The 57,671-nt window shown below is 62.2% G+C and carries 51 protein-coding genes, 1 tRNA gene and 1 pseudogene (2 of these 53 running past the window's edge); 27 read left to right on the top strand and 26 right to left on the bottom strand.

The features are described from left to right. On the bottom strand, positions 1-962 hold the 5' portion of the coding sequence (locus NCT03_RS03690) for a hybrid sensor histidine kinase/response regulator (RefSeq protein WP_250463713.1). The gene continues 637 nt to the left of window position 1, outside the view; only the first 962 of its 1,599 coding nucleotides appear in the window; the start codon lies at positions 960-962; its stop codon lies beyond the left edge, outside the window. A gap of 176 nt (positions 963-1,138) precedes the next feature. On the opposite strand from NCT03_RS03690, the gene NCT03_RS03685 reads away from it, so the two are divergent. Then, the gene (locus NCT03_RS03685; protein ID WP_250463764.1) at positions 1,139-1,570 is read left to right on the top strand and encodes a response regulator; all 432 of its coding nucleotides are present in this window, start codon (positions 1,139-1,141) and stop codon (positions 1,568-1,570) included. 30 nt (positions 1,571-1,600) lie between these two features. Here NCT03_RS03685 and NCT03_RS03680 read toward each other — a convergent pair whose 3' ends face one another. The 7 genes from NCT03_RS03680 to NCT03_RS03650 form a co-directional block, all read right to left on the bottom strand. Further along, positions 1,601-3,226, bottom strand: coding sequence for a PAS domain-containing sensor histidine kinase (locus NCT03_RS03680; protein ID WP_250463710.1), 1,626 nt, complete (start codon positions 3,224-3,226; stop codon positions 1,601-1,603). Positions 3,227-4,283: 1,057 nt separating this feature from the next. Next, a complete protein-coding gene (locus tag NCT03_RS03675; RefSeq protein ID WP_250463708.1) occupies positions 4,284-4,670 on the bottom strand; it encodes a hypothetical protein in 387 nt (128 codons plus the stop codon). A 965-nt stretch (positions 4,671-5,635) separates the two neighbouring features. Next, entirely contained in the window at positions 5,636-6,634 is a 999-nt protein-coding gene (gene acuI / locus NCT03_RS03670) for an acrylyl-CoA reductase (NADPH) (RefSeq protein WP_250491975.1), read from the bottom strand. Between the two features lie 29 nt (positions 6,635-6,663). Then, a complete protein-coding gene (locus tag NCT03_RS03665) occupies positions 6,664-7,431 on the bottom strand; it encodes an enoyl-CoA hydratase/isomerase family protein (protein ID WP_250463705.1) in 768 nt (255 codons plus the stop codon). A gap of 75 nt (positions 7,432-7,506) precedes the next feature. Then, the gene (locus NCT03_RS03660; RefSeq protein WP_250463703.1) at positions 7,507-9,132 is read right to left on the bottom strand and encodes a class I adenylate-forming enzyme family protein; all 1,626 of its coding nucleotides are present in this window, start codon (positions 9,130-9,132) and stop codon (positions 7,507-7,509) included. A gap of 26 nt (positions 9,133-9,158) precedes the next feature. After that, the gene (locus tag NCT03_RS03655) at positions 9,159-10,346 is read right to left on the bottom strand and encodes an ABC transporter permease subunit (protein ID WP_250491974.1); all 1,188 of its coding nucleotides are present in this window, start codon (positions 10,344-10,346) and stop codon (positions 9,159-9,161) included. A gap of 19 nt (positions 10,347-10,365) precedes the next feature. Then, entirely contained in the window at positions 10,366-11,586 is a 1,221-nt protein-coding gene (locus tag NCT03_RS03650; RefSeq protein ID WP_250463698.1) for an ABC transporter ATP-binding protein, read from the bottom strand. A gap of 34 nt (positions 11,587-11,620) precedes the next feature. Here NCT03_RS03650 and NCT03_RS03645 point away from each other — a divergent pair, with 34 nt between their 5' ends. Together NCT03_RS03645 and NCT03_RS03640 are read left to right on the top strand one after the other, a co-directional pair. Continuing rightward, a complete protein-coding gene (locus NCT03_RS03645) occupies positions 11,621-12,358 on the top strand; it encodes a TetR/AcrR family transcriptional regulator (protein WP_250491973.1) in 738 nt (245 codons plus the stop codon). A 1,549-nt stretch (positions 12,359-13,907) separates the two neighbouring features. Continuing rightward, a complete protein-coding gene (locus NCT03_RS03640) occupies positions 13,908-14,180 on the top strand; it encodes a hypothetical protein (RefSeq protein WP_250491972.1) in 273 nt (90 codons plus the stop codon). Here NCT03_RS03640 and NCT03_RS03635 read toward each other — a convergent pair whose 3' ends face one another. After that, complete coding sequence (locus NCT03_RS03635) at positions 14,181-14,336, bottom strand: hypothetical protein (protein ID WP_244827345.1); 156 nt, start codon at positions 14,334-14,336, stop codon at positions 14,181-14,183. A 145-nt stretch (positions 14,337-14,481) separates the two neighbouring features. Here NCT03_RS03635 and NCT03_RS03630 point away from each other — a divergent pair, with 145 nt between their 5' ends. Both NCT03_RS03630 and NCT03_RS03625 read left to right on the top strand, forming a co-directional pair. Further along, the gene (locus NCT03_RS03630) at positions 14,482-14,967 is read left to right on the top strand and encodes a TonB family protein (protein WP_250491971.1); all 486 of its coding nucleotides are present in this window, start codon (positions 14,482-14,484) and stop codon (positions 14,965-14,967) included. A gap of 258 nt (positions 14,968-15,225) precedes the next feature. Further along, on the top strand, positions 15,226-16,530 hold the full coding sequence (locus NCT03_RS03625) for an MFS transporter (protein WP_244827343.1): 1,305 nt from the start codon (positions 15,226-15,228) through the stop codon (positions 16,528-16,530). A 34-nt stretch (positions 16,531-16,564) separates the two neighbouring features. On the opposite strand, the gene NCT03_RS03620 is transcribed toward NCT03_RS03625, so the two are convergent. After that, positions 16,565-17,716 carry an OpgC domain-containing protein gene (locus NCT03_RS03620; RefSeq protein WP_250491970.1) on the bottom strand — a complete coding sequence of 384 codons (1,152 nt, stop codon included), beginning with the start codon at positions 17,714-17,716 and terminating at the stop codon, positions 16,565-16,567. 252 nt (positions 17,717-17,968) lie between these two features. On the opposite strand from NCT03_RS03620, the gene NCT03_RS03615 reads away from it, so the two are divergent. Beyond that, positions 17,969-18,148 carry a hypothetical protein gene (locus tag NCT03_RS03615; protein WP_250491969.1) on the top strand — a complete coding sequence of 60 codons (180 nt, stop codon included), beginning with the start codon at positions 17,969-17,971 and terminating at the stop codon, positions 18,146-18,148. A gap of 257 nt (positions 18,149-18,405) precedes the next feature. Further along, complete coding sequence (locus tag NCT03_RS03610; RefSeq protein ID WP_250491968.1) at positions 18,406-19,782, top strand: chloride channel protein; 1,377 nt, start codon at positions 18,406-18,408, stop codon at positions 19,780-19,782. A gap of 17 nt (positions 19,783-19,799) precedes the next feature. Here NCT03_RS03610 and NCT03_RS03605 read toward each other — a convergent pair whose 3' ends face one another. The 6 genes from NCT03_RS03605 to map form a co-directional block, all read right to left on the bottom strand. After that, positions 19,800-20,108, bottom strand: coding sequence for a YXWGXW repeat-containing protein (locus NCT03_RS03605; protein WP_250491967.1), 309 nt, complete (start codon positions 20,106-20,108; stop codon positions 19,800-19,802). A gap of 269 nt (positions 20,109-20,377) precedes the next feature. Beyond that, positions 20,378-20,632 (bottom strand): cell division topological specificity factor MinE, encoded by a 255-nt coding sequence (gene minE, locus NCT03_RS03600; protein WP_244827338.1) that lies wholly within the window; start codon positions 20,630-20,632, stop codon positions 20,378-20,380. Between the two features lie 9 nt (positions 20,633-20,641). Further along, on the bottom strand, positions 20,642-21,457 hold the full coding sequence (minD, locus tag NCT03_RS03595) for a septum site-determining protein MinD (RefSeq protein WP_244827337.1): 816 nt from the start codon (positions 21,455-21,457) through the stop codon (positions 20,642-20,644). A 79-nt stretch (positions 21,458-21,536) separates the two neighbouring features. Next, on the bottom strand, positions 21,537-22,319 hold the full coding sequence (minC, locus tag NCT03_RS03590) for a septum site-determining protein MinC (protein ID WP_250491966.1): 783 nt from the start codon (positions 22,317-22,319) through the stop codon (positions 21,537-21,539). A 118-nt stretch (positions 22,320-22,437) separates the two neighbouring features. Next, positions 22,438-22,962: a GNAT family N-acetyltransferase gene (locus NCT03_RS03585; protein ID WP_244827335.1), complete on the bottom strand. Its 525-nt coding sequence runs from the start codon at positions 22,960-22,962 to the stop codon at positions 22,438-22,440. 217 nt (positions 22,963-23,179) lie between these two features. Continuing rightward, positions 23,180-23,962 (bottom strand): type I methionyl aminopeptidase, encoded by a 783-nt coding sequence (gene map / locus NCT03_RS03580; protein WP_250491984.1) that lies wholly within the window; start codon positions 23,960-23,962, stop codon positions 23,180-23,182. 244 nt (positions 23,963-24,206) lie between these two features. On the opposite strand from map, the gene NCT03_RS03575 reads away from it, so the two are divergent. Continuing rightward, positions 24,207-24,593, top strand: coding sequence for a hypothetical protein (locus NCT03_RS03575; protein WP_250491965.1), 387 nt, complete (start codon positions 24,207-24,209; stop codon positions 24,591-24,593). Positions 24,594-24,679: 86 nt separating this feature from the next. Here the strand turns inward: NCT03_RS03575 and NCT03_RS03570 are convergent. From NCT03_RS03570 to NCT03_RS03560, 3 genes are all read right to left on the bottom strand, one after another. Beyond that, a tRNA-Ser gene (locus NCT03_RS03570) sits at positions 24,680-24,770 on the bottom strand. Between the two features lie 120 nt (positions 24,771-24,890). Continuing rightward, on the bottom strand, positions 24,891-26,189 hold the full coding sequence (gene serS / locus NCT03_RS03565) for a serine--tRNA ligase (protein WP_250491964.1): 1,299 nt from the start codon (positions 26,187-26,189) through the stop codon (positions 24,891-24,893). A gap of 234 nt (positions 26,190-26,423) precedes the next feature. Further along, on the bottom strand, positions 26,424-27,740 hold the full coding sequence (locus tag NCT03_RS03560; RefSeq protein ID WP_250491963.1) for a replication-associated recombination protein A: 1,317 nt from the start codon (positions 27,738-27,740) through the stop codon (positions 26,424-26,426). 186 nt (positions 27,741-27,926) lie between these two features. Between NCT03_RS03560 and cytX the strand changes: the two genes are divergently transcribed. Further along, positions 27,927-29,231 (top strand): putative hydroxymethylpyrimidine transporter CytX, encoded by a 1,305-nt coding sequence (cytX, locus tag NCT03_RS03555; RefSeq protein WP_250491962.1) that lies wholly within the window; start codon positions 27,927-27,929, stop codon positions 29,229-29,231. 13 nt (positions 29,232-29,244) lie between these two features. On the opposite strand, the gene speB is transcribed toward cytX, so the two are convergent. Next, entirely contained in the window at positions 29,245-30,234 is a 990-nt protein-coding gene (gene speB, locus NCT03_RS03550; RefSeq protein WP_250491961.1) for an agmatinase, read from the bottom strand. Positions 30,235-30,351: 117 nt separating this feature from the next. Here speB and NCT03_RS03545 point away from each other — a divergent pair, with 117 nt between their 5' ends. After that, positions 30,352-31,266, top strand: coding sequence for a LysR family transcriptional regulator (locus tag NCT03_RS03545; protein ID WP_250491960.1), 915 nt, complete (start codon positions 30,352-30,354; stop codon positions 31,264-31,266). A gap of 194 nt (positions 31,267-31,460) precedes the next feature. After that, positions 31,461-31,898: a hypothetical protein gene (locus tag NCT03_RS03540; protein ID WP_250491959.1), complete on the top strand. Its 438-nt coding sequence runs from the start codon at positions 31,461-31,463 to the stop codon at positions 31,896-31,898. 15 nt (positions 31,899-31,913) lie between these two features. Here the strand turns inward: NCT03_RS03540 and lolA are convergent, their stop codons facing one another. Continuing rightward, the gene (lolA, locus tag NCT03_RS03535) at positions 31,914-32,585 is read right to left on the bottom strand and encodes an outer membrane lipoprotein chaperone LolA (protein WP_250463657.1); all 672 of its coding nucleotides are present in this window, start codon (positions 32,583-32,585) and stop codon (positions 31,914-31,916) included. A 32-nt stretch (positions 32,586-32,617) separates the two neighbouring features. Beyond that, positions 32,618-34,927 (bottom strand): DNA translocase FtsK, encoded by a 2,310-nt coding sequence (locus NCT03_RS03530; RefSeq protein ID WP_250491958.1) that lies wholly within the window; start codon positions 34,925-34,927, stop codon positions 32,618-32,620. Positions 34,928-35,299: 372 nt separating this feature from the next. Here NCT03_RS03530 and trxB point away from each other — a divergent pair, with 372 nt between their 5' ends. The 5 genes from trxB to NCT03_RS03505 all read left to right on the top strand — a co-directional run bounded on the left by trxB (position 35,300) and on the right by NCT03_RS03505 (position 39,143). After that, a complete protein-coding gene (trxB, locus tag NCT03_RS03525) occupies positions 35,300-36,295 on the top strand; it encodes a thioredoxin-disulfide reductase (RefSeq protein ID WP_250491957.1) in 996 nt (331 codons plus the stop codon). Positions 36,296-36,521: 226 nt separating this feature from the next. Then, a complete protein-coding gene (locus NCT03_RS03520; RefSeq protein ID WP_250491956.1) occupies positions 36,522-37,313 on the top strand; it encodes a Smr/MutS family protein in 792 nt (263 codons plus the stop codon). A gap of 3 nt (positions 37,314-37,316) precedes the next feature. After that, positions 37,317-37,937: a trimeric intracellular cation channel family protein gene (locus tag NCT03_RS03515; protein WP_244827323.1), complete on the top strand. Its 621-nt coding sequence runs from the start codon at positions 37,317-37,319 to the stop codon at positions 37,935-37,937. 171 nt (positions 37,938-38,108) lie between these two features. Continuing rightward, complete coding sequence (locus NCT03_RS03510; protein WP_244827322.1) at positions 38,109-38,762, top strand: protein-L-isoaspartate O-methyltransferase family protein; 654 nt, start codon at positions 38,109-38,111, stop codon at positions 38,760-38,762. A gap of 57 nt (positions 38,763-38,819) precedes the next feature. After that, positions 38,820-39,143 (top strand): rhodanese-like domain-containing protein, encoded by a 324-nt coding sequence (locus tag NCT03_RS03505; protein WP_244827321.1) that lies wholly within the window; start codon positions 38,820-38,822, stop codon positions 39,141-39,143. Between the two features lie 91 nt (positions 39,144-39,234). Here the strand turns inward: NCT03_RS03505 and NCT03_RS03500 are convergent, their stop codons facing one another. From NCT03_RS03500 to hemC, 3 genes are read right to left on the bottom strand one after another with little or no spacing between them, the layout of a single operon-like run. After that, positions 39,235-40,428 carry a heme biosynthesis protein HemY gene (locus tag NCT03_RS03500; RefSeq protein ID WP_244827980.1) on the bottom strand — a complete coding sequence of 398 codons (1,194 nt, stop codon included), beginning with the start codon at positions 40,426-40,428 and terminating at the stop codon, positions 39,235-39,237. Next, on the bottom strand, positions 40,428-42,497 hold the full coding sequence (gene hemDX / locus NCT03_RS03495; RefSeq protein WP_250491955.1) for a fused uroporphyrinogen-III synthase HemD/membrane protein HemX: 2,070 nt from the start codon (positions 42,495-42,497) through the stop codon (positions 40,428-40,430). Before hemDX ends, NCT03_RS03500 begins: the two co-directional genes overlap by 1 nt. Next, positions 42,497-43,543, bottom strand: a complete 1,047-nt coding sequence (gene hemC / locus NCT03_RS03490; RefSeq protein ID WP_250491954.1) for a hydroxymethylbilane synthase — start codon at positions 43,541-43,543, stop codon at positions 42,497-42,499. The genes hemDX and hemC overlap by 1 nt, the downstream gene beginning before the upstream one ends. A 272-nt stretch (positions 43,544-43,815) precedes the next feature. Here hemC and ppc point away from each other — a divergent pair, with 272 nt between their 5' ends. Next, entirely contained in the window at positions 43,816-46,896 is a 3,081-nt protein-coding gene (gene ppc / locus NCT03_RS03485) for a phosphoenolpyruvate carboxylase (RefSeq protein WP_250491953.1), read from the top strand. A 104-nt stretch (positions 46,897-47,000) separates the two neighbouring features. Here ppc and NCT03_RS03480 read toward each other — a convergent pair whose 3' ends face one another. Next, the gene (locus tag NCT03_RS03480) at positions 47,001-47,765 is read right to left on the bottom strand and encodes a class I SAM-dependent methyltransferase (RefSeq protein ID WP_250491952.1); all 765 of its coding nucleotides are present in this window, start codon (positions 47,763-47,765) and stop codon (positions 47,001-47,003) included. A 134-nt stretch (positions 47,766-47,899) separates the two neighbouring features. On the opposite strand from NCT03_RS03480, the gene NCT03_RS03475 reads away from it, so the two are divergent. The 10 genes and pseudogenes from NCT03_RS03475 to NCT03_RS03435 form a co-directional block, all read left to right on the top strand. Further along, positions 47,900-48,712 carry a helix-turn-helix transcriptional regulator gene (locus NCT03_RS03475; RefSeq protein ID WP_250491951.1) on the top strand — a complete coding sequence of 271 codons (813 nt, stop codon included), beginning with the start codon at positions 47,900-47,902 and terminating at the stop codon, positions 48,710-48,712. An 86-nt stretch (positions 48,713-48,798) separates the two neighbouring features. Beyond that, positions 48,799-50,205 carry an argininosuccinate lyase gene (gene argH, locus NCT03_RS03470; protein ID WP_250491950.1) on the top strand — a complete coding sequence of 469 codons (1,407 nt, stop codon included), beginning with the start codon at positions 48,799-48,801 and terminating at the stop codon, positions 50,203-50,205. Positions 50,206-50,504: 299 nt separating this feature from the next. After that, complete coding sequence (locus tag NCT03_RS03465; protein WP_250491949.1) at positions 50,505-50,813, top strand: hypothetical protein; 309 nt, start codon at positions 50,505-50,507, stop codon at positions 50,811-50,813. A 559-nt stretch (positions 50,814-51,372) separates the two neighbouring features. Further along, positions 51,373-51,855 (top strand): annotated as a pseudogene (locus NCT03_RS34025) (carbohydrate-binding protein); the annotation flags it as partial. Between the two features lie 26 nt (positions 51,856-51,881). Then, positions 51,882-52,175 carry an MSCRAMM family adhesin SdrC gene (locus NCT03_RS03460; RefSeq protein WP_250491948.1) on the top strand — a complete coding sequence of 98 codons (294 nt, stop codon included), beginning with the start codon at positions 51,882-51,884 and terminating at the stop codon, positions 52,173-52,175. Next, on the top strand, positions 52,072-53,490 hold the full coding sequence (locus NCT03_RS03455) for a glycoside hydrolase family 18 protein (protein ID WP_250491947.1): 1,419 nt from the start codon (positions 52,072-52,074) through the stop codon (positions 53,488-53,490). The genes NCT03_RS03460 and NCT03_RS03455 overlap by 104 nt, the downstream gene beginning before the upstream one ends. A gap of 73 nt (positions 53,491-53,563) precedes the next feature. After that, positions 53,564-54,049, top strand: coding sequence for a type II secretion system major pseudopilin GspG (gene gspG / locus NCT03_RS03450; RefSeq protein ID WP_250491946.1), 486 nt, complete (start codon positions 53,564-53,566; stop codon positions 54,047-54,049). 17 nt (positions 54,050-54,066) lie between these two features. After that, complete coding sequence (locus NCT03_RS03445) at positions 54,067-55,251, top strand: type II secretion system F family protein (protein ID WP_250491945.1); 1,185 nt, start codon at positions 54,067-54,069, stop codon at positions 55,249-55,251. A 3-nt stretch (positions 55,252-55,254) separates the two neighbouring features. Continuing rightward, positions 55,255-56,919 carry a GspE/PulE family protein gene (locus NCT03_RS03440; RefSeq protein WP_250491944.1) on the top strand — a complete coding sequence of 555 codons (1,665 nt, stop codon included), beginning with the start codon at positions 55,255-55,257 and terminating at the stop codon, positions 56,917-56,919. 12 nt (positions 56,920-56,931) lie between these two features. Beyond that, a protein-coding gene (locus NCT03_RS03435; protein ID WP_250491943.1) for a hypothetical protein crosses the window boundary here: on the top strand, positions 56,932-57,671 show its 5' portion. It continues 82 nt past the right edge of the window; the window shows 740 of its 822 coding nt (coding positions 1-740); it begins with the start codon at positions 56,932-56,934; its stop codon lies off the right edge, out of view.

The following is a 57,671-nucleotide window of genomic DNA, read 5'->3' as shown; positions in this document are numbered from 1 at the left end:
CGAACCGTTACTGTTTCACCGTTACCTTCGACGTGTATATCCACAAGGCCGTGTTCGGGGGTGTACTTCGCAGCATTCATCAAGAGATTGGCAATAATGAGGGGACACTGGACGCGGTCCGCCATCACCCAGGGGCGGTCGATCGAAGAGCGCGTAACGCGATGTTGTTGCTGACCTAGTATTCCTTCCGTCATTTCGAGCGCCTGGTCGACAAGATCGTCTATTGCAACCGGCTCCAGCTTTAATTCGATGGCGCCAAGCGAAACCATCGAAGCAGATAGGAGGTGCTCGACAATTTGGCCCATATGCCGGACGTGCCGGCCGATAAGCTTTTTTGCCCAACTCCTCTGCTGTGTTGAGAGTTCACTTCGCCCGAGCACCTGCACGGCCGTCAAAATCGGCGACATCGGGGCACGCAGTTCATGCGCAAGCATTGCCAAGAACTGATCGCGGCTGCGCCGAGCGTCTTCGATTGTTACCTCGATTTGTAGAGTCTTTTGCAGGAGCAAGACGACTTGCTCGCCAAGCATTTGCAGCATTTCCATGTCATGAGCCGCCACCTCACGCGACACGCGATCCTTGATACACAGCGTGCCGAGCGGCAAGCCTTCGGGCGATCTCAGTACGAATGCCATGTAAAACACGGTTCCTTCATCGTCGGCGCATTCCGGATGCGCACGAATATCGTCGTCGCGTGTGGCGTCAAAAACCACCACGTCGTCGCCGTTAAGGAGCGCCAGCGCACAGAGCGATTCGGCATGGGCGACCGCTTTGCGCGCGCTACCCCAAGCAGACTTGCACCAGGTACGCGCGCCGTCGACAAAATTTATGAAAACTTGTGATACTCGAAGCGCATGCGCGGTCAGGCGGGTCAGAGCGTCAAAGTGCGGGTCGACAGGTGTGTCGAGAATGCGTAAGTTTTCCAGTGCGCTCAGGCGGGTGGGGTCAAAAAGCAGATTCATAAGGGAATTCCACGAGTGTTTCACTAATAGCAACGTCTGTTCCTATGTGAAAGGCGTCTTTTGCTGCTTGTTATGTGCGATCTTCAGAGGGAATTTCCCAGCGCTACAATGAAGGCCACGTCAACAGGCCGACAGCGCGTCGCGCTGCAAAGGAAGGGAGTGTCATGGGCGACCAAGTGCCGCGGACCATTCTGCTAGTCGAGGACAACGTGAACGATATCGAGCTAACGCTAATGGCCCTGGAGCGGGCTGGCGTCGAGAATCCGGTACACGTGGTCCGCGACGGGGCGCAAGCCATTGACTATCTTCAACGGCGAAGCGATTGGGCAGACCGCCCCGACGTGCATCCCGCAGTCATTTTGCTCGACAAGAAGCTGCCAAAGGTGGACGGTCATGAAGTGCTGGCCGCTATCAAATCCGACAATCGCCTCAAACACATCCCGATCGTGATGTTGACCTCTTCCCGCGAAGAAACGGACTTGCTCAAAAGCTACGATCTGGGCGTCAACGCATACGTCGTCAAACCGGTCGAGTTTCACGTTTTCATGGATGCGATTCGGGATATCGGCACCTTCTGGATTGTTCTCAACGAAGGTAAGCCGCGTTAGAACAATGCCTGATACATTCAGCCCACCGCGCTACGCTTCGCGCGGTAGGCTGACGAGGAACGTCGTGCCGTACCCTTCCCCGTCACTTTGCACCTCGATGGTTCCATGATGACGTTCAACCAACGTCTTGACGAGCCAAAGGCCGAGCCCAAGGCCGCTGACGCGACCGGACGACTTCGGACGAATCTGCTCGAAGCGATCAAAGATCGTGGTAATGGCCTCCGGCGCAATCCCGCAACCAGTGTCGCGCACAGTGACAATTGCCTGCATGCCTACATGGGACACCGAGACCTCGATCTTTCCGGCATCACAGAATTTGATGGCGTTTGTAACGAGATTCCAGACGATCTGCTTAAGACGAGCTGCGTCGCCCTGTACTAAGCTTGGCTCGAGCTGCAGACAAGTCACATCCAAACCTTTATGCTCGGCCTGCGGACGAAGGTCGTTGATCACATCGCTCACGAGCGTGTCGAGAGCCACTCGAGCGAACTGAATCGACAGCTTGCCTGAAACGATCGCGCCGCTGTCGAGCAGATCATCGACCATTAGCGAAAGTTGCTTCGCATTTCGTTGAATCGTATCAGTAGCGCGGGACAGCCCGATCTTGTCGCCTGAACGGCTGAGCAGCTCCGTCCAGTTGATGATCACGCCAATCGGTGAACGGAGTTCGTGCGACACCGCAGTCAAAAAATGATCCATCGCTCGGGCGTTTTCCTCGCTGCGCTCGCGTGCCGCCCGCTCGCTCCCTGCAATGCGCTGCTGCTCCAGCTCCTTCTCCTTTCGAACACTTATATCCAGTGTGAAGCCGAGCATGTGGGTTGGATAACCGTTCTCGTCATAGCGCGCGCGGCCACCCGCTAGGACCCAACGCGTTGTGCCCGCCCGTCCCGGCACGCGGTACTCGACCTCATAATCACGATGCTCGGCGATCGATGCGATCAGTTCGGCACGTATCCGTCGTCGATCCCCGCGATGGATTAATTCCGCAAACAAGCGCTTTTCGCTGAGTTCTTCTTCAACTGCGATGCCCATGTTTAGCTTGCACTGATCGGTGCACACGACCGCACCGGTCGCAATGTCGCGCTGCCATGCACCGACCTTGGCGAACGTCAATACCTCGGAAAGCTGCTCGCGACTCTCTCTCAGTTGCTTTTCTTTCTCCACCGCAACGATCTGGCGAAGCTGAGCCTGGGAGCGCAGCCGCGCCTTATCTCGCTGTTCTACCTCGCGTTCTTGAACCCGGGACGTGACATCGCTCACTCGCAAAACGTAGTAGCGTCCAGCATCCGCGGGCAGATCTATAATGCTTGCCTTCAGTTTCCAGAAGCGTTGTACGAGCCCGTCTGATTCCGTTGGCCAGTCGGCATGGAAATAAACTGACGACCGAGTCTGACCAGGCTTGAGATCGGTCAGCACGGACTCGATACAGTCCACTCGCGCTGCCGATTGTGCGGCGTCGCCGTGCTGATTGATCTCGAAGATGGAAATGCCGAGCAGCGCGTCCTCGGTCTGCCCGGTAAGGTGCAGATAGGACTGGTTAACGAAGACGATCCGGTGGTTAATGTCCATTACGACATACGCATCCACCAGCAGCGCGAACAAAGTGGCTGGATCGGGCAAAGCAGCGGTGCCAAAAGTTTTGATAAGTTGATCCATAAAAGTATCGAGAACCGTGGCGACGACGTGGGGATGACGTTCTTGCCTGAGTGTTCAAAGCAGCCCGCGCACCTTGAAAGATCTTCTGTCACCTTAATGTCCGACTGGCCCAATAATTTTCCGATTCGCAAGAATCACTCGAAACTAGTTTTCTATCGTACGCATGCTGCCTTTTTACCCTCAGAATTCTTACACAAGAGACTTCCTGGCGAGCGACGATATGATTCGGGCGCGGCGTAGGTGCCTAAAATGTGGTGGTGCGTCCCTATTAAACCAACGGCTGGCACGTAGAGTTTTCGCGCAACTCCTTGCCGACAGTGCTGATCGTCAGTGATCAGCCAACTGCGTTACGCATGACGATGCTAGCTCGACCAGACTTAGCGGTAAAGGTGCTCCCGGCCCGATAGGTCGCTTAAATCAGAGTAGTGGCGACCGCGCGGCGACTATGTCATACGTTCGGAATTTCCCCGGGAAGACTCAGGCCATCACGAGTCGTCGACCAAGTGAGCGCGTACACCCTCACCAAGACGTCGGCGCATTACCAATTGCGAAGGCTTCAGATGGTGAGACATGTAGGAAGCCAGGGTAGGGGGTATCTGATATCTGGAGGCCTCTCACGCGGACACAGACCGTCCTCTCACGTGCAGAAAAAATCCCCTTTTAACAAAAAATGTTAAAGCCTTTAACATGTCCCCAATTTGCTGGACTTCTTTACTGACGGGGCTTTGAGCCAATTCGGCACATGTTAAAGGGATGTTAAAGTGATGTTAAAGATGTTAAAGCTGGGGAGGCGGTGGGAGAAGGTAAGCGGCGAATCAAATTTCCATTTTTGTGGGCCATGGCGACTGCATTAATTGGAAGTCGGGCATTGCCGAGAGCTTCATAAAGATCGCTTCTACTTGCCTCCAAAACCTCAACTACAGCGTCAGACATCTCGCGCAAAGGCGCCTGTCTGACGTACTCGGCGGCCGTGAGCATCACTTGCGCCCTCCAATGAGACGATTGCGTAATTGACGAGCGCGCGCAGCATTGCGATCTCTTGATTTCGATCGATGGTTTATCCGAGCAATTGGGCGAAAGGATTACCCCCTTTCTTCTCACCGCCGCCCGCCACCTTCGAGCGATCGGCAGGCGACAAGCCGAACTTTCCGAGCATCGCATCCAAGCGGGCCAGCTTAGCAGCGGTGAATTTGCCCAATCGACGCGCGAAATCGGCAAGCAAACGCGCTGCGAACTGAACCGTAACGCGGTCGGAACTGATTAGAACGTCACGTGGCGCGCCGTGCGCGATGTCGTTCCATGCGGCGAGCTCGGCGCCGGAAAAGTGCGCGGGATGATCTCCCAGTGGTTTGGTAACATGGGGCTCCTCACGTCGCCGACTCGGATTCCGCCTGTAAAAGCCGCGCATCTTCAAGACCTTGGCTGGCGTGCATGCGCGCGCCATGGCTGCCTACCTACAATGCGGGCAATGTTGCGCTCGATTAACCCATTGAGCTGCCGCTCGCGCGAGCACATTTTTCAGTTTCTTTTGCCGAAATTTTATGCAAATTCATCAAAATCAAAACGCACTTCTTAAAGTAATCAGAGATTTACGAGTAGCGAGCCATACTAGATTTTGTGGATGTAAAAATTCGGCGGAACGGTCGGTCCCGGGCCGATTCGCTCTAGACTTTTTCACCCCCCTCCCCAAGGCGTAATTTAGTACGCCCACCGCAACTTGAACGCAGCGCGTGCCTCTTTGGAAACTTCGCGCGAATTCTTGAAAGTAGGCACGAAGGCTCGATCCGTAGCTTGGCAAGTGTCGAGCTAATTTCCAAAGTCGGCCCTCAGTGGCCTATCGATATCGCCGTCCAGTTCGGCCAACGGAGACCCCGCCTGTCCTCACTGAATGGCCGTTGTTCGGTAAGCTTATTGCCACCGGCACTGCCGCAAGCCGGCCATGAGCCGCCGTTGAGCGACTCAGAAATCGCGCCATTCAAACGGCCGCTCCGCTCAGTTCGCTGACTCTGATGCCCCGGCGATGCTCGTGAAACCAGACGATGAACGACCGAGGGGGCCCGTCGGCTGACAAATGACCGGAGTAATTCGGAAAGCGACGAACGGGTCGCGATCCGCTGACCGGCAAAGAAAGGGTCGGCAGTACTCGCTGCCGACTGGCCGCTTTCGAGCTACGAGTTTGAAGGGCGGACGGACGCAACCTCGACCCCAAGTCGTCCTTCAGGTCACCAGGCAAGCAGCGGCCGCTCACGACTTCGTATTAGACGCCTGACCGCGCATGTCGTCTGCTGCCTGTCAGCCTGCGAGGACATACACTAGAGCCTCTGTCAGGCAGTGGGAATCTGTACGATGGTCGCACTCAAGGCTCCGCAACCATAGGTCCTACAGTCGGCTCATCAACGACTCCTCGTTTCACATTGTCACGACGATGCGTCCTTTGAAGCCACCCGCGGCGAATTGGTGAGCCTGGTCAATCACGCTATCTATCGGCATCGTTCGTGCGATTTGTGTCAGCTTTCTTCGGTCCACCTGCGAAGCAAGCCGTGCCCAAGCCTGTTCCCGACGCTCCATCGGACACATAACCGAGTTGACTCCCACTAGACATACGGCACGTAGGATAAAAGGCGCGACGGTCATCGCAAGGTCCATCCCCTGTGCGAGTCCACAAGCCGCGACGGCGCCCCCGTACTGCGTTTGCGCACATGCATTCGCGAGCGTGTGTGATCCGACGCTATCGATAACACCAGCCCATCGTTCCTTTTGCAGCGGCTTCCCAGGCGCCGACAACGCCGCCCGGTCGATCAGAGACGACGCGCCTAGCGCTTCGAGGAACGTGCGCTCACCCGTTTTGCCCGTCGAGGCCACCACCGTGTATCCCATCGAGCTCAACAGCGATATGGCAAACGTGCCGACGCCGCCTGTTGCGCCGGTCACCAAGATCTCGCCGTCGGCAGGCCGCACGCCCTGCTCCTCGAGTGCCATGCAGCACAGCATGGCGGTATAGCCCGCGGTGCCGATGGACATGCAGTCGACCATGGAGAAAGTATCCGGGACGCGTTGTAGCCACGCGCCGGGCAGGCGCGCTTTCTCGGCAAGACAGCCCCAACGGGTCTCGCCGAGCCCCCAGCCGTTGATAAAGACCAAGTCGCCGGTCCTCCAGCGCGGATCGGCCGACTCCATGACCTCGCCCGCCCCGTCGATACCCGCGACCATCGGCCATTTGCGCACGACCGGCGCGCGGTTCGCGATGGCCAGTCCGTCCTTGTAGTTGAGCGTCGAGTGTCTGATGCGCACGATAACGTCGCCCTCGGCGAGCGAATTGTCGTCGAGCGCGCTGTCCTCCAGCGCGGCGAGCGTCGCGGTGAAGCCCGCGCTTTCATCTTTATGCAGATAGACGGCTTTGAATGACATGGGATTTCTCGTGAACTCGGGTTGGCCAGTCAGACCATGTTGGTAAAAACCGGCTTGCGCTTTTCGAGGAATGCTTTGACGCCCTCCACGGCGTCCGCCTCCTTCTCCAGCACGCGCGCCGTTCGTTGCTCAAATGCGGCCGCGCCGGTCACGCCAGTTTCCTCCGCGACCAGCACCCCCTGCTTGATCGCGCTGACCACCGCCGGCGCATTGGCCGCGATCAACTGTGCCAGCGAGAGCGCCGCGTCGAGCGCCTGTCCCTGCGGCACGAGACGGCTCACGAAGCCGCAGCGAAACGCGTCGGCGGCGCCTAGGGGCGCGCCCGTCAGCATCAACTCAAGTGCCGCGGAGCGTCCCATCAGAAGCGGCAGACGGCCCAACTGCCCACCCTCGGGCAGCATGCCGAGCCGCGCCCCTGGAGAACCGAATGTGGCATTTTCGCTCGCCACGCGCAAGTCGCAGGACATGGCGAGCATGAGCGCGGCCGCGTAGCAATGGCCGTTGACCGCGGCGATGACAGGCTTCCTCATGCTCATCGGCTTCAGCACCGGCTCTTCGTCGGCGCCGCCGTTCGCCTCGGTGCCCGTCGGCAGGTCGTTGAGGTCGTGCCCGCTCGAAAACGCGATGTCTCCCGCTCCCGTTACGACGACTGCACGGATCGCCGGATCGGCGTCGGCGCTCTCGAATTGCCGCAGCAGATCGGCTGACATTTGCCCTCCAAACGCATTGCGCTTGCGCTCATTGCTGATGGTGAGGATGCGAATGGCCTCGAGTGTCGTTGCGCGAATTTCGCCCATGGCTGCTCCGTGATCGTTGATGCGGCGAAGCGCCGCTGCTTCGTTTGTAATCGTCGATGAAATGCTCGGCTTGACTCAGCGCCAGCATTGTTCCTTGAGGTCGTAGGCGCCCACGCGCAGGTCGGGCTTTTCGGCGCGCAGCACCTTCTTCTGCACGCGCTGCGAATCGGTCAACGGCAATGCATCGCGGTACTCGACATAGCGCGGCATCTTGAACGCCGCCAGCCGCGGCCGACAATACTCGACGATGCGTTGCGGAGTCACCGTCTCCGCCGCGACGCCCGGCGCGAGCTGGATATAGGCCTTGACCTCTTCCTCATGATACGGATCGGGAACCGCGATAACCGCCGCGTCTTGAATCTCTGGCATGCTGCGCAACACGCTTTCGACCTCCCGTGCTGAGATGTTCTCGCCGTTGCGACGCACCATGTCCTTCATGCGGCCGACGATGTAGACGTAGCCCGCCTCGTCTTGACGCGCGATGTCGCCGGTGCGGAACCAGCCGTCGAGATAGCTCTCGGCAGTCGCGTCCTCGCGCTTGTAATAGCCCTTGAAAAGACCGCGGCCGCGCACCATCAATTCGCCGGGCTCGCCGGCCGCAACGGCTTGGCCGGCTTCGTCCGAGACCTTCAGTTCACGGAATGGCGCCGCGATGCCGCAACTGCCCGAGCCGCTCATGCGTTCAAGCGCGTCGGCAGGCATGTATGCCGCACCGCCAATTTCCGTCATGCCGTAGTACTCCTGCCCGCGCACGTTGAAGCGCTGTTCGAAGTCGCGGTGATGCGCGGGAGAGAACGCAAAGATGGTCGCGATCTTCAGCGCGTTGCGCGCGTCGTCGGGCGACGACGGCTGCTTGTAGACCATGTCGAAGAGCGCACAGTAGTCGCATTCGTACGCCGACACGTCGCGCATGAAGCGCTTCGCACCCGACTTGCGCGGCAATATCGCGCAACCGCCGCTCACCATCGCGTTCAGCAAAATGCGCTGACCCACCATGTAGAACAGGCTCGATCCCACATAGAAGCGCGAGAGGCGCGTCCCGAAGAACTGCGTCGAGCTATGCGCGAGGATTAGCCAGTAATCGTGCGACAGCATGCACGCCTTTGAGAACCCGGTGGTGCCGGAGGTGTACTGCAGATTGAGCAAGTTGTCGCGATGACGCGGCACATCGGCGGCCCGTCGGTCCTTAGCGGCGTCGAGCAGCGCAGGCCATTCGCGCATGCCCTGTGGCGCCGCTCCATTCACCACGACGACGTGCTGCTTGTTCACGCGCAGCACCGCGAGTTCTTCCAGACGCGGCAGGAACTCGGCATCAATCACGAGGAATGACGCGTCCGAAGTCTCCAGCACGTAGTCGATCTCGCGCGCCGTGTAAGTGGCATTGACCGGCACGATGACGGCCTGCTGACGGGCGAGCGCCAGCCAGGTCAGCGCGAACTCCTCGCAGTTCCATGTCATCACGGCGACATGCGCGCCCGGCTTCACGCCCAGTTCCTCAAGCGCGGCAGCGGCGTGATCGACGCCTTGCAGCACCTCGCGCCAGGTTCTCTTCTGACCGCTGTCGATGAAGTGCCAGGCAGGCTGGTCGCCGTGTGCGGCGACGGTTTCGAGCAACTGGTCGTAGATCGATTCAGGCAGCGGCGTCGCTTCCACACGGCGATGCAGGGACGCGGGATCTTCGGTACTGAATTCGGCGAACATGAGAGTCTTGTAGGTTGTAACGAGGACTAGCCGGGTTGCCGATCGCGCGCGGGCCGGTGCAGCACCCATTCGGACAGCAGCACGGCCAGCACTGTGACGAGTATCAGTAGCGTGGCGACCGCGGCGACCACCGGGGTCAAGTCGTCGCGCACGTTCGCCCAGATGCGCATGGGCAAGGTCTCGTTGCGACCCATGATAAATAGCGCGACGACGAGTTCATCGAACGAAACGAAAAACGCGAAGATCGCCGACGTCACGATCGAGGCGCGCAGCGACGGCAAGGTGACATGCCAGAATGCCCTGAGTGGTCCCGCGCCCATGACGCGGGCAGCCAGCGCCAGCGTTTCGCCTCGCTGCCGCAAGGCGCTCGCTACGTTGATGACCACAAACGGGAGCGCCAGCATGGCGTGCGCCATAACGATGCCGGTCATCGAGCCGTACAGATGGAAGCGGTTGAAGACCAGCATGACGCCCAGCGCAACGATGATCACCGGCACGACCTGCGGACTAAGAAACGCACCGCCCAACAGCCGGTCCCAGCGCGTCGAACGGCGCAGCGCGTAAGCCGTCATCGTGCCGAGCACGGTGGCGAGCAGCGAGGCCCAGGAGCCGATGGTGACGCTGCGCATCGTCGCGGAAATCCACGCCGGGCTTTCGAAGAAGCTCGCGAACCATTTCAGCGTGAAGCCGGTCGGCGGAAACTTCAAATAGCTGGTCTCGCTGACTGACATAGGAATGACCAGGCACACGGGCTTCGCTCCAGCCGTTGAAGGCTTTTCCCGCCGGAACCTTGTCGGTGCGGTAGCCGATGGCGGTGGTATAGGCGATCGCGCCAATGGCATAGGGCTGACGCGCGATCGGCGGCAGCTTGTTGTCGGGATCGACGACCTTCCAGTCGATTGGCACCGCCACTTGTTTCGCTCGGCGACCGGAAGCGACGCGCCCTCGGTTGGCGAGATGTCCCAGAGCACATTGCCGGTGGTCTGCTGGACGCGGATCTGAGCAAGCGAATCTCCAGTGGACGCTTGCGTGACGGTCACGCCGGTCGCCTTCGAGAACGGGTCTCCGCAGACCGTCTTGAGCAGATTCGCCCAAGCGCCGCCATAGTTGGCCAGGACCAGCGAATCGGCGTGAGCGTGCGCCGACATGAACACAAATGCTGCCAGTGCGCCGCGCGTCGCGTTTGAACGAAGTGATGCCATCGGCAACTCCATGGGTGCGTGAAAGGACAGATCAAAGGTCCGGAACGAGCGCCGCGTCGCCCGGAGAGAAAGCCAGCGAGATGCGGTCGCCGCGTTGCAGCCCGGCAGCTCCCTCGCTGCGCGGCTCCCGGAAATGCACGGCTGCGCCGCTTTCGTGTCGCGCGCTGAAGTCGATCATGTCGCCGAGAAAGATGGCTTCGTCCAGCGTGACATCGATGCACACGTCGTCGTTGCGGCACGTGCGGCGCGCGAGATGTTCCGGCCGCACGCTCACGAAATGCCGCACGGCTGGCGCGGACGCGCGTGCGTCGCTCCACGAGACGCCAAGACCTGGAACTGCGATGCGTCCGCGATCGCCAAGCTCCGCCGCGAACAGATTCGTCTGCCCGATGAACTGCGCCACAAACCGGCTGCAGGGCCGGTCGTACATGTCGAGCGGGCTGCCCACCTGGGCGATCTGCCCGTCGCGTAGAACGACGATTCGGTCAGACATCGCGAGCGCCTCGCGCTGGTCGTGCGTGACGTAGACGACGGTGCAGCCGAGCTGGTGTTGGATCGACTTGATCTCGAATTGCAGCGCCTCGCGCAGCTTGAGATCCAACGCGCCGAGCGGCTCGTCCATCAGCAGCACCGGCGGCTCAAACACGATGGCACGCGCGATGGCGACGCGCTGCTGCTGCCCGCCCGACAGCTCGCGAGGCATTCTGGCGGCGTAGGCGTCGAGCCGCACGGTATGCAACGCCCGTTTGACGCGCTCCTGCATTTCTTTCCTCGGCGTGCCGCGCATGCGCAGCGGAAAAGCGATGTTTTCCGCTGCGCTCATGTGCGGGAACAGCGAATAGTTCTGAAACACCATCCCGAGATTGCGACGCTCTGGCGGCAACTCGGCAACCGACCGGTCGCCGATGCGGATATCGCCCGACGAGATCGGCATGAAGCCCGCGAGCGCATTTAGCGCGGTCGTCTTTCCGGAGCCGCTACTGCCGAGCACGGTGATGAACTCGCCCGCCTTGACCGACAATGAGAAATCATGCAGCGCGGTCACGGCGCCGTAGCGCTTAGTGACATGGATGAACTCGATGGTGGATCCGGTCTTCATGTGCCTCTGCCCCTCGGCTCGATCATGTTGTGCAGGGTCGTTTGTTTTGTGCGTTCTCGACCGTGCGGAAGCGTCATCAGGTAAAATGACGATACGTTCATTTTTGAACACTCTGTCATTTATGGACATTAAGTATAAAAATTTTCGCGTCAAGGGGTGCTTCCCTCTTAGCGGCAAGGAGTGGCCGATGTCTACGGAAGAATTGACATTGCAAGCGAGCAAGTCGTGGCTGGATGGACTGGTGATTCGGAAAGGCGAGCGCTTCGACGAATTGCTGGATCTGAAGAGTCGGGACCGCAAACTGCCAAAGCGCGAGCGAACGCGCTGCGCGGTCATGGCGTGTCTCGCACGACAGTTGCAGGCGGACCCCGGCAGACGCCCCCAGATCGAGACGATCCTCAACGACACTGGGCTGTCGCGCGGCACCTTCTACAACTATTTCGATGATATCGACGTGGCCGTGGAGGCGGTGCTTGTCGCGTTCTTCAAGGCCTTGTGGTCGCCGCCCGCAGCGCGGCGCGGCAAAGAGGCACCGGACAGGGAGACCGACGCCGTTTATGCCGCCAATCTGTGGTACTGCCAAGCCTATGAAATCAACGCGGGCCTGTTTGCCGCCTTCTCACATGTGTCGGCCTATACGCCGTCGCTGGTGCGGATGCGGGAGGAAATGAACGCTGTTTGGGTTGATCGTGTGATCGAGGCGGTCGCACGCGCTTACGGAGTCAAATTCGGCACTGCACTGCGACGTGATTTCCGGGGCTCATTACGCCTGCTTATCGCGATGTCGATCGAAGCCTTACGTGAGCGGCATGTACATCAAGATGAACTGCTTACCTCATCGTTCCCAGCAGCGGAGGACCTGGCTACTGGGCTGACGAATGTGTGGAACGATGTAATCACAGCTTACGTTGCGCGTGCACAGTAACGCGTCCGCATGAGAACGCAGAAATGATGGCACGGCCACCTTCGTCGGATCGATGGTTTGTACGTGCACCCGATGCGTTATCTTTCGCACCGAATGTCCGCACCGACTAAGTTTTTAGCGACAAGCCCGTGCGACAGACATTGGCGTGTCGACCAATACTCATTGCCCGTCGAATGCAATTTCAAACGACCGCTGTTCCACACGTCAGGCTTTACGCCTAAGACTGTCCGCTTGGATGGCGGCTTTAGACGAAGGACGAAAGGCGGGAACTCGTGTTGGGTCATCTGTATGGGGACCGCGAAGGCGGCGCGGACCCAATCAGCTCTGCCGTCATCTCGCTAGTGATGCAATATCGTGATCCGGCGATGGCGTGATGCTTAGAGAAGGCTCACTCGACAGAACTGCGCATCGAACGGCGTGCGAGGGCACAGCCAGAGCATGAGAAGTGCGCTGGGAGGAAGTGGCGACTGTACCGGCATCCGCATGCTCAGCGGCACAGAGGTCAGTGCGGCGGACGATTATCTCGCGTTGGCACAGCGAGCATCGCATCCGGTACCGCATAGACCTCAAAGCGCGAATGCGCGTCGTGCACGACGACGCTGTTTTCCGGATTGCAGCCCTGCAGCCTGATTACGCTGGATGCGAAAAATGGATCTTATCTGCCAGACGGACACCATTCACGAGCCGCCTGGGTAACTGTGCGAGAGAAGGGTCACACCACTCGGTAGAATGAGCGCTTCTCACGGTTGAAAAGACGTTTTCCTTTTTTGGTGGATGGGATGGTGGATAAGCTCTATATGTCAGGCTGTGTCCCCTATATTTGCTCACTCTTTGGCGGACACCGCCTCCGCCAGCGCGATCTCTGAAAGCCCCGTAATTTCTGAATTACGGGGCTTTTTGTTTTTTGGCGCGCAATTGATTCATCAGCAAGCAAGAACAGCGAGATTCTCTTTCGATCATGACGAACTGGTTGCACCGACGCCGGGGAATCAAGAAATTCGAGCATCCAGAACTGCTTACCAGTCGGCATGCTCTAGCGTGCTATCGATCTTGGTTCATGGAGAAGCGCGCGTTTGATCGAGCCGCATGATCCAACACTGAAAGATCGACCAATAAGGCTTCGCGAAGGCGAATTCCCTGTGAAACCGCTCGAAACATGGCCAACTCGCCGCACTGGGTAACAAAAGCTTAAAACGAGACAACCGTCCGATACGGCTGCATGCCCAAGAGCAACAATCAATCGGATTCCTCCGATATATGAGGCATCGCCCGATCCCTATCCTTGACCTTGCTTCCTCGTCGCGTTAAACGCCTTTTCGCGATAAGGAAGCCGTTCGAAGTGTTTGACCTCGCCTCGCGCGAGGTCTTTTTTTGCCTGCCGCGCACGTGCACTTGCAAACGGCAACGAGCAGCGCCCAAACCCCATCTGCCACAATCCGCATGAACAAGGCGGCTTAATTACCATCTAACCGCCTCATCGATCGATAAAGCGGAGACAAGCCTGATGAAGCCAAGCCGTATCGCGCAAGTAGCTTTGGGTTGCATCGCCATGACAGGCATAACAGCGCATGCACAGCCGCAACCCAACACTCAATGGCGTCAGGCAGAAACCTCGTTTTTCGATCTGATTCAAAACGGCTACGAAATCGTAGCCGTGACGAGCATCGCCGAACGCGCGTCCGGTTTGCCTGCGGATACTTACGTGCTGCAGAAAAACAATAGCGTATTTCGTTGCGTCGAAACGCGCAGCGCCGAGTCGGGAACGACGAGAACCGCCGCGCCATTGCGCTGTGCGGAACTCGTCAAACCCTTCGTGGATTGATCAACCTACCGGCGCTTCGCCCTCGCCCGTTTCCTTTCCTGGGCGATCGTTTGGCGACTGCTTGCGGCCTTCGTCATCGCGTTCGGGCAGCTTGCTCTTCTCGTTGTCGCTGTGTTCGGCGGGTTGTGCTTCGGCCGGCTTCGCTTCGCTAGTCATGGCTCCTCCTGTTTGCCTTGGGTGTAAGCATCGTCAGCAAATCCTGCGCCTGTAAGAAGCGCATCCAGAAGCGCACGCAGAATCGCAAACACTGCGGCGCCGACACGGGCTACCATCGATCCATCGTCATCAGATGCTACTCGCGATGCCTAAAGCACCGATTCTGCCGTCAGCCACGCTCGTCGCCATCGTGCTTGCCGCGACATTGGCCGCCTGCACGATCACGCCGCCACCGAGCGTCATCGAAGCACGCTCCGCCGCAACCGCACCGTCTCGCGCATCGATTGGCGACTACAAGGAGCGCGTCGCGCAACGTATCCTCGAACGCAATCCGTCGTACGTGCTGAAGGGCACGCCGCAAGCCATGCTGCGCTCGTTCGTGCTGGTGTCCTTCACCGTGGATCGCAACGGGCGCGTCGTCAATTCGTCGGTGTATCGCACCAACGGCGACGACGAAGCCGAAGCCACGGCGCTCGCCTCGCTGCGGCGCTCGTCGCCATTGCCCGTGCCGCCCGCGCGCCTCCTGAACGGCAACGGCCAGCTCGAACTCTTCGAAGGCTGGATGTTCAACGACGACGGCCACTTCCAGTTGCAAACGTCGCATTCGCCACAAGCGACGACCATCGATTGATTGGCGCTCGCGCGGCACGCTCGTTATAATTTTTGACATCCCGGCCGGACCTGCTTCCGGCATGGCTTTCAGACCGCGCCTACCCCTCGCGTCCGTTGAAAGTCTTTGTCCGGTTCGCGCTCTACTCCTGCGAGCCGCTCGACCGTTTTACCGCCCACCCCAACAAGCGTCTTGCGTGCGCTCTTACGCCTTGCTCGCCCATCGAGCAGGAATGCGCCACCATAAGCACCACAAAAGCGACACGACAACGGAGACACCATGTCATCACCCACGCTTTCCGCCGCCAAGCCAGGCGACGGCGCCCAAAGCACCTCGCGCGTGATCTTCGCGAGCTTCATCGGCACCGCAATCGAGTTCTACGATTTCTACGTCTATGCGACAGCCGCCGCGCTCGTCATCGGGCCGGTGTTCTTTCCACACGGATCGCCGGCCGCGCAAGCGCTTTCGGCTTTCGTCACGTTCGGCATTGCGTTCGTCGCGCGGCCTATCGGCTCGTTCATCTTCGGGCACTTCGGCGATCGCGTCGGACGCAAATCGACGCTCGTCGCGTCGCTGCTCGTCATGGGCATTTCAACGACGCTCATCGGCTTCGTGCCCGGCTACGATTCCATCGGCAGTCTCGCGCCCGTGCTCCTGTGCATCCTGCGCTTTGGGCAAGGCATCGGGCTCGGCGGCGAATGGGGCGGCGCGGCGCTACTTGCAACGGAATACGCGCCCAAGGGCAAGCGAGGCCTCTTCGGCATGTTCCCGCAGCTCGGGCCGTCGATCGGCTTTCTTGCTTCCAACGGCCTGTTCTTCGGCCTCGCGCTCTCACTCTCCGACGAACAGTTCCGCAGTTGGGGCTGGCGCGTGCCGTTCATCGTGAGCGCGGTGCTCGTCGGGCTCGGGCTTTACGTGCGCCTGAAAATCGCGGAGACGCCCGCATTCCGCACTGCCGTCGAGCGTCACGAGCGCGTGCGCGTTCCCATCGCCACGCTGCTCGGCCGTTATCTCGCGCCGACCTTGCTCGGCGCCTTCGCGATGGTCGTCTGCTACACGCTCTTCTACATCTCGACGGTCTTCTCGCTGTCGTACGGCGTCTCCACGCTGCATTTCTCGCGCGAAAAATTCCTCGGTCTCTTGTGTTTTGCCGTGCTGTTCATGGCAATTGCGACGCCGATCTCGGCCATCGCCAGCGACCGCTTCGGCAGACGGCCCGTGTTGATCGTCGGCTGTCTCGCGGCGATCCTCTCCGGCTTCGCAATGCTGCCTCTGCTCGGCAGCGGCAACACGGTCTACGTCGCGCTCTTTCTGACCATTGAATTGTTCTTGATGGGCGTGACTTTCGCGCCGATGGGCGCGCTCCTGCCCGAGCTGTTCCCGACGAGCGTGCGCTACACCGGCGCGGGCGTCGCGTACAACTTGGGTGGCATTCTGGGCGCATCGGTCGCGCCTTATATCGCGCAATTGCTCGCAAATCGCGGCGGACTGTCGTGGGTCGGCGGGTACGTATCGGCGGCGGCGGCGGTGAGCCTCATCGCCGTGTTGTGCATGCGCGAGACGCGCGACATCGCACTTGAATAGCGTTCGAATGACTTCGATGGCGATACCGGCGCGTTCAACGATCGCGCTGGTTCACCGCATGTGCGGGCACCGGCTGGCCCTTGATGAGCGGCACGCGCTTGCGTTCCCGTTCGACGCGCGTGCGCTTGCGCTCGGCCCAGAAGTGCGCGAGCCATAGGAGCGTGCCGACAGCGAGCGCATCGGCGGCGAGACCGCCAATCCACTGATAGTGCGTCATGCCGATGGCGCGCAACGCCGAATCCAGCACGAGCGACACGCACGTGCCCGCGATGAAGCACACGAGCCCTTGCTGCCCAATGGTCACCACGCCCGGCAATTTAGCCGCGAGCGCCTTGATCCATCCCGCGTAGACCGCGCGTGCGATCACCCATGCAACGGCGGCGAAACTCACGATACGCAACGTCGCCAGGTTCTGCTTGAGGTATCCCGGCGGCGCTTGCGTTTCCAGGAAGAGCTTGAAGAATGCGAAGGTCAGTGCGATCGCGATCGCTCCGCACGTCAGCCAACGCGCAGTACGGCTTGCGTGGAAGTCGTTGCTGACAGGCTGCACGCGCGCAAGGATGCCCATCACGAACATGAGCTGCCACGCGAACGGATTGAACGACCACGCTTCGGCGTAGGTCGAGGGCAGCGCGCGCGCCAAGGGAAGAGCGGCGAGCCACACGAGCAGACTGCCGAACATGGCGATAACGGGCTTCCTCTCGGCGAGCGGAACCACGAAAGGCACCGCGAGCGCGAAGATGGAGTACATCGGCAAGACTGACGAAAGATACGGCTGCTGGCGCAAGGTCGTGATGTCGAACAAGAGCCCGACCGGACGGGCAAGGAACGTCGGCCATTCGGTGTACCGCAGCATCGGCGAATCGATCTTGAGGAGCATCAGCAATGCGCCGCCGATCAACATGAGAACCGCGGTCAGCAGATAGGCGCGATAGATCTCCCAGCTGCGCTTGAAAAAGCGTCGGCGGGCGGCTTGTGCACTACGGCGAGTCGCAAGCGCCGTGTATGCCGCCGCCGACGCATAACCGCCGAGGAAGACGAATACTTCCGCGGAATCGCAGAACGCGTATTGATGCAGCGTAAAGTGCGACAGCACGCTTCCCGATATATGGTCGACCGCGATAATGAGCAGCACGACGCCTCGAAAGAAATCGACTTCGAGAGAACGTTGGGTCGGGGAACTCATTGGACGAATGCTCCACGCACTGCGGTCGGGCGCGCGGCCAACATGGCGTTCACGCGCATACGGGGTTTGTACCTAGCCTTAAAAGAAAATTCCCTGAATCAACGCGTATTTAAATTAACACTTGAAGACAGTCGGGAAGCTGGCGGCAAAATGACTATTTTGTTGGGTGTTGCAGTAACTATGCCAATACCTAATACTCGATGAAACGCCGGTCGCGGGAAGGAATGCCGTTTCAATCGACAGGAGGCTGAAATGCCTTTTCATCTGCAGAGTTCGCATCTCGTCGTGGTCATCGCACTGGCCTTGGTGACGGCCTTGCTCCTCGCGATAAAGTTCCGGCCGCTCACATGGCGCGGCGTCGTTTGCGAGGCGCTCATTGCGAATATCGGAGCCATCGGCGCGGTGATCGCTTTCGAGATGCTTACCGGCTGAAAACGTGTCCAGTTTTCGACTGACCAAGATTTTTCAAGCCGATTGAACTTTCGTCACGGGCAAAAGTCTTTTGAGGAGTGCCGTGCATGCGCGGCAACCTTCTCCTCTCCGCTCCCGTTGTCGGGAGCGTTTCTTGGGCGCCTGGCGAAAGCCTCGCGCCTGTTCTTTTTTCTAGCTCCGGGGTCTGCTTCGTCAGGCGTAACCTGCCGCATGCTTGGGACGCTCGCTATACTCTGCCCTTTGGCCGAAGCGACCGCATGATCCGAGCGCTACGTTCTCTTTCTCTTCGCACCGCGCGACGCACACGCGGCCTGTGGCGTCGCTACGGTATCTTCTGGCTTGGCGCAATCGCCGTCGGACTGATCGCCGTCTACTATGCGCGGCTGATCGACTGGGGCTACGGAATTTTTCTCGATGCGCGCGCCGCGCACGCCTGGCTGCCGCTCGTCATCACACCGGCTGCCGCCGCGCTATGCGTTTTCGTCACGCGCAGGTTCTTTCGCGGCTCGGAAGGCAGCGGCATCCCGCAGGTCATCGCCGTACTCAACAGTCCGACTTCGGAAGCCGGCGGACGGCTGCTTACGCTCAGGATTCTCGCGAGCAAGATTGCCGTATCGTTCATCGCGATTCTGGGCGGCTTCACCATCGGCCGTGAAGGTCCGACCGTGCAAGTCGGCGCGGCGCTCATGTTCAACATGCGGCGCTTCTACCCGCGCTCGAACTCGCTGATCGAACGGCAACTCGTGCTGGCGGGCGCGGCGGCCGGTCTGTCGGCGGCGTTCAACACGCCGCTCGCGGGCATCGTCTTCGCCATCGAGGAGCTCACGCGCAGCTTCGAAGTGCGCACGAGCGGCGTGCTGATCACGGGCATCATCATCGCGGGGATCGTGGCGCTCGGGCTCAACGGCAACTACACGTATTTCGGCACCATCGACGTCGGCACGCACTTTTCGAACATGCTGGCCGTCGCGGTGATCGTGACCGCCATTGTCACGGGCATGGCGGGCGGCGTCTTCTGCTGGCTCCTTCTGAACACGTCGAGGTGGATTCCCGCGCCCTTGCGGCATTTGCATGCGTCGCGGCCGGTCGTGTTCGCCGCGCTGTGCGGACTGGTCATCGCGATCGTCGGGCTCGTGTCGGGCGGCACGACCTTCGGCAGCGGCTATGCGGAAGCGCGCGGTCTGCTCGAAGGCCGCGAACATCTTTCGGTGTTCTACCCGCTATTGAAAATGATCTCGATGATCGGCTCGTATCTGCCGGGCATTCCGGGCGGCATCTTCGCGCCGTCGCTGTCGATTGGCGCGGGCTTCGGCAACGTGTTGCATCTGCTGTTCGGACAGATGTCGCTGCCCATGATGATCGCGCTCGCGATGGTCGGCTATCTTGCGGCCGTGACGCAATCGCCGATTACGGCGTTCGTCATCGTGATGGAGATGATCAACGGCCACGCGCTCGTCATCTCGCTGATGGCGACCGCGCTGGTGTCGAGCCGCGTGTCGCGCTTGTTCGCGCCGCCTTTATACGAGGCGCTGTCCGAGCGCTATATGGCGCCGTTGCCACAACCGGCGGCCTCGCCCGACGTGCCGGAAAGAGACGAGGCCGTCGTCGAGAAAGACGCGGCCCCGCAAAAGTAATCAGCCTTACGCGCCGATCAATCCCAGTGCCCTGCCACATAGCGATGCTGGCCGTGATCTTCCACCCAAACGGCCGGCACCCAGTGGTGGCCGACGTGCTCGGCTTCCCAATGGCCGCCCGCCCAGACGTAGTGGCCGTGTTCCCAGTTCCAGTGACCCTGATCCCACACGTAACCCGCGCGTGCGGGCGGCACCGGCTCATGGCGTGGCGCGGGCGGCGCGCTAGGCGCCACGATCACGATTTCGGCCGATGCCGCGGTCACGGTGAGCGCGCCAGCGACGATAAGCGCGGATGAAGCGAGCAAATGGCGAACGGAAGTTTTCATGCTTGGACCTCGTATTCCAGGACATTGAACGCGCCGGGTAGCGCGGATTTTCATGTCGGCAACGCAACCTTGCTGCCGATGTCCGTTCAATGCGCGACGTGGTCAAAAGGAAGACAAACGTCTGATTACGAGATGACCGAAGTGCAACCGAATATTGATGAAAGCCGACGCGCATTTGAAGCCGCGCGCAAACGATAACGTCGCCATGAAAAAAGCCAGGATCGCCCGATCCTGGCTTCATACGTTCATCTCGATACACAAGCCCGGGGTTATGCCGGCGGTATCTCGATCTTCACTTCCAGCACTTCGAGATCGTCCTGACGTTCGAGGCTCACTCGAATATCGTCGTCAGTAATCTTCACGTACTTCGAAATCACCGCAACGAGTTCCCGTTGCAACGCCGGCAGGTAATCGGCGGCGGCTTTGCCACCCGCGCGCTCGTGCGCAATGATCAACTGCAAGCGTTCCTTCGCGACCGCAGCGGACTTTTTCTTCTCGCCCAGCAAAAACGAAAGAATCGACATTGCGTCCCCTTACTTGGTGCCGAAGATACGTTGCAGCAGCCCTGGCTTTTGATAATCCGTGAAGCGCAGCGCCTTTTCCTCGCCGAGAAAACGCGACACCACGTCCTTGTACGATTCCGCAACGTCGGTGCCGTCCAAATGCACCGCGGGCAAGCCCTGGTTCGATGCATGCAGCACCGCTTCCGACTCCGGAATCACGCCGATCAGTTCGATCCGCAAGATCTCCTGGATGTCGTTCAACGACAGCATCTCACCTTCGGAGACGCGCTTCGGGTTGTAGCGCGTAATCAGCAGATGCTCCTTGACCGGGTCCTTGCCTTCGATCGCGCGCTTGGTCTTCGAAGCGAGAATGCCGAGGATGCGGTCCGAGTCGCGCACGGACGACACTTCCGGGTTCGTCACGATAAGCGCTTCGTCCGCGAAGTGCATGGCCATGAGCGCACCCGACTCGATACCCGCCGGCGAGTCGCAGATGATGTACTCGAAGTCCATCTTGCTCAGTTCGTCGATCACCTTCTCCACGCCTTCGAGCGTGAGCGCGTCCTTGTCACGCGTCTGAGACGCCGGAAGGATGTAAAGGTTCTCGAGCTTCTTGTCCTTGATGAGCGCCTGATGCAGGTTCGCCTCGCCCTGGATCACATTGATGAGGTCGTACACCACGCGGCGTTCGCAACCCATGATGAGGTCGAGGTTGCGCAGACCGACGTCGAAGTCGATCACGGCCGTCTTGTGGCCGCGCAATGCGAGCGCCGATGCGAAGCTCGCGCTGGTGGTCGTCTTGCCGACGCCGCCCTTCCCCGAAGTCACCACAATGATTTTTGCCATACAAGTACCTTGTGTTCGTCAAATAGGTCCGTCGCGTTCCTTAATCGAGCGCGCGCCAAGGGGCATCGGGCGCGCGGCGTCAGGTCAGCCGCAGCGGTTCGATCATCAGTTTTTCTTCGTCCAGCCAGATTTGCACCGGCTTGCTCTGTACATCGGGCGAGAGCGGGTTCTCGGTCGTCCGGTAGATTCCCGCGATGGAGATGAGTTCCGGTTCGAGACAAGTGCAGAAGATCCGCGCGTCGTGATTGCCGTGCACGCCTGCGAGCGCGCGGCCTCGCAATGGCGCATAGATATGGATATTGCCTTCCGCGATGACCTCGGCGCCGTACGACACGAGCCCGAGCACGATGAGATCGCCCTTCGCGTAGACCTGCTGACCCGAGCGCAACGGCCGGTCGATGATGGTCGACGGCTGCGGCAGCGCGGGCGGCGGCGTGATGGCGACTGCTGCTTCGATCGCCGCGGCGGCCTCGACGTTAGGCTTGGCCTCATCGACCGAAGGCTTCGGCGCGCCACGCCGGTCGCGCGCTTCGAGGACCGGCAAGCCGCCCTCGCTTGCCCATTGAATTGCCCAGCGCTGCACCGGCAACGCGACGATGCCCACGGGCCGCATGCGCACGCTCTTCAGAAGCGTCTCCAATTCCGCGAGCGAGACGCGCTCGCCTTCGCCGCCTTCGGCTTTCTCGGCGAGCCGGCGCAAGTCGATGGCAACCACATCGCCCGCGAAGAATTCGGGAGTCGCCTCGAAGCGCCGCGTGAGTTCAGTGCGCAGGGCATCGAGGTCTGGAGTCTTGACGACGAAGTAGAGCGTGTCGACGGAGCCGCTGCGCAGTTCGAAGAAGGGCGTTTTGTTGAGCGACATAGGAACGGCCAAAATTTTTGCGTATTTTACAGGCGTGTGGGCGCGCGGCCATACTTTTTACGGCCCGTTTCAGCTATCGGAAACGATGAGTACGCGCGAAGGAAGGGTGAAGCGAGACTTACGCGCCGGTCTCGCGCTGAACGTGGCGCACGTAGAGCAGTTCGTGCTCCTGCTCGTGCGACGACATCGTGCGGCGATCGCCCGTGGGTCCGAAGCCCAGACGTTCGTAGAAGCGCATCGCGGTGCGGTTCTCGTCGGCGATCCACGCATGCACTTCCGATGCGCCCTGCGCCGCGAGCCAGTGCGACGCGGCGTTCACGAGCAACTCGCCGCCACGCAGATGGCGCACTGCCGGCGCGACCCAGAGCGCCGCCACGAAGGCCCGCGCCGATCCGGCTTCCTCGACATACGCATGCACGAGCCCGCAAGGATGCCCTTCCGTATACAGCAGGAAGGTCGCGACGCGAGGCGAATGCGCGTGCTCGGCGGCGGTGTCGTCGAACGATTGCGGCTCGACGCGCAGCGCATCTTCCAGCGTCTCGCCGAACGCATAGGGCGCTTCGCGCAGCGACGACGTGCGCAGCTCGCGCAATACCGCGCCCTGTTGCGAGGCGATTCGGTTGACGGTCAGTGAGGGACTCATGCGGGGCTCATGCAGGCAAATTCTCTCTGGCTCTCTGGCTTCTCTGCCTCGAAGGCGCTCGGGCCTTTCCGGTATTCGGGCCATTCGCGTAGCTTCAACCGAACGGGCGTACCCGTCAATTCTTTCTTCTCGGATAGTGCTTTACAGCGCACATGCAGACGCGCTCTCGCCGCTCACGCACCATCACGGCGCGCGCAAACGGTACTCGCGCGCTTCTTTACGGCGCGGCGTAGGCGCCTACGCCATCCGGCCAGGGCGTAAGCAACTCGAAGCCGTCTTCCGTTACCGCGATCATGTGTTCCCACTGCGCCGACAGCGAGCGGTCCTTCGTGGTCACCGTCCAGCCGTCGCGCGACTGCTGCGTGGCGGGACGGCCCGCGTTGATCATGGGCTCGATGGTGAAGACGAGGCCGGCCTTGAGCCGCAGGCCCGCGCCGCGCTGGCCGTAATGCAGCACTTGCGGATCTTCGTGATACACGCGGCCGATGCCGTGACCGCAGTACTCGCGCACCACCGAAAAGCCTTCACGGTGCGCGACCGTCTGGATTGCGTGGCCGACGTCGCCGAGCGTCGCGCCCGGACGCACTTCGCGGATGCCCGCGACCATGGCTTCGTAGGTCGTTTCGGTGAGGCGCCGCGCTTCCTTGTTCGGCGTGCCGGCGTAGTACATGCGGCTCGTGTCGCCGAAGTAGCCGTCCTTGATGATGGCCACGTCGATATTGATGATGTCGCCGTCTTTCAGTTCTTTCGGGCCGGGAATACCGTGACAGACGACATGATTCACCGACGTGCAGACCGTCTTCGGAAAGCCCATGTAGCCGACGTTCGCCGGCACGGCCTTCAGTTCATCGACGATGAAGCGGTTGCAGATGGCGTCGAGTTCGTCCGTGGTGACGCCGGGGCGCACGTGTTCCCCGATCATGGCGAGGACTTCGGCGGCCATGCGGCCGGATATGCGTAACTTCTCGATGTCAGCGGGTGTCTTGAGCGTAATGGCCATTGGCAGATGTGTTCGTCGCGCCTGCGTGCGTGGCGCGAGAAACGCCGCTTGGGGCGCGCCGTGCACGAGGACATTGGGGCCGATGATAGCACTCTCGTGCGGCCCTCTCTCTTTGGAAAGGCGCATGCGTGCTGCGTTTCGTGGCGACATCGGGCGTTTGCGATCGCGCCATGCGGTCTTGTGATCGATGCGCGATTGTGGTCTAGTGACCCGCATTCGCACTTGAGAACCCGAGCCTGAAGATATGAACCTGCATCGCCTGAATGCTGCTCGTGCCGTTTATTCCGTCTATGCCGTTTATGCCGTTTGTACCGTTACCGCGGTCTTGTCCGTGCTGGCTGCCTGCAGTTCGACTAGTGGCCCGGAGCTGAGAGCGTCGAAGCCCGTGATTCATGTTTCATCGGCGCGGCGTGCGTCGGATATATCGGGCTGTCTCGAAGGCAGGTTGCCTTCGGTGCAGACGGTGCGCAATCAAGGAGCGACGGAGCTCGTCGTCGGACCGAACGCGTGGCTCGTGACCTTGACGCCATCCGCGTATGGAACAGAGGTGAAGGTGCAGCGATCCGTGGATGACTACAGCGGGTTGCCGGAGCCCGAACTGAGGTTCGATGTGGCGCGATGCACGACTTGATGCCGACGTGATGCGAAAGCCTTGAACGAAACCGGGCCCTCAACGAAAAACCCCGCAAGTCTCACGACTTGCGGGGTTTAGTATCTTGGCGGAAAGGGTGGGATTCGAACCCACGGTACAGCAAAACTGTACACTGGATTTCGAGTCCAGCGCATTCGACCACTCTGCCACCTTTCCGTCTACCAGCCTGGGCCTTAAAGGCTTTGCCGGCCTTCGCGAAGCGGGTCGTTGCCAAGCGAAGAACGAAAGTATAACGAAGTCGTTCGAGCTTTCCAAGACCCTTTTTAAAAATAAACGTCAGACCACAGCCGGCGCCTCGATACGCTCCGCGCCACGCATGTAAGGGCGCAAAACCGCGGGAATGGTCACCGAGCCGTCCGCGTTCTGGAAATTTTCCAGCACGGCAACCAGCGTGCGTCCCACCGCGAGACCCGAGCCGTTGAGCGTATGCACGAACTCCGGCTTGCCTTGTGCATTGCGAAAGCGTGCCTGCATGCGTCGCGCCTGGAAGGCCTCGGTATTCGAGCAGCTCGATATCTCGCGATAAGTGTTTTGCGCCGGCAACCACACTTCGAGGTCGAAGGTCTTCGCCGCCGAAAAGCCCATGTCGCCCGTGCAAAGCGTGATTACGCGATACGGCAATTCGAGCTTCTGCAGAATGGTTTCGGCCTGCCCGACCATCTCGTCGAGCGCGGCGTACGAGTGCTCGGGTGCGACGACCTGCACCATCTCGACCTTATCGAATTGATGCTGGCGAATCAGGCCGCGCGTGTCGCGTCCATATGAACCCGCCTCGGAACGGAAGCACGGCGAATGCGCCGTCAGCTTCACCGGCAGCGCGCTCGCTTCGAGGATGCTGTCGCGCACGGTGTTCGTGAGTGATATCTCCGAGGTGGAGATGAGGTACTGCGTGACCGTGTTTTCGTCGCCGCCCTTCTCGACGCGGAACATGTCGTCGGCGAATTTGGGCAACTGTCCGGTGCCGTAGAGAATCTCAGGATTCACGATGTACGGTGTGTACGCTTCTGTATAGCCGTGCTGTTCGGTGTGTGTGTCGATCATGAACTGCGCGAGCGCGCGATGCAGCCGCGCAATAGGCCCGCGCAAGAGAGTGAAACGCGCGCCCGAAAGCTTTGCGCCGGTTTCGAAATCGAGGCCGAGCGGCGCGCCGACATCGACGTGATCCTTGACCTCGAAATCGAACGCGCGCGGTGAACCCCAGCGGCGCAGTTCGACGTTTTGCTTCTCGTCGTTGCCCACAGGCACGCTTTCGTGAGGCAGATTCGGCACGGTCAGCATCAAGTCCGACAGACGCTTCTGCACGTTTTCGAGTTGCGTCGCCGATGCCTTCATCGTGTCGCCGATGCCGCCTACTTCCGCCATCACCGCCGACGTGTCCTCGCCACGGCCTTTCATCGCGCCGATTTGTTTGGACAGGCTATTGCGGCGCGCCTGAAGTTCTTCGGTGCGGGTCTGGATGTCGCGTCGCTCGGCTTCGAGCGCGGCGAAGGCGGCGACGTCGAGCGTGTAGCCTCGGTCGGCGAGGCGCTTCGCGACGCCGTCCAGGTCTTTACGGAGGTGTTGAATGTCGAGCATGTCGGGGATGCTTTTGTTAAGTATTCGAAAACGACGATTTTAGCGCACGCATCGGGCGCGGCCGTGGCTGGCGTTCAGGCGATCATGCACCGCCGATATTTGCGGCAAGGCGCGCCGCCAGTAGCTGTGAAGTCTAACGCACCGGTTACGGCCGGCGCGTGCCGCTTCGATTCGCTCGATGAAACAGGCGGGCGGTGCGAGTGAAACGAAGCACCCGCCGGCGTGCAGCACCCCTTACCGCTTCTTCTCATCCTTGTGCTCGCGCCGCCAGGCTTCATCGAGTTCCGCGAGACGCGACAGCTTGTCGCCGATCTTGCCTTCCAGCCCGCGCGGCGTCGGCACATACCAGTGCGGATCGCGCATGCCGTCCGGCAGATAGGTTTCACCGGCGGCATAGGCGTCCGGTTCGTCGTGCGCGTAGCGATACTCGTGGCCGTAGCCGAGCTCCTTCATCAACTTCGTCGGCGCGTTGCGCAGATGCACCGGCACGTCGCGCGACTGATCCTTGCCGACGAAGCGCCGTGCCTCGTTATACGCGTTGTAGCCCGCGTTCGATTTCGGCGCGACCGCCAGATAAATGAGCGCCTGCCCGAGCGCCAGTTCGCCCTCGGGCGAGCCGAGCCTTTCGTAAGTTTCGGCGGCATCGAGCGCGATGCGCGCGCCACGCGGATCGGCAAGACCGATATCTTCCCAGGCCATCCGGACGATGCGCCGCGCCAGATAACGCGCGTCCGCGCCGCCGTCGATCATGCGGCAAAACCAGTACAGCGCGGCGTCCGGATTGCTGCCACGCACCGACTTGTGCAGCGCGCTGATCTGGTCGTAGAACGCGTCGCCGCCCTTGTCGAAACGGCGCAGATTTTCGGCGAGCGCGCTGCCGAGCAACGCGCCATCCACGTGCGTCTGCTTCTGCTGCGCGGCCGCGCGTGCGACGATTTCCAGGTTATTCAGGAGCTTGCGGCCGTCGCCATCGGCGGAACCGATCAGCGCGTCGCGCGATTCGTCGGTGAAGGTCAGGCCGCCGAGTTCAGTGCTTGCGCGCTCCAGCAGTTCTTTCAACTCGTCGGCGTCCAGGCTTTTCAGCACGTAGACGGCGGCCCGCGACAACAGCGCGCTGTTCACCTCGAACGACGGATTCTCGGTCGTCGCGCCGACGAACACGAACAGGCCCGACTCCACGTGCGGCAAGAACGCGTCCTGCTGGCTCTTGTTGAAGCGATGCACTTCATCGACGAACACGAGCGTCTGGCGCCCGTTCGCGCGATGAATCTGCGCCGTCTCGACCGCCTCGCGGATATCCTTCACGCCCGAGAGCACCGCCGAAAGCGAGATGAACTCGGCGTCGAAGGCAGCGGCCATGAGGCGCGCGAGCGTGGTCTTGCCGACGCCGGGCGGGCCCCAGAGGATCATCGAATGCGCCTCGCCCGATTCGAACGCGACGCGCAGCGGCTTCGCCTGACCGAGCAGATGCTTCTGCCCGATCACGTCGTCGATGGTGCGGGGGCGCAGGCGTTCCGCGAGCGGGACGGTGCCACGGTTTTCTTCGAACATGTGCTTGCTGAGTGAGGTGAGGCGCCGACGGCCGGGTCACCGGACGCATTTTTGCCTATGCCGAACGGCAGAGCTAGCGCATTGCTCCGCGTGGCCGCAAAATCCGGGTCATTATGACAGCCGATGCTCGCGCGCGAGCAACGGCTTCGGACAAACCGCGAACAGACAAGATAAGGATCAAATCCGATGCAGCAAGAGGACACGTCGACTTACGCCCCGCTCATTCCCGTGCCGCCCGAACGGCGCGCCTTCGGCACCAGCGACGCCTTCGCGCTGTGGTTCTCGCTCGGCATCGGCCTGCTGGTCGCGCAGGCGGGCGCGCTGCTCGTGCCGGGTCTGTCGCTGCCGCACGCACTCGTGGCAATCGTCATCGGCACGGTGATCGGCGTGGTGCTGCTCGCGCTCGCGGGCGTGGTCGGCGCGGACACGGGGCTCGCCGCCATGTCCTCGCTGCGCCCGACGCTCGGTGTGCGCGGCGCGTCGGTGCCTGCCGTGCTCAACGCCGTTCAACTGGTCGGCTGGGGCTCGTTCGAAATCATCGTCATGCGCGATTCCGCGGACGCGCTCGCCAAACAATCTTTCAATCTGTCGATGCCGCTCGTCTGGACCGTGATCTTCGGCGTGCTCGCCACGCTGCTCGCGGTGAGCGGTCCGCTGTCCTTCGTGCGGCGCTTTCTGCGTACCTGGGGCATCTGGCTCTTGCTCGCGGGCGCGGGCTGGCTCACGTGGAATCTGCTGGCCAAGCAGGATCTGGCCGCGCTGCTGGCGCGTCCTGGCACCGGCGAGCTGGCGTTCGGCGCGGGGATCGATCTGGTCGTTGCCATGCCGCTTTCGTGGCTGCCGCTGATTGCCGATTACACGCGCTTTTCTCGCAGCGCGGGCGGCTCGTTTCGTGGCACGCTGCTCGGCTACGGCATCGCGAACCTGTGGTTCTACGCGCTCGGCGCGGTGTACGGGCTGGCCGCGGGCGGCGGCGATGCGCTCCTCACCATCGCGCTCGCGCAAGCGGGTGGCGGCATTGCGCTGCTCCTGATTCTCATCGATGAAATCGACAACGCCTTCGCCGATATCCACTCCGCCGCCGTCTCGACGGGCACGTTCTGGGCGCGCGTGAGCGTACCCGTGCTTTCCGCCGCGTTCGGCGCGCTCTGCACGCTGGTCGCGCTCGCCGTCGCCATGGGCAAGTATCAGAACTTCCTGCTGCTGATCGGTTCGGTGTTCGCGCCGCTCTTCGGCGTGGTGCTGGCCGATCACTTCATCGTGAGAAAACGCCGCGTCGATCTCGCCGCGCTCGGCCAGTCCGTCGGCCGCTATGGCTATTCGGGCGGCTGGCACGTGAGCGCCTTTGTCGCGTGGGCGATCGGAATCGCGGCCTATCACGCGATCAACCAGTGGCTGCCGAATCTGGGCGCGACATTGCCATCGCTTGCGTTGGGCGCCGTCTGCTACTTGCTGCTGGTTTCAACGCGGCGGGCGGCGTTGGCTTCGTAACGTCTCGCCCGATTCACGCGCGCCGCTCGACGCCCGGAAACACGCACAACAACTCGAACGCGAGATTCGCCCCGAGCAGCGCCGTGGTTCCGAACGGATCGTACGGCGGCGCAACCTCCACCAAATCCGCGCCGACGATATTCAAGCCCCACGCGCCGCGCACGATCTCCAGCGCCTGCGGCACCGTCAGACCCGCGATTTCCGGCGTGCCGGTTCCGGGCGCAAACGCCGGATCGATGCCATCGATGTCGAAGGTGACATACACCGGCCCGTCGCCCATCTGTTCGCGCACTTCGGCCATCAGCGGCGCGAGCGACTTGTTCCAGCACTCCTCCGTCTGCACGACGCGAAAGCCCTGTTCGCGGCACCAGTCGAAATCGCTTGCCTCGTAGCCTGTGCCGCGCAGGCCGATCTGCACGACGCGCCCGCAATCGAGCAAGCCCTCTTCCACCGCGCGGCGAAACGGCGTGCCGTGCGCGATCTTCTCGCCGAACATGGTGTCGTTGACGTCGGCGTGAGCGTCGATGTGAATGAGCCCGACCTTGCCGTGCTTCGCGTGGATCGCCCGCAGAATCGGCAACGCGATGGTGTGATCGCCGCCAAGCGTGATCGGCTTGCAATCGTGCGCGAGGATCTCGCCATATGCGCGCTCGATGCGGTCGATCGAATCCAGCAGGTTGTACGGATTGATTGCGACATCGCCGATATCGGCCACGCGCAGCGAGTCGAACGGCGCGGCGCGCGTCGCCATGTTGTACGGGCGCAGCAGCACCGATTCGCTGCGCACCTGACGCGGGCCGAAACGCGCGCCCGTGCGATTCGACGTACCGAGGTCGAACGGCACGCCGACGAAACACACGTCGAGACCGGCAGCCGTCGGCACGTTCGGCAGACGCATCATCGTGGTGATGCCGCCGCAGCGCGGCATCTGATTGCCGGAAAGCGGTTGCGGACGTTCGGCGTCGAAGTGTTCGGCAGGTGTAAAGAGCGAAGACGTATTCATGGTGTCAAATGTTTCCGTTCAGCCAAAGATGGCGTATTAGTACCCGCTTTTGACCCAAGCTAAAATGGCGACGAAAACAACTTCACATCGATCCCAATCGATGTATAGGCGGCGCGCGTGTTCACTCATCTTTCCGACCTGGATTTGCGGCTCATACGCGTGTTTCTCGCCATCGTCGATGCAGGCGGCGTTTCCTCCGCGCAGGCCACGCTCAATGTTGGCCAGTCGACCATCAGCACGCAACTCGCGACGCTCGAAACGCGCCTCGGCTACCGGCTTTGCGAGCGCGGACGCGGCGGTTTCGCACTCACTTCGCGCGGCGAGCAATTCGTCGATGCATGCAGAGCGTTGCTCGCCGCTGTCGAAACGTTCGATTCCACCGCGCGCCATGTCGGCCGAAAACTCGTCGGCACGCTGACGCTCGGGATGATCGGCAACACGCCGGTGAGCGCGAATGCGCGCATCAGCGAGGCGATCGCGCGCTTCCGGCGACGCGACGAATCGGTGCGCCTATCCGTGCTCGTCCGCTCGCCAGGCGAACTCGAGGAAATGCTGCTTGCCGGCCGCATTCAGATGGCGATCGGCTACTTCTGGCATCGCGTGCCGTCGCTCGAATACACGCAGATCTTTGCCGAAGATCAGTTCGCGTACTGCGCGCGAGAGCATCCGCTTTTTGTACACGCGGGCAATGTGAGTCCGGACGATGCCGCCGAGCATGCGTGGGCGTGGCGAAGCTATCCGCTGCCCGAAGCAGGCGCGCTCACGCCGCGCACTATCGGCGCGGTCGCGGACAACATGGAAGCCGTCGCCATGCTCGTGTTATCCGGGCGGCATCTCGGTTATCTGCCGGAGCATTTCGCCGCGCCTTATGTGAAAGACGGCTTGCTCGCCGCGTTGAATCCCGAGTTCATGCGTTATCGCGTGGCGTTTCACATGGTCGTGCGCGCCGAGCGCGGACGCGGCTCGCGCAATGCGAAGAACGATATCGTCGATGCATTCATCGAGGACATGACCGCCGCTCACACTGCTTAGACGCAGCTAAATAAGCAGCACGCATGCTTATTCGACAAGCATCGATTTCCGCGAGCAATTAGCAAAAGCCAATCACTCGACCGACACGATTTCTCCTAATATCCAAGCTAATCGCGTTATCTCAAAAATAAGCCGAATGATCGGATGTGCTTAATCACGTCGCGCGAAACACGGACTTTTCAACGGGGGAAAAGATGGACCAAGCAAAGCTGAGAGAAACACGCCGGGTTGGATTGGCAGCGGCGCTCGCCGTGCTGAGCGCCTATGCGGTATCCGCCCCGGTGTACACGATGCCCGGTGGCACGATCACATTCCGGGGCGCGCTGGTGGCGCCGCCGTTCGGCGTATCGACATCGACGGCGGCAACGTCCGCAACTTTTTCGGCGACGAACCATGCGAGCGACCAGACGGTCTCGGTGCACTTCACGCCGCCGCCAACCGACGCGCCGAACGCACGCGTCGCCATTGCCGGCAGCGTGTACGCGCGCTTCGCCGATGGCGCCGGACGTCAGACCGCACGCGGCAGCGATGGCACGTTTCACGTCGGCGCGACAGGCGGCGTGCTGTCCATGTCGGCGCCATCGACAGCGCCATCGACAGCGCTCGTGACGGTCGTCACCGACTATCAATAAGCCGGGCGCACAACCTTACCCGTTGATCACGTCCGCGCCCTTCGGCACGTTGAACTTGAAGGTATCGCTCTTGATCGGCGGGTTCTTCTGAATGTTCGAGAACGTAAGAAGCGTGACGTTGCCGAACACGTCGTGCAGTTCCATGGCTTGCAGATTGCCGTCCTTGAAGCCGATGCCCACGCGTTCGAACTGCGTGTCCTTCGCTTTAGGCGTGAGTTCCAGCCAGTCGATGCCGCCCTTCTCGCCCGCATCGCGCGAGGTGAAGTTCTTGTCGAGGTCGTTGCTGCCGAAAAGGATGGCGGCGGGGCTTGCGCCAAGCGCGCCGCCAAGCGTGCGAACGGTGACCTGGTTCAAGTCCTTGTCATAGACGTAGAGCTTGTCGCCGTCCGCCTGCAAAACCTGCGAGTACGGCTTTTCATACGACCAGATGAACTTGCCCGGCCGCGCGAACATGAATGTGCCGCTGGAGGTCACGCCCTTGGTCGGCGTAGTCGTGGAGCTTGCGCCGTTATTGACCTTGCCTGGCGCCTTGACTTCCTGTTGCGTGAATTCGCCGCGTGCCGCGTGGACTTGCGAAACGAAGGCCTTCAGCTGCTCCGTGCCACTCGCGTACGCGTGCGATGCAAACAGCATCGACGCGGACAGCAGCGCCGCGCCGAATACCTTCTTCCCCGTGTGTTGCTTCATGCTTTTGTTCTCCATTCAAAACACGTCGGCGCTCAGTCGGAATCGCGCGCCGGCGTCAGAATCTCGCGGTTGCCGTTCGACGACATCGACGAAACGAGCCCGGAGTTCTCCATCTGTTCGAGCAGCCGCGCCGCCCGGTTATAGCCAATACGCAGATGCCGCTGCACGAGCGAGATCGAAGCGCGCTTGTTCTTGATGACCACTTCCACCGCCTGATCGTAAAGCGGGTCGGACTCGCCATCGGTCGCGCCGCCTGCGCCGGGCGCGCCTTCTTCACCCTCGCCGGCCAGTCCGCCTTCGAGAATGCCTTCGATATAGTTCGGCTCGCCGTGCTCCTTGAGCTTGTCGACCACGCGATGCACTTCTTCATCCGACACGAACGCGCCATGCACGCGCACCGGCAGACCCGAGCCTGGAGGCAGATAAAGCATGTCGCCCATGCCGAGCAACGATTCCGCGCCCTGCTGATCGAGAATCGTGCGCGAATCGATCTTCGACGACACCTGGAACGCCATGCGCGTCGGCACGTTCGCCTTGATGAGGCCGGTGATGACATCGACGGACGGCCGCTGCGTCGCGAGAATCAGATGGATGCCCGCCGCGCGCGCCTTCTGCGCGATCCGCGCGATCAACTCCTCGACCTTCTTGCCGACGACCATCATCAGATCGGCCAGTTCGTCGATGACCACGACGATATGCGGCAGACGCGCGAGCGGCTCGGGTTCGTCCGGCGTGAGGCTGAACGGGTTCGGAATGGTTTCGTCGCGCTTCTTCGCTTCGTCGATTTTGCTGTTGAAGCTCGCGAGATTGCGCACGCCCATCTTGCTCATGAGCTTGTAGCGCCGCTCCATTTCCGCGACCGCCCAGTTGAGCGCGTGACCCGCCTGCCGCATGTCGGTGACGACCGGACACAGCAAATGCGGAATGCCTTCGTAGACGCTCATTTCAAGCATCTTCGGGTCGATGAGGATGAGCCGCACCTGATCCACGCTTGCCTTGTAGAGCAGCGAAAGAATCATCGCGTTGATGCCGACGGACTTGCCCGAACCCGTGGTGCCCGCGACCAGCAAGTGCGGCATCTTGGCAAGATCGGCGCAGACCGGATTGCCGCCGATGTCCTTGCCAAGGCCCATCGTTAGCGGCGAGGCGGCGGCTGCGTAGACCTCGGAGCCGAGAATCTCGGAGAGCTTCACGGTCTGGCGGCGCTGGTTCGGCAATTCGAGCGCCATGAAATTCTTGCCCGGAATGGTTTCGACGACGCGGATGGACACGAGCGACAATGAGCGCGCCAGATCCTTCGCGAGCCCGACGATCTGGCTGCCCTTCACGCCCGTGGCCGGTTCGATCTCGTAACGCGTCACGACCGGCCCCGGATACGCCGCGACCACGCTCACTTCCACGCCGAAGTCCTTCAGCTTCTTTTCGATGAGACGCGAGGTGTATTCCAGCGTGTCGGCAGCAATGGTTTCCTGGGTTTTCGGCGGCGCATCGAGCAACGCGAGCGGCGGCAAGGTGGAATCGCCCGGCAGGTCCTTGAAGAGCGGCACCTGCTTCTCTTTCTCCGCGCGCTCGGAGCGCGGCGGCGTGGCGACCGGCGGCACGATCACGACCGGCTCGTGATCTTCCTGCTTCACGCGCGAGCGCACGACCTTGCCTTCGCGCTTGGTCGCCGCTTCCTCGCCGAGCTTGCGGTCGCGGCCTGCTTCGCGCCGGAGTTGCGCGCCGGTGATCGCAGTGAGAATACCGTCGCCGACTTTTTCGCACACGGACAACCACGAGAAGCGGAAATAGAGCGACAAGCCGATGGCCAGCGCGATCAGCAGAAAGAGCGTCGCCCCCGTGAAGCCGAGCGCGTGAGAAACATGGCGCGCGACCATGTCACCGACCACACCGCCCGGCGCGCGCGGCAGCGGCACCTTGAGCGACCACATGCGCAACGCCTCGATGCCATCGCTTGCGAGCAGCACGAGCACGAACGCGAATGCCTCGGCGAGCCAGGTGCGATCGCGCGGGGTGTCGTCGTCGGCGAGCGCGGGTTGCGTGATGCGCCGGTAATTCGCGACGATCCGCCTCCCGAGCAGCACGACAAACCAGTACGACGAGAGCCCGAACGCGAGCAGCAGGATATCGGACGTGTTGGCGCCGACGCGCCCAGCCCAGTTCGAAATGTGATCCACGCTGATGGCGTGCATCCAGCTCGGGTCTTTCCGGCTATAGGAAAGGAGCGCCATGACGAGAAACAGTCCGAGCGCAACCTGGAGAATCCAGCGAATCTCGGTGAAGAGCCGCGACATGCGGTGCGGCAGCGCCTGCGGGCTCGCGGAATAGGATGCTTTGGCCATTGATTCGGAGTCGCTTGTCGCGGCTTATAAAGTGCCGCATATAAGGTGGCCTATTGTAAACGCTGCATTGCGGTGAACGGCGCAAAAAGGCGTCCGTGCTTGCAACCTGTAACACTCGTCACACGCAAACGCTCGTGATTTAAGCCACGATTAAGCAACGATTTTTTCGTGATTCCTGCGTCGCTCGGCTATCAATCCGATTGAAAGGTTCACTCGGAAGGCTTTTGCAACGGCCTTTATAATTGATCCCTTGCACCCAACTAGAGTTCGTCGGGGCTGCAATGGCGCGTCGCGGTCATGAGCCGCTTTTCGCGCCGGGCGTCGAAGTTGCCGCGCCACAACCCGACGGCCATCAATAACGGACCAAACGCCATGTCATCGACCAAACACGCCAAAGTGCTGATTCTCGGTTCCGGCCCCGCCGGCTATTCGGCCGCCGTCTACGCCGCGCGCGCGAATCTGTCGCCGCTGCTCATCACCGGCTTAGCTCAGGGCGGTCAGTTGATGACCACCACCGACGTCGAAAACTGGCCGGGCGATCCCACGGGCGTGCAGGGTCCGGAACTCATGCAGCGCCTCGAAGAACACGCGCGCAACTTCAATACCGAGATCGTCTTCGATCACATCCATACGGCGAAGCTCAACGAGCGTCCGCTGCGGTTGATCGGCGACTCGGGCGAGTACACGTGCGACTCGCTCATCATCGCGACGGGCGCATCGGCGCAATATCTCGGCGATCCTTCCGAAGAAGCGTTCATGGGCAAGGGCGTGTCGGCGTGCGCCACCTGCGACGGCTTCTTCTATCGCAACGGCGAAGTGGCGGTGATCGGCGGCGGCAATACGGCGGTCGAGGAAGCCATTTACCTTGCGGGCATCGCGAAGAAGGTCACGGTGATCCATCGTCGCGACAAGTTCCGCGCCGAGCCCATTCTCATCGACCGCTTGCTGGCGAAGGAAAAGGAAGGCGTCGTCGATATCAAGTGGAACCACGTGCTCGACGAAGTGCTCGGCGACGCGACCGGCGTGACCGGCCTGCGCGTGAAGAGCACCGAAACCGGCGACACCACCGACGTCAAGCTGCAAGGCGTGTTCGTGGCAATCGGTCACAAGCCGAACACCGATCTCTTCACCAACCAGCTCGAAATGAAGAACGGCTACATCATCACGAAGGGCGGCACGACGGGCGACGCAACGTCCACCAGCATCCCCGGCGTGTTCGCGGCGGGCGACGTGCAGGATCACGTGTATCGTCAGGCAATCACGAGCGCCGGAACCGGTTGTATGGCGGCGCTGGATGCGCAACGTTATCTGGAAACCATCGACGAAACGTCCACGCCGCACTCGATGAGCCACGAAAAGGATCGTTGAGCGACCGCGCGCGCGTCGGACCGTTAGAATGGTTGCCGGCGCGCAGCGTACTGCTCACTGAGTTCAGCCGCATCGAGGGTTGAACCAGACTGAAGAACGGGCCACGGTTCGCGCCGCCGGCCCGTTTTTATTTTCGCGAGCGCCGTTGCGTGCATGTGCATGGCGCCGCGCGTGGCACAATCGGCGCGCTGCGTTTGACGTCCCGCGCTTATCCGTTGGCCGAACGATGCCGAAAAACCAACCTCATCCGAACGAACCGAAACTCCGGCGCGCCGCCACGCCGCAAGTCAGCGCGCCTGTCGAAGCGAAACCCGCCGATGTCGCCGAAGCGGTGAAACGCGAAGGGCTCGCCGGACTCGGATCGCTGAAAAGCGCGTTGAAGGCGCAGGCGGAGAAGCGCGACGCCGAACGCGTCGCGGCCGTGCGTGCGGAACGCGAAACGTTGGCCGAGGCCGATGAGTTTCGTCGCGCCATCGGCGAAATCGAGCCATTGAAGACGCCGCCGCGCATCGCTATCGCCCGCGTGCCGCCGCCACCGCTTCCGCTGCAAAGCTGGCGCGACGAGGAAGCGGTCCTGCAGGAAGCGCTCTCCGACGAATACGACCCGGAAAGCCTGCTCGATATCGACGAGACGCTTTCCTACTGTCGTCCGGGCATCAGTCAGGAAGTCGTGAGGAAGTTGCGGCGCGGCGCGTGGATCGTTCAGGCGCAACTCGATCTGCACGGCATGCGCCGCGAGGAAGCGCGCGAGGCGCTTGCGGAGTTCATCCGCGAAGCCGTGAAGCGCGGGCTGCGCTGTCTGCGCGTGATTCACGGCAAGGGGCTCGGGTCCGTCGGCCGCGAGCCGGTGCTCAAGGGCAAGGTGCGCGCGTGGCTCGTGCAGAAGGTCGAAGTGATTGCGTTCTGTCAGGCGCGTCCGCACGATGGCGGCGCGGGCGCCGTGCTCGTGCTGCTGCAACCGGCGAGCGCGCCGCGACATCATCAACATCCACAAGACAAGAACCGCAAAGCGGGTTAGAACGTGCATCCCAGGCTGACTCTCGCCATTTCCATCATGGAGGCGTTCGCGATTTTCGCGTATGCGTTCTCCGGTCTCATCGAGGCGCGCAAGCGCCGGCTCGACGCCGTCGGCGCCTTCCTCGTCGCCCTCGCCACGGCTTTCGGCGGCGGCACCGTGCGCGACGTGCTGCTGTCACGCCGGCCGTTTTATTGGGTCGAGCATCAGGAATACGTGTTCGTCATCTTCGCGATGGCGATTTTCGCGCCCTTCTTTCTACGCGTGACGACGCGTCTGTTCGATCAGCGCGCGCTCCTCATCACCGATGCGATCGGCCTCGGACTCTTCAGCGTCTCGGGCACTTCCATCGCGCTCGATGCGCAAATGCCCGTTTTCACCGCGACGATGATGGGCGTTACCACCGGCGTGTTCGGCGGCATCATGCGCGACGTCCTGTGCAACGAGATTCCGCTGATCCTGCGCGATTCGCGGCCGTATGCAGTCTGCGCGTTCGCGGGCTGCTGGATGTATATCGGGCTCGAACAGCTTCAGGTGGACACGATCTACAACGTGCTGCTGTCTACGGCTTTCATTCTGGTCGCGCGGCTCGTCACCTTCAAATTCGATATCCGACTGCCGCATTAGTCGAACTGCATGGGCCGAGCCGCACTGGCTGCGCACGAACGGGCGGGAAAACCCGTCTATTTGCTACAATCGCACAGTTTTCAAACCCGCCTGAAGCTGCCTGAAAGTCTGACCCGGCGGCCTTCGCGGCTACCCTTCTTGCAGAACGACGCACAACGACGCACAACGAACATGAACATCGAGCAAGCGCGTTTCAACATGATCGAGCAGCAGATTCGTCCTTGGGAAGTGCTGGACCAGGAGATTCTGAATCTGCTGTCGCTCATCAAGCGCGAGAACTTCGTTCCCGCCGCGTACCGCAATATCGCTTTCGCGGACCTCGAAATTCCGCTTCCCGGCGGCGAGCGCATGCTGTCGCCAAAGGTCGAGGCGCGGGTTCTGCAAGAACTGGCCATTCACAAGGGTGAGACGGTGCTGGAAATCGGCGCGGGCTCGGGCTATATGGCGGCGCTCCTCGCGCATCGCGGCCGCAGCGTGACCACGGTTGAAATCTCGCCGGAACTCGCCGAGTTCGCGAAGCAGAATCTCGCGGCGAACGGTGTGTCGAACGCGCATGTGGTTCACGGCGACGGCGCGCGGGGCTTGGCCGACGGCGCGCCTTATGACGTGATCTGTGTCTCGGGCGGCATGCCGGTCATGCCGCAGGAATTGCTCGAACAGTTGAAAGTGGGCGGGCGTATCGCCGCTTTCGTCGGCACGGCGCCGGTCATGAAGGCGCAGATCATCACGCGGGTCGACGAAAAGCAATTCCGCGTGTCCGATGTCTTCGAAACGCTCGTCGCGCCGCTGCAAAACGCGGTGCATCCTTCGCTATTCAGGTTCTGATTCGGTGCGTTCGGGCCGGGCGCCGCCCGGCTTTCGCCATCGTCCTTACTCGATTCCATGCAAAATCTGACCGCACCCGAACTCGCCGCGTGGCTTGCCGACACCTCGCGCCCCGCTCCCGTTTTGCTCGACGTGCGCGAGCCGTGGGAAGTGCAGACCGCGAAGCTCGACAAGATCGTGTCGATTCCCATGCGCGACATCCCCGCGCGTAGCGAAGAACTCGACGACGACGCGCAGATCGTCTGCATCTGCCACCACGGTGCGCGCAGCGCGCAGGTCGGCATGTTTCTGGAGTCGCGTGGCTTCACGAACGTGTTCAATCTGTACGGCGGCATCGACGCGTGGTCGCGTCAGGTCGATCCTTCGGTGCCAACGTATTGAACCGAGCCTGAATCCGAGCGTTCAGGCCAGCCAACGAAAAAGCCGCATGCGTTTAAAGCGCATGCGGCTTTTTTGTGTCGAAACGAAAGCGTCAGACCACGTTCATTGCCAGCGCGCTTGCGCGATAATGCTCCGCGGCCTTTTCGGTATCGCCGAGTTGCTCGTGCAGACGCGCCAGCGCGCGATGCGTCCGAATACGCAACGGCTCGTCTTCCGCCAGCTTCAGCGCCGATTCGAGAAACGCCTGCGCCTTGCCCCACAATTGCTGATGCAGGCACAGACGACCGAGCGTGAAAAGCAGGTCGGCGTCTTCGGTGCGTTCCTTTTGCCAGGCTTCGGCGCGCTGAATGAGCGGCAAGGCGTCGCCCCCGACGATGCAGTCCGGATAACGCCGCAACAACCGCGCATCCCAGTTCACGGCAAGCGCGTCTTCGATAATCTTCTTCGCTTCCGCCCGACGATCCAGCGCGATCAGCAGTTCGGCGGCGAGATCGGCGAGACGCGGCGACTGACGCTCTACCGGCGACAATGATTGCCACAGTTCGAGCAGCGCATCTGGATTATGCCGGCGATCGCGCAGCAGGTTTTCCGCCGCGACTTGCCGCAGCCGCACGGCGACCGCGGGATGCAGCGCCTCGCGCTTTTCAAGCATGCGCACGAGCTTCAGCACTTCGCCCCAGTTCTTCAACTGCTGCTGGGCGCGCAACGCGATCTGCTGAGCATGGATGCGCCGCCCGCCCTGCGCCTGAATCTCGGTCAGCGCGACGAGCGCGCCGTCCGCGTCGCGGCCATCGGCGCGCATGTCGGCGGTGGCCATCAGGCGCGCGTCCTGCCAGTCCGCGCCGCCGACTTGCGCGAGCCACTCGTCGCGACGCGCGTATTCATGCAGCCGATGCGCCGCGTTCGCGCCGATCAAGCCCGCCGCGCCCTTGTTGTCCTCGACACTCAACGCATCGCGCGCGGCTTTCTCGGCCTTCGAGAAGCGGCCCGCGTACAGATGGCCGATCGCATCGCGCAAGGACGCGTTCGCCTTCGCAAGCTTGCTGCGCGTGCGATACGCCGCCACGCGCGACGGCATCTTCCACACGCCACGGATCGCGCGGATCAGCGCATAGAGCGCGAGAAACAACACGACCAGCGCCACGACAAACAGATTGAGCGACATGTCGATGCGATATGGCGGCAGCACGAGCAGAATCTGCCCGCCATTGAAGCCGCCGACCGTCGCGATGATCGCCGCAACGACGAACAACAGCGCAATCCAGATGAGTCCACGAATCGTCATCATCCGCCTCGCTTGAACTGGTGCACGGCGGCGAGGCTCGCGTCCAGGTTCGGCACGGCGACGGCCATCGACGCCTGATCGACCTGCTTCACGAGATCGCGCACGGCCTGAACCGCTTTCGACGAGGGATCGAAGTAGCGGGCAAGCGCGGCATCGGCGGCTTTCAGGTCGGACTTGAGCGTAGGCTCACTGCGCGAAAGCAGCGAAAGACGCGCGGACAACAGACGCAGCTTCACGTTCTGGCGCACGAAGTAACCCTGATCCGGCGACGTGAGCATGGCGTCCGCATTGTCGATACGCCGCACCGACACGAGACTCGACAACTGCTGCCCGATGCCGCTCGTGATCTGATACCACAGCACCTTCCAGCGCGGCACGCCGGTCGCCGCAGCAATCGACGCGCTGTCACCCGGTTCTGACGCGCGAGCGCGCGCCGGATCGATCGGCGCTTCGCCGGACAGCGGCAAACTGTCGATGCGGTCGATCGCCGTATCGAGCTTGATCGCGAGACCCGTGAGGTCGGTGGTCGGCGTGGCCTTGAGCTTGTCCATGTCCTGCGCGACGGCCTTGCGGATCGCCACGACCTGCGGACCGTTCGTGGCGGCCAACCGCGTGTCGGCGCTTTGCAGCGCGAAGAGCGCGAGTTGCACGTTGCCGGTCAATTGCAATTGCTGGCTTGCGCTCGACAGAATCTGCTCGACTTCGGCAACCGTCCAGTCGTCGCGATTGCTCGCGAGGTCCTGATACTGCTGCTGCAACGCCTGGCTGTGCGCCTCGGCGTCATTGAGCTTGCCCTGCAACTGAATGACTTGCGTATTGAGCGCGGCGGTCGAACTCGCGGCTTCGTCGGCCTTGGCGCGCAGTTGCGCGTCTTGCGCGTTGGCCTCTTCGACGCGCTGCGCGAGCGCCTGGTTATTGCGTTCGAACTTGCGGTTGAGCGCATAGCCACCCGCGCCCGCAGCAATCGCGAGGATAACGATGACGAACCACAACAACACCGTACCCGCGCCGCCGCGCCGCTTCTGCTGCTCGTAGGGCGTGAAAGGCGTATTGGGCGGAGGCGGTGGCACGTTGGGCTGAGGTGAAGCTTTGTTGGAATCGTTCGAATCAGTCATGCGTGATTGAGCCGTTTGGTGGGCCGGCGCGGCGGCCGGTTGCGTGTCCGGCGATGCATCCGCCGGTGCGGGCTTCGCGTGCGTTTCACGTGCTTGATTGGTGTGAGGTTCAGCCTGAATCCCAGCCGATTTGCGCGGGTAAAGCGCATCGACTGCCTGCACGATGCGCTCGTCGCCGGCGCCGGACACCGTCATCCTATCAAAACCCGCTTGCCGCGCGGCCTGCTCGATACGCGGATGCGGGCAGATCACCTGCGCGTGCCGCAGCCGCGTGATCTCGTCGGCGGTGAGATGTTCGCGCGCGAGTTCGTCGAGATTGCGCACGCCTTCGGAACTCGTCAGCAGCCACGCGTGCGGATTGCCCGCGAGCAGCGTGTGGATGCGCTCCCACTTGTGCATAGACGGTTCGGGCAGCACGCGGCGATACGCCGCCGCCTTTTCCACTTGCGCGCCCGCTTCGGTGAGGCGCTCGGCGAGCCACTCGCGCCCGCCATCGCCACGCACGATCAGCACGCGCTTGCCTTCCAGACCGTTCTCGCCGAGCGTGGCTTCGATTGCCGTGTAGAGCGCTTCGGAATCGAAACGCGGATCGGCTTCTTCCGCCGACGGACTGATCACGCGATACGCCGGCGCGCTCACGCCTTGCCGCGCCAGCGCAGCGACGCTGCCCGGACCCACGACGGCCACCGGCACGTCCACAGGCCACGGCGCGAAAAGACGGCTGAACGCATGATCGATCGCATTCGGCGAGACGAAAACCACGAGCGCGTAACGTTGCGGCCCGTAGAGTTCGTCGAGGGCCGCGCGCAAAGGAGCGTCGTCGGCGACGGGCGCGATGTCGATGAGCGGAAACTCGAGCGTCTCGAAACCGGCATCGGCGAGAAGCGCGATGAGCGCAGCCGATTGTCCCGCAGGCCGCGTGACGACGATGGTGGCGCGACGCTCGCTCGCCATCAGTGCTTGCCCGCCGTCGAAGGCGGGATCAGGTCGGGATTGGCCGCGTCGTTGCCGGGGCTTCGGTTCGGCCCGTCCGGGTGGCTGATGGTGGTCAGCGCGTTGACGATCTCCATGGCGCCCTGCGCTTCGAGATCCGCCGATACGCGCAAACCGAGTTCGAGCGCGGCGGCAAGATCGGGCGTGGCGATGCGTTCTTCCGCGTTCAAGACGCGCGTGCCATCCGGCGTCGAGACCGCGCCGCGCAAGTACAGCGAATCGTTCTCCCAATGCGCGTAAGCGGCCAACGGCACTTCACAGCTGCCACCAAGCGCACGCGACACGGCGCGCTCCGCTTCGACGGCAAGCGCGGTCGCTTCGTGATGCAAGGGCGCGAGCCACGCGACGAGATCGGCGCGATCCGCACGAATCTCGATGCCGAGCGCACCCTGCCCCGCCGCCGGCAGACTGTCGGTTTCATCCAGATACGCGCGGATGCGTCCTTCGAGACCAAGCCGTATCAGACCGGCCGCCGCGAGAATGATGGCCACGTATTCGCCGCGATCCAGCTTGCCTAGACGCGTGTCGAGATTGCCGCGCAGCGGCCGCACTTCGAGATGCGGATAGCGCGCGCGGATCATGGCTTCGCGGCGCAGGCTCGAGGTTCCGACCACGCTGCCCGCCGGCAACGCAGCGAGCGAATCGAAGTGCGAAGAGACGAACGCATCGCGTGGATCTTCACGTTCGAGAATCGCGCTGAGTGCGAAGCCTTCGGGGAGTTGCATCGGCACGTCTTTGAGCGAATGAACCGCGAGATCGGCGCGGCCGTCGGCGAGCGCGGCTTCCAGTTCCTTGACGAACAGACCCTTGCCGCCGACCTTCGATAACGTGCGATCGAGAATCTGATCGCCGCGCGTCGTCATTCCGAGAATTTTGACGTCGCAAGATGGATATAATTTGTGCAGCGCACACTGCACGTGCTCGGCTTGCCACATCGCCAGCCGGCTTTCCCGCGAAACGATTGTGAGGCTCGCGGGCGGTGTCGTTGAATGCGTCTCGGAATTCATTGAAGCTCGATCGAATGACGGGATGGATAAATAGACATTAGCTAACAATGGTAGCACGCAGGCCAGGGTCGACCTGAAGACACGCGGCGCGCCAGAGCCTTAGTCCGCGCGCCTTTCGAAGCGTTCAGCACGCGTTCCGGTAGCGGAAGGCAAAGCGGCTGCGGCGCGGTTGCGGCAGCTTCGCGCCGCACCTCGCGCGGCTGTGCAGAACTCGTTTCGTCGGTGATTTCGTCGCGTTACCCTGACTGCGCAGCTTCTGAGGAGAACCCGACGTGACGACTTCCGGATCGGCCCGCCCCGCGCGCCGCAACGCTCTATCGCCTGACTCTTCCGCCGACGCATCGAGCGCGGCCCATGCAACCGGCACCTCATCGTCAGCGATGCCAACGTCAGCGACGCCAATCATTCGCACGACGAAAACGGCCACCGCCGTGAAGGCATCGAAGGCGAGCGTGGCTCCAAAGGCCGCGCCGGTTCCCAAGAAGGCGAGCGTCAAAACGGCCATCAATGGCGCCGAACGGCCGAAGCCGACCAGCCGCACGCGCGACGACAAGGACCGTCCGCTCTTCGAAGACATCCGCTATCTTGGCCGCCTGCTCGGCGACGTGTTGCGCGAACAGGAAGGCGACGCCGTCTTCGAACTCGTCGAAGCCATTCGTCAGACCGCCGTCAAATTTCGCCGCGAGGACGACAACGAAGCGTCGCAAGCGCTGGAAAAGCGTCTGCGTGCTTTATCGCCGGAACAGACGGTCAGCGTGGTGCGCGCCTTCAGCTATTTCTCGCATCTGGCGAATATCGCGGAAGACCGGCATCACAATCGGCGGCGGCGGATTCACGCGCTCGCCGGTTCGACTTCGCAGCCGGGCACCATCGCCTACGCCATCGAGCGCATGCGCGAGCAGTCCAACGTCAGCAAGACGCGCAAGGTGCTGGAAAAGTTCTTCGATGCCGCGCTCATCGTGCCCGTGCTCACCGCGCATCCGACGGAAGTGTCGCGAAAGAGCATTCTCGATGCGCAACACGACATCGCGCGCCTGCTTGCCGAACGCGATCAGGAACTGACAGCGCGCGAACGTGCGCACAACGAAGCCGTCCTGCGGGCGCGCGTGACCTCGCTCTGGCAAACGCGCATGTTGCGCGAGTCGCGCCTTTCGGTCGCCGATGAAATCGAGAACGCGCTTTCGTACTATCGCGCGACTTTTCTGGAGGAAATTCCCGCGCTTTACGCCGATATCGAGGAAGCGCTCGCTGAACACGGCCTGCCCGCGCGGCTGCCGCCGTTCTTCCAGATGGGAAGCTGGATTGGCGGCGACCGCGACGGCAATCCGAACGTCACCGCCGCCACGCTGGAAAACGCCATCACGCGGCAAGCGACGGTCATCTTCGAACACTATCTGGAACAGGTGCACAAGCTCGGCGCGGAGTTGTCCGTGTCGAATCTGCTCGCCGGATCGAGCGAAGCCTTGCAGGCGCTCGCGGATGCCTCGCCGGACCAGTCGCCGCATCGCACGGACGAACCATATAGGCGCGCGCTGATCGGCATCTATACGCGGATCGCGGCGAGCGCGCGCGTGCGGCTGGGCGAAGGCGTGGTCGCGGTGCGCAGCGCGGGACGCGGCGCGGCGCCAATTCGCGCGACGCCTTATGGCGATAGCTCCGAGTTCACGCGCGATCTTCATGTGCTGATCGACTCGCTCGCGCAACATCATGGCGGCTCGCTTGCGCTGCTGCGGCTCGCGCCGCTTACGCGCGCTTCGGAAGTGTTCGGCTTTCATCTGGCGAGCATCGACTTGCGGCAGAGCTCGGATATCCACGAAGCGGTGATCGCGGAGTTGCTTTCGCGCGCGGGCGTCGAAGCCGACTATGCGGCGCTTTCCGAGGAAGACAAGCGCGCCGTGTTGCTCAGGGAACTTGCGCAGCCGCGTCCGCTGCGTCTTCCTTATGCCGATTACTCCGATCTCGCGAAGAGCGAACTCGGCGTGCTCGAAGGCGCACGCGTGACGCGCGAGAAGTTCGGCAAGCGCGCGGTGCGCAACTACATCATCTCGCACACGGAGACCGTGAGCGACTTGCTCGAAGTCATGTTGCTGCAGAAGGAAACCGGCGTGCTGCACGGTTGCCTCGGCAGCAAGGACAATCCCGCGCGCGATGGCGTGATGGTGATTCCGCTCTTCGAGACCATCGCCGACTTGCGCAATGCGCCGGTCATCATGGGCGAATTCTTCAAGCTGCCGGGCATCGACGCGCTCATCGAAAATCAGGGCAACGAGCAGGAGGTCATGCTCGGCTATTCGGACAGCAACAAGGACGGCGGCTTCTTGACGTCCAACTGGGAGCTGTATCGCGCGGAACTGGCGCTCGTCGCGCTGTTCAAGCAACGCGGCACGACCTTGCGTCTGTTCCACGGCCGGGGAGGCACGGTGGGACGCGGCGGCGGCCCGACCTATCAGGCGATTCTGTCGCAGCCGCCCGGCACGGTCGACGGGCAAATCCGTCTCACCGAGCAAGGCGAAGTCATTTCGAGCAAGTTCGGCAATCCGGAAATCGGGCGGCGCAATCTGGAAACGGTGGTGGCGGCAACGCTAGAGGCATCGCTTCTGCCGCACGAGAACGCGCCCGCGCAATTGCCGCTATTCGAAGCGACGATGCAAACGCTCTCCGATTCCGCGATGGCCGCGTACCGCGCGCTCGTGTACGAAACTCCCGGCTTCACCGATTACTTCTTCGCCTCGACGCCGATCGCCGAGATCGCCGAACTGAACATTGGCAGCCGGCCGGCATCGCGCAAGCTGCAGGACCCGAAGCAACGCAAGATCGAAGATTTGCGCGCCATTCCGTGGGGCTTTTCGTGGGGCCAATGCCGCCTGCTGCTGACGGGCTGGTTCGGCTTCGGCAGCGCGGTGACGGCTTATCTCGATTCGGCCGACTCGGACGCGGAACGCGCGAAGCGCCTCGGCACCTTGCGCAAGATGCACAAGACGTGGCCGTTCTTCACGAATCTGCTTTCGAACATGGACATGGTGCTTGCGAAGACCGATCTCGCGGTGGCGTCGCGTTATGCGCAGCTCGTCGCGGACAAGAAGCTCAGGAAGCGCGTGTTCGATCGCATCGTCGCGGAGCACGAGCGGACCGGCAACGTGCTCGCGGAAATCACCGGCAAGGGCGAGCGCCTCGCTGACAATCCGCTGCTCGCGCGCTCGATCAAGAACCGTTTTCCGTACCTCGATCCGCTCAATCACTTGCAGGTGGAACTGCTCAAGCGGCATCGCGCAGGCGATCAGAACGTGCGGCTGCGGCGCGGGATTCATTTGACGATCAACGGGATTGCGGCGGGCCTGCGTAATACGGGTTGATCGATGCGCCCGGCAGCGGGCATTGCATCTTTCACGTGCCACGAATCACGCCAAGTGTTCGTGGCACGTTTGTTTAAGTAGCCCTTGCGGCATTCGAGCGGCGCTCAGTCGCGCCGCTTGCCTTCGATCATCAACGCATCCAGCTCGAACGAGAAGTCGTCGCCGGCCTTGAAGTATTCGCGCACTTCGTCGGGCGCGGCGGCCCACATCGATTTGATCGCCGTCACGCGTTCGGGCGGCGTTCTCATGCGTGTCACCCACGAATCGAATTCCAGGCCGATACGCCAGCGCTCGGTCACGTTCGCGTCGAAGCCGGCGGTATCGAGCATGGCGATCCACTCGTCGGCGCGATAGTCGCGGATATGCGATGCATCGCGCAACAGTTCGATTGCCTGAATGTGCGTGTCGTACAGCGGATCGTCGGCGCCCGCGATATCGATGAATTTCAGCCGGCCGCCCGGCTTGAGCACGCGCCGCACTTCGGCCAGCGCGCGCGGCACGTCGCGCCAGTGATGCGCGCTCATGCGGCTCACCACCCAGTCGAACGAGGCGTCGGCGAATGGCAGCGACTCGGCGGCGCCCTGTTGCGTGCGGATCGTGGCAAGGCCGCGTTCCTTCGCGGCGGCATCGACCGTGGCCAGCATTTGCCGGGCGATGTCGTACGCCACGACCTCGCGCACGTGCGGCGCCACCGCGAAACTCGCGTGACCCGCGCCGCATCCCATGTCCAGCAAGGTCGCGTTGCCGCACGTCGCGGCAAAAGTCGCGGCGAGATTTTGCAGATCGGCGCCGCTCGCGTGAACCTGGCTTGTGAGATAGGCGGCGGCGGTGCTGCCGAACGCATCGGCTACCTGGTCGTGGTGTTTCATCGGTATGGCTCCGGAATGTTCTTTGGGGACGCCGGCGGTTCCTGAGCCGCCCGGCCTGCCGCTACAATAGAGCCCGCCTTGTACCAGTACAAGTTGACTGTTTATTCTGGTATCGACATTACCCGCCACGCCTCATGAAAACGACCCCGAAGACCGAATCCAGGGAAGCTGTCGATATCCCCGCACGCGCGCTCGGCGAATTCATCCGGGCGCATCGTGAACGGCTTTCGCCGCAGTCCGTCGGTTTGCCGCCGGGGCCGCGCCGCCGCACGCCGGGGCTGCGCCGCGAGGAAGTCGCCGCGTTGTGCGGCGTCAGCCCGACCTGGTACACGTGGATCGAGCAGGGCCGGCCGGTTTCCGCCTCGGCGGATGCGCTCGCGCGTATCGCCGTCGCATTGCAGTTGTCGCGGGCCGAACGCGCGTATCTCTTCGAACTGGCCGAGGAACGCGATCCCGCCGAGCCCGATCCCACCGCGCAGGACGTGCCCGCCGCGCTCTTGCAGAGCGTCGGGCTGATCGGCGCGCCGGCCTACGTGCTCGACCGCCAGTGGAATGCGCTGCGCTGGAACGCGCACGCGTCGGAACTGTTCGTCGGCTGGCTCGATGGCGAACACGACCGCAACCTGCTCGCCTACACGTTCACCTCGCCGGTGGCGCGCGCGTTGATCGTCGATTGGGACACGCGCGCGCGCCGTCTTGCCGCCGAGTTTCGCGCCGATTCCATCCGTCACCTCAACGACGCGCCCACGCGCACGCTGATCGACATGCTCGGCGCCGCCAGCGATGCCTTCGCGCGCTACTGGGCGTCGCAGGACGTGTTCGAGCGCGAAGGCGGCGAACGCGCGTTCGATCATCCGTCGCGCGGACGACTCGTGTTCAACCAGATCACCTTCAAGCCCGCGCATCGCGAAGATCTGAAGCTCGTGATCCTCGTCGGCAACGACTGAGGCAGCAGGCGCCGAATGTTAAAATCTTCGACTTCCGGCTTGCCGCTTTAGCCGCCTCATTCGCCTCAACCGCCAATCACATCACCATGACGTCCCAACTGCACAAAAAAGGCGAAGCCTGGTCGGCTCGCTTCTCCGAGCCCATGTCGGATCTCGTCAAACGCTATACGTCGTCGGTGTTCTTCGACAAGCGGCTCGCTCTCGTCGACATTCAAGGCTCGCTCGCGCACGCGTCGATGCTTGCGGCGCAGAAGATCATCGGCGCGGACGACCTCGCCGCCATCGAGCGCGGCATGGCGCAGATCAAGGGCGAAATCGAGCGCGGCGAGTTCGAGTGGAAGCTGGACCTGGAAGACGTGCACCTGAACATCGAGGCGCGGCTGACCGCGTTGATCGGCGACGCCGGCAAGCGCCTGCACACCGGCCGCTCGCGCAACGATCAGGTCGCAACCGACATTCGCCTGTGGCTGCGCGGCGAGATCGACCGTATCGGCGAACTGTTGAAGGACCTGCGAAGCGCGCTCATCGACATGGCCGAGAAGCACGCCGGCACCATCATGCCGGGCTTCACGCATTTGCAGGTGGCGCAGCCCGTGACCTTCGGGCATCACCTGCTCGCTTATGTCGAAATGTTCTCGCGCGACGCCGAGCGCATGCGCGACTGCCGCACGCGCGTGAACCGCCTGCCGTTGGGTGCGGCGGCGCTCGCGGGCACGAGTTATCCGATCGACCGTCACGCGGTGGCGCAGACGCTCGGCTTCGATGGCATCTGCGCGAATTCGCTCGATGCCGTCTCCGACCGCGACTTCGCCGTCGAATTCACGGCGGCCGCCGCGCTCGTCATGACGCACGTCTCGCGCTTTTCCGAAGAACTCGTGTTGTGGATGAGTCCGCGCGTCGGTTTCATCGATCTCGCGGATCGTTTCTGCACCGGCTCGTCGATCATGCCGCAAAAGAAAAACCCCGACGTGCCCGAGCTCGCGCGCGGCAAGACAGGCCGCGTGAACGGTCATTTGATGGCGCTGCTCACGCTGATGAAAGGCCAGCCCCTCGCTTATAACAAGGACAATCAGGAAGACAAGGAGCCGCTTTTCGATACCGTCGATACGGTCGCCGACACATTGCGCATTTTCGCGGAAATGGCGGCGGGCATTACCGTCAAGCCGCAGGCCATGCGCGCGGCCGCGCTGCAAGGTTTCTCGACGGCCACCGATCTCGCGGACTATCTCGTGAAACGTGGCCTGCCCTTTCGCGACGCACACGAAGCCGTGGCGCATGCGGTGCGCATCTGCGTGGATCGCGAATGCGATATCGCCGATTTGTCGCTCGATGAAATGAAGCAGGAACTGCCGAACGTCGCGCATCTGATTGGCGACGATGTCTTCGAATATCTCACGCTCGAAGGTTCGGTCGCGAGCCGCGATCATGCGGGCGGCACCGCGCCGGATCAGGTGCGTGCGGCCGCCAAGGCGGCGCGCGCGGCGCTTGGCTGATCGAGCCGGACCATGCTTCGAATTGGACCCATTCGAGGGTCCATTTTTTTGGGAACGCCGGTTTTTATCACGCCGCGCGAAACACTGCATGGTTCGAATGCGCGCATGAAATGGGAGCGAACCTATCCGCCTTATCGTGGCCCGCAAGCATGATGAGAGACACTTTTTTGCCTTCGGGAATCATCATGCACAAGCGCAATTTTCGCAGTACCGCATTGGCTGCGCTCGTTGCGGCGGAAGCGCTTTCCGGCACGTCCGCCTCATATGCCGAGCGCAAAAGCTCACAACTCGAAGTCACGTTGACCATCCACAATGCCTGCTCGATTATCAGCGGTTCGGAAACGGCAGATCCGATTGAGATGCTTTCCGGTGCGAATGCCCGAACGTCCATCAAGGTGGATTGCACGGGAAAACAAACGCCCTACGGCGTTTCCGTCATGAGCGAACTGCATGCAAGCACCGCCGTCTCCAGGCAAGCAACAGCACAGGCCGCGACGGCAGCTTACGGCGATGCTCGAAAGACGATCGGCGTTGCCGCGGAACCGCAATCGTCGGCGACAAACTCCGAGACCACGCCGTTGGTCAAGTTCGTGACCGTCGAGTTTTGATATTCGCGGGGCGCCGATTGTGCGCACGACACGACTTGCAAGGCAACGCTCGATTCATTGGAAAGCGATGCAATGCAGGTCGAGTGTTTTGCCCTTCACGCTTCAGATGCCCAACAATCCCGATTTGAATTCACAAAGATAAAACGACGGGTCTCGGGTGTTCATCCCGCTTCACCACATCTGCTTCATCGTCTTCCCGACTAAAGGCATCTGCTAAACGGTGCAGCTTTCTTTGTAACGCAAGCATCGCCATGATTCGAGATTGCATTCGCAATTTCGCCTGGATCGTTCGTATTTGCTTCGCTTCTCTCAACGAGTTCCTTGAACGAATCGACGTCATTCTCACAAGAAAAAAACGTCAAGGAAAACACGCTTCGTCGACCCTTAAAAACTTTTCCGTAGGAAACCTAATATCCGATTTTCGGCTTGCCTCGCCCTGGTCGCTGGATTATCAATGATCGCACGAGCCCTATAAGAGAGGGCTTGACGACAATTCAGTCAGCGCAAATGAGTCGCGGATCGAAACGAACCAAACAAACCGAGTAAGGAGGCCGTTCTCATGAATCGCCTTGGCATGAAGTCGAAGACTACTGCGCTGACGCTGGCTGCGCTCGTCGCTTATTCAATCAATGCGTTGGGCGCCGAATGGCAGGAAGGTGCGACCTACGCGGCGGGCGCGACCGTCACCTACAACGGGCGCACATACCAGGCTCTTCAGGCGCATACGGCTTATCCAGGCGCTGGGTGGACTCCGGCCAGCACGCCGACCTTATGGCGCGATGTGAGCGCGGCTACGCCTACGCCAGCACCATCGCCCACACCTGCGCCGACACCCGCTCCGACTCCTGCGCCAACTCCCGTACCAACCCCGACGCCGACTCCAACGCCAACACCCTCTCCCACTCCGACACCTTCGGCTTGCTTCGCTGCGTGGTCGGCATCGCAGGTTTATGCACAGACAGGTACGCGCGTCACGGCCAATGGACGCAATTACAGAAACAAGTGGTGGACCCAAGGCGATAACCCGACGCAGTCTGGGCAATACGGCGTATGGGAAGACATAGGCGCATGTTCAGGAAGTCCGACGCCGACGCCGACACCGGCGCCAGCGCCAGTTCCAACGCCAACGCCAACGCCGGTTCCGACGCCGACGCCGACGCCAACACCAACACCGGTTCCGACTCCAACGCCGACACCGACACCAACGCCGGTTCCAACACCAGCACCAACACCGGTCCCGACTCCTACGCCCGCACCCGTGCCGACACCGGTCCCGACTCCTACGCCGGCACCTACGCCTACACCCACGCCAACACCCACGCCAACACCAACGCCCGCCCCCGCTCCCGCCGGCGCGCGTGAAGTCGGCGCGTACTTCGCGCAATGGGGAATCTACGACCGCAACTACAAGGTCAAGGATGTCGACACATCGGGCTCGGCGAAGCTGCTCACGTTTATCAACTACGCATTCGGCAACGTTTATCAGAAGAACGGCGGCTACGAGTGCGGCATCATCAACAAGGCAGAACCGGGTGCGACCAACGAGAACGCCCCGGACGCAGGCACCGGCGGCGACGCCTGGGCCGACTACCAAAAGGGCTTCTCGGCGAACGAATCGGTCAACGGCAAGAGCGATGCATGGGACTGGCCCTATGGCGATCCACGTCAGGGCAAGTCCGGTCCGCTCAAGGGTAACTTCAATCAGCTCAAGCTATTGAAGGACAAGTACCCCAACGTGCGCATGATCATCTCGCTCGGCGGATGGACCTGGTCGAAGTGGTTCAGCAAGGCCAGCGCCACCGATGCGCTGCGCAAGCAGCTCGTCTCGTCGTGCATCGATGTCTATATCAAGGGCAACGTGCCCTTCGATGCTGCCTCCAACGCGGGCGGAGATGGCGTCGCAGCGAACGTGTTCGACGGCATCGACATCGACTGGGAATTTCCCGGCGGCGGCGGTCAGCCCTACAACACGTACGACGTCAAGGACAAGGAGAACTACACGCTTCTCCTGACGGAATTCCGCAAGCAACTCGACGCCATGGGCGCGCAAAACGGCAAACGCTATTTGCTGACGGTCGCTATCGGCGCGGGTGGCGACAAGATCGCCAGCACGAACCCGGGCGACTACAGCAAGCCGCTCGACTGGATCAACGTGATGACGTACGACTATCACGGCGGATGGGAAAGCACCGGCCCGACGGACTTCCAGTCGCATTTGTATCCGGACCCGGCCAGCCCGAACATGGCGGGCGCTCCCGGCAACACCTACTACACCGATGCCGCCATCCAGGCCTTGCTGAAAGCGGGAGTGCCGTCGTCGAAGATCGTTCTCGGCATTCCGTTGTATGGGCGCGGCTGGACCGGCGTCACGCCGGGACCGAAGGGAGACGGGCTCTATCAGAAAGCCACCAAGACAGCGCCCGGGAAGTACGAGGCCGGCATCCAGGACTACCGGCTCCTGAAGAGCGCCGCAGGCACGGTGTACGAGCATCCGGTGACAAAGCAGTCGTACAAGTTCGACGGCACGACTTTCTGGTCCTACGACTCGCCCACCACGATCCGCGTCAAGAACGCCTACGTGAAGCAGTTCAGTCTGCGCGGTGTCTTCGGCTGGGAGCTGGACGGCGACGCCGCCAACGCGGAACTGCTGAACGTCATGAGCGAAGTCAACAAGTGATCGGCCGCGCGACTGCGCCCGGTGCATGACGCCGGGCGCAGACGATGCGCAGTGCAATGAATCGGGGGCAGCCATGCAGGATCGATTGACGAATGCCGCGTTCTCGACGGCCGCTGTGTCGAAAACGAAACTCTCCCGGCACGACCTCGGCTGGCGCGGGCGCGGCTTTACCTTGCTCGAGTTGCTGGTGGTGCTGCTCATCATCGCGCTCCTGGCGGGCTATGTCGGCCCGAAGCTCTTCGGTGAAGTCGGCAAGGCGCGCTCCAAGACAGCGACGACGCAGATCAAGGGTATCGAAGACGCGCTCGATCGATACCGTCTGGACACCGGCCACTTTCCCGGCACCGACGCCGGACTTCAGGCGTTGATGAGCAACGTCGGCAACACCTCGGGCTGGGAAGGTCCGTACATGAGCAGCGCCATTCCGAACGATCCGTGGGGCAAGCCGTACGTCTACCGCTCGCCCGGCGAGAACGGCAAGGACTACGACCTCATGACCTACGGCGCCGACGGCAAGCCCGGCGGTTCGGGCGAGGACGCGGACATCATCGGCAAATGATGGATTCGGCGGCAGTCATGCGATATCGCGTGCGGGTCGAGTCCGACGGCGGCCAGCAGGGACTGGAGCTCGATGCAGCGGACGAAACGCAGCTTCGGCAGAACATGGCCGACATGGGTTTGTCGCTGATCGAAGCGACACCCGTGGAAAAGAAGTCGCGCGGTCTCTCGTTGCGCAAGCCCGTATTCGAGCGCGCGCTCTTTACGCAGGAACTGATCGCGCTTCTGGAAGCGGGCCTGAGTCTCGTCGAAACGGTCGAGACGTTGCGCGACAAAAGCAAGGAAGGCCTCAACCGGACGGTGCTGCAAGGCATCGTCACCGCGCTTTACGAAGGCGAGCCGTTGTCGCGGGCGCTCGAGCGTCAAACCGAACATTTCCCGCCGCTGTATGTCGCGACCGTGGCATCGGCGGAACAGACGGGGCATCTTTCCGAGGCGCTCAAGCGCTATCACCACTACGACGCGCGGCTCGCGGCGGTGCGCAAGAAAGTGGTGTCGGCCATGGTGTATCCGTCCATCGTGATCGCCACGGGCGCGTTCATCATCCTGTTCCTCGCGTTCTACGTGATTCCGAAGTTCAGCCAGGTGTTCGCGTCGATGAAAGACATCCCCTTTTCCGCCCGCATGATGCTCGCCTGGGGCAACCTCGTCGCCGAGCACGGCGGCGTGCTGCTCGCGGGCATCGTGGCCGCGCTCGCCGGCGCGATCATGGCGCTGCGCAACGAGAAGGTGCGCGGCAGGTTGTTCGGCGCGGTGCTGCGCCTGCCCAAGCTCGCGGATTACCAACGGCTCTTCGCCCTGACACGGTTTTACCGGACGCTCGGCCTGTTGCTCGCGGGCGGCATGTCGATGGTCGCGGCGCTCGAACTCTCCGCGCAACTGCTGCCTTCGCTGATGCAGTCCGCGCTTGCGCGCGCGCTGGACGAAGTGCGCGCGGGCAAGTCGCTGTCCGGCGCATTGCCGGCCGCGAATCTCACGACGCCGGTGGCGGAGCGGCTGATCCGCGTCGGCGAGCAGAGCGGCGAGCTGGCCGGCATGGTGACGCGCTCGGCGGAATTCTGCGACGAGGAACTCGACCGCGCGATCGACACGCTGATGCGCGTGGTCGAGCCGGTGCTGATGCTGGTGGTGGGCGGCATCGTCGGGACGATCATCTTTCTGCTCTATATGCCGATTTTTCAGTTGGCCGGAAGCGTGGGATAAGACATGGAACAGACCACCGATACGCCCGCGAAGGCGAACCCCGTGCGCGACCCGCGCCCGAAGCAGCAGCAGTTCTGGGACGAAGCGGAACACGACGGCGCCGACTATCTGAAGAAGGTCACGCAGACCATCGGCCTGCGCGGCTTCGACGCCACCGCGCTCGAAACGCTCGAACCGCGCTTCGACCTCCTGCCGTTCGGCGAAGCCATGTCGCGCCGCTGTCTGCTTGCCGCCGACAGCGACGCGCGCCTGTGGTTCGTGCTCGCCGATCCATTCGATCCGCCGCTGCGTGCCTGGGCGATGCAGCGCGTTAAGAAGCCATTCGCGTTCGCCTTCTGCGTGCCGGGCGAGCTCATGGCGTATCTCGCGCTGCACGAGTCCGCGCATCAGGCGCTCACGCAGGTCAATGTCGACAGCAAGACCGGCAACGCCGCCGCGGCGGGCGTGGAGATCACGCTCGCCACGCTTTCGGCGGACGTGCATCCCGTCATCCGGCTCGTGAATTCGTCGCTGTACGACGCGCTCAGGGCGCGCGCCTCGGACATTCATATCGAGAGCACCGCGACGGGTCTCGTCATCAAATACCGCATCGACGGCGTGCTGCAGGAAACGGCGTCCGCGCCCGGCACCGATGTCGCGGAGCAAGTGCTCTCGCGGCTCAAGGTCATGGCGGAGCTCGATATCGGCGAGCGGCGCATTCCGCAAGACGGCCGCTTCAAGGCGTTCATCAATCAGCGCGAGATCGATTTTCGTGTGTCGATCATGCCGTCGATTCACGGCGAGGACGCGGTGCTGCGCGTGCTCGACAAGCAGCGCGGCGATGCGAACAGCACGACGCTGCGTCTGGACGGACTCGGACACGACCCGGACACCGTAGCGTCGATTCGCTCGATCGCGCGCGAGCCCTACGGCCTGTTGCTCGTGACGGGTCCGACCGGTTCGGGCAAGTCGACCACGCTCTACGCCACGCTCACCGAAATCAACACGGGCGACGAGAAGATCATCACGATCGAGGACCCCGTCGAATACGAACTCGCGGGCGTGCTGCAGATTCCGATCAACGACAAGAAAGGACTCACCTTCGCGCGCGGCCTGCGTTCGATCTTGCGGCACGATCCCGACAAGATTCTCGTGGGCGAGATCCGCGACGGCGAAACCGCTGGCATCGCCGTGCAGGCCGCGCTCACGGGACACCTGGTCCTGACCTCGGTGCACGCGAACAATGTGTTCTCCGTGCTGGATCGCTTCCTTCACATGGGCGTCGACATGCACAGCTTCGTCGATGCGCTGCTCGGCGCCGTCGCGCAACGGCTCATGCGCAAGAACTGTCCGCATTGCGTGCGCGACGACGAGGTGCCCGACGACGCCACGCTGCTTGCCTCCGCGCTCACGCGCGAGCAGGTCGCGCATTGGCGCTTTCGCCGTGGCGCGGGCTGCGAGGCATGTCGCCGGACGGGCTATCTCGGGCGTCAGCCGATTGCGGAAGTGCTGCGCATGAACGACGCGATCAAGCAGTGCTTCGTGGAACGGCGGCCGTTGATCGAACTGAAGCAACTCGCGAATCGAAGCGGTTTCGTGCCGATTCGCCAGATCGCCCTGCGCGCGGTCGCGGATGGCCGCACGACGCTCGCGGAAGTCAATCGCGTCACGATCGTCGAACCGGCATAGCGGAGACGGAACATGTCACGTTGGTCGGATCTGGTCGGAGCGATGAGCGCCGTCGCGAAGCGCCCTTCGAGGCGCACGGGCCCGGCCCGCGCGGGCGCTTTCATGCCGCGCGTGACGCTATGGGTCGATGGCGAACGCGTGCGAGAGTCCGGCGTTGCGAGCAACGTCAATACCGAAGCGCTGGCGACGCCGGGCGACACGGCGGCCGCGCTCAAGGCCATCGAGGCGCTCGCGCCGAAGCCCGCGCGACCTGGGCTGCACGGCCTGCGCGTGGTCGTCGGCGCGCCGTTCGTGCGCTATTACGCGTTGCCGTGGCGGCCGCATCCCAAGCCGGAGCAATGGGTGTCGATGGCGCGCATGCAGGCCGCGCAGGCGGGCGCGGGCGCCGAGCCGTGGCGCTACGCCGTCACCGATGGCGCGTGGCAACAAGGCCGCCTCGCCGCCGCGATGCCCGAGGCGCTGTGCGCGGGCATCGAGCGCTTATGCAAGACGCGACGGCTGCAATTGCTCGGTATCGAGCCGGGCTTTACCTTCGCCATGCAAAAGCATGCGCGGCACATTCGCGACGGCAACATCGCCGTCGTGGAACTGGAGCAGGCGGCAAGCGGCGCGGCCATCGCGCATATCGGCTTGCGGCGCGGCGGCGGCTGGAGCGGCTTCATCGCGCTGCCGGTGGCGGGCCCGCTCGACGACGTGCTGCGCGACGCCTTCGTGCTCGCCGCCACCGAGCCGCCCGAGCGCTGTTACGCCAT

This window comes from Caballeronia sp. GAWG1-1 (assembly GCF_023631465.1).
Taxonomy (GTDB): Bacteria; Pseudomonadota; Gammaproteobacteria; order Burkholderiales; family Burkholderiaceae; genus Caballeronia.
The sequence above is the reverse complement of the archived record's forward strand: the minus strand, read 5'-3'. Positions and strand labels throughout refer to the sequence as shown.

Bases quoted from the DNA above. Each gene is read 5' to 3' on its own strand.
- minD (WP_244827337.1), bottom strand. From the start codon at position 21,457: ATGGCAAAAATCATTGTGGTGACTTCGGGGAAGGGCGGCGTCGGCAAG.
- trxB (WP_250491957.1), top strand. From the start codon at position 35,300: ATGTCATCGACCAAACACGCCAAAGTGCTGATTCTCGGTTCCGGCCCC.
- minC (WP_250491966.1), bottom strand. From the start codon at position 22,319: ATGTCGCTCAACAAAACGCCCTTCTTCGAACTGCGCAGCGGCTCCGTC.
- argH (WP_250491950.1), top strand. From the start codon at position 48,799: ATGACGTCCCAACTGCACAAAAAAGGCGAAGCCTGGTCGGCTCGCTTC.
- minE (WP_244827338.1), bottom strand. From the start codon at position 20,632: ATGTCGATTCTTTCGTTTTTGCTGGGCGAGAAGAAAAAGTCCGCTGCG.
- NCT03_RS03575 (WP_250491965.1), top strand. From the start codon at position 24,207: ATGAACCTGCATCGCCTGAATGCTGCTCGTGCCGTTTATTCCGTCTAT.
- gspG (WP_250491946.1), top strand. From the start codon at position 53,564: ATGCAGGATCGATTGACGAATGCCGCGTTCTCGACGGCCGCTGTGTCG.
- hemC (WP_250491954.1), bottom strand. From the start codon at position 43,543: ATGAATTCCGAGACGCATTCAACGACACCGCCCGCGAGCCTCACAATC.
- hemDX (WP_250491955.1), bottom strand. From the start codon at position 42,497: ATGGCGAGCGAGCGTCGCGCCACCATCGTCGTCACGCGGCCTGCGGGA.
- acuI (WP_250491975.1), bottom strand. From the start codon at position 6,634: ATGTCATTCAAAGCCGTCTATCTGCATAAAGATGAAAGCGCGGGCTTC.
- NCT03_RS03585 (WP_244827335.1), bottom strand. From the start codon at position 22,962: ATGAGTCCCTCACTGACCGTCAACCGAATCGCCTCGCAACAGGGCGCG.
- speB (WP_250491961.1), bottom strand. From the start codon at position 30,234: ATGAATACGTCTTCGCTCTTTACACCTGCCGAACACTTCGACGCCGAA.
- NCT03_RS03660 (WP_250463703.1), bottom strand. From the start codon at position 9,132: ATGTTCGCCGAATTCAGTACCGAAGATCCCGCGTCCCTGCATCGCCGT.
- NCT03_RS03500 (WP_244827980.1), bottom strand. From the start codon at position 40,428: ATGACGATTCGTGGACTCATCTGGATTGCGCTGTTGTTCGTCGTTGCG.
- map (WP_250491984.1), bottom strand. From the start codon at position 23,962: ATGGCCATTACGCTCAAGACACCCGCTGACATCGAGAAGTTACGCATA.
- NCT03_RS03620 (WP_250491970.1), bottom strand. From the start codon at position 17,716: ATGAGTTCCCCGACCCAACGTTCTCTCGAAGTCGATTTCTTTCGAGGC.
- NCT03_RS03540 (WP_250491959.1), top strand. From the start codon at position 31,461: ATGGACCAAGCAAAGCTGAGAGAAACACGCCGGGTTGGATTGGCAGCG.
- NCT03_RS03560 (WP_250491963.1), bottom strand. From the start codon at position 27,740: ATGTTCGAAGAAAACCGTGGCACCGTCCCGCTCGCGGAACGCCTGCGC.
- serS (WP_250491964.1), bottom strand. From the start codon at position 26,189: ATGCTCGACATTCAACACCTCCGTAAAGACCTGGACGGCGTCGCGAAG.
- NCT03_RS03480 (WP_250491952.1), bottom strand. From the start codon at position 47,765: ATGAAACACCACGACCAGGTAGCCGATGCGTTCGGCAGCACCGCCGCC.
- NCT03_RS03460 (WP_250491948.1), top strand. From the start codon at position 51,882: ATGTTCAGGAAGTCCGACGCCGACGCCGACACCGGCGCCAGCGCCAGT.
- NCT03_RS03610 (WP_250491968.1), top strand. From the start codon at position 18,406: ATGATCCGAGCGCTACGTTCTCTTTCTCTTCGCACCGCGCGACGCACA.
- cytX (WP_250491962.1), top strand. From the start codon at position 27,927: ATGCAGCAAGAGGACACGTCGACTTACGCCCCGCTCATTCCCGTGCCG.
- NCT03_RS03510 (WP_244827322.1), top strand. From the start codon at position 38,109: ATGAACATCGAGCAAGCGCGTTTCAACATGATCGAGCAGCAGATTCGT.
- NCT03_RS03625 (WP_244827343.1), top strand. From the start codon at position 15,226: ATGTCATCACCCACGCTTTCCGCCGCCAAGCCAGGCGACGGCGCCCAA.
- NCT03_RS03635 (WP_244827345.1), bottom strand. From the start codon at position 14,336: ATGACTAGCGAAGCGAAGCCGGCCGAAGCACAACCCGCCGAACACAGC.
- NCT03_RS03445 (WP_250491945.1), top strand. From the start codon at position 54,067: ATGCGATATCGCGTGCGGGTCGAGTCCGACGGCGGCCAGCAGGGACTG.
- NCT03_RS03475 (WP_250491951.1), top strand. From the start codon at position 47,900: ATGAAAACGACCCCGAAGACCGAATCCAGGGAAGCTGTCGATATCCCC.
- NCT03_RS03680 (WP_250463710.1), bottom strand. From the start codon at position 3,226: ATGGATCAACTTATCAAAACTTTTGGCACCGCTGCTTTGCCCGATCCA.
- lolA (WP_250463657.1), bottom strand. From the start codon at position 32,585: ATGAAGCAACACACGGGGAAGAAGGTATTCGGCGCGGCGCTGCTGTCC.
- NCT03_RS03640 (WP_250491972.1), top strand. From the start codon at position 13,908: ATGACAGGCATAACAGCGCATGCACAGCCGCAACCCAACACTCAATGG.
- NCT03_RS03665 (WP_250463705.1), bottom strand. From the start codon at position 7,431: ATGGGCGAAATTCGCGCAACGACACTCGAGGCCATTCGCATCCTCACC.
- NCT03_RS03615 (WP_250491969.1), top strand. From the start codon at position 17,969: ATGCCTTTTCATCTGCAGAGTTCGCATCTCGTCGTGGTCATCGCACTG.
- NCT03_RS03630 (WP_250491971.1), top strand. From the start codon at position 14,482: ATGCCTAAAGCACCGATTCTGCCGTCAGCCACGCTCGTCGCCATCGTG.
- NCT03_RS03530 (WP_250491958.1), bottom strand. From the start codon at position 34,927: ATGGCCAAAGCATCCTATTCCGCGAGCCCGCAGGCGCTGCCGCACCGC.
- NCT03_RS03675 (WP_250463708.1), bottom strand. From the start codon at position 4,670: ATGGCGCGCGCATGCACGCCAGCCAAGGTCTTGAAGATGCGCGGCTTT.
- NCT03_RS03505 (WP_244827321.1), top strand. From the start codon at position 38,820: ATGCAAAATCTGACCGCACCCGAACTCGCCGCGTGGCTTGCCGACACC.
- NCT03_RS03440 (WP_250491944.1), top strand. From the start codon at position 55,255: ATGGAACAGACCACCGATACGCCCGCGAAGGCGAACCCCGTGCGCGAC.
- NCT03_RS03520 (WP_250491956.1), top strand. From the start codon at position 36,522: ATGCCGAAAAACCAACCTCATCCGAACGAACCGAAACTCCGGCGCGCC.
- NCT03_RS03605 (WP_250491967.1), bottom strand. From the start codon at position 20,108: ATGAAAACTTCCGTTCGCCATTTGCTCGCTTCATCCGCGCTTATCGTC.
- NCT03_RS03645 (WP_250491973.1), top strand. From the start codon at position 11,621: ATGTCTACGGAAGAATTGACATTGCAAGCGAGCAAGTCGTGGCTGGAT.
- NCT03_RS03655 (WP_250491974.1), bottom strand. From the start codon at position 10,346: ATGGAGTTGCCGATGGCATCACTTCGTTCAAACGCGACGCGCGGCGCA.